General features: G+C 37.7%; 49 protein-coding genes and 1 riboswitch (2 of these 50 cut by a window edge). Of the genes, 45 read left to right on the forward strand and 4 right to left on the reverse strand.

All coding sequences use genetic code 11. The features are described from left to right. The 18 genes from GKE48_RS09110 to GKE48_RS09195 form a co-directional block, all read left to right on the forward strand. Nucleotides 1-151, forward strand: partial view of a Rid family hydrolase gene (locus GKE48_RS09110; RefSeq protein WP_055287732.1) — the 3' portion only. Its footprint begins 248 nt before the window's first position; 151 of the gene's 399 nt are visible here — the last part of the coding sequence; its start codon lies beyond the left edge, outside the window; it ends in the stop codon at nucleotides 149-151. Between the two features lie 13 nt (nucleotides 152-164). After that, nucleotides 165-1298: a tyramine oxidase subunit B gene (locus tag GKE48_RS09115; protein WP_055287733.1), complete on the forward strand. Its 1134-nt coding sequence runs from the start codon at nucleotides 165-167 to the stop codon at nucleotides 1296-1298. 172 nt (nucleotides 1299-1470) lie between these two features. Continuing rightward, entirely contained in the window at nucleotides 1471-3387 is a 1917-nt protein-coding gene (locus GKE48_RS09120; protein ID WP_173016911.1) for an ABC transporter substrate-binding protein, read from the forward strand. Between the two features lie 26 nt (nucleotides 3388-3413). Next, a complete protein-coding gene (locus tag GKE48_RS09125; RefSeq protein ID WP_173016912.1) occupies nucleotides 3414-5945 on the forward strand; it encodes an ATP-binding response regulator in 2532 nt (843 codons plus the stop codon). Between the two features lie 91 nt (nucleotides 5946-6036). Beyond that, on the forward strand, nucleotides 6037-7827 hold the full coding sequence (locus tag GKE48_RS09130; RefSeq protein ID WP_119218284.1) for a Na/Pi cotransporter family protein: 1791 nt from the start codon (nucleotides 6037-6039) through the stop codon (nucleotides 7825-7827). Nucleotides 7828-7843: 16 nt separating this feature from the next. Then, on the forward strand, nucleotides 7844-8512 hold the full coding sequence (locus GKE48_RS09135) for a response regulator transcription factor (protein WP_022098468.1): 669 nt from the start codon (nucleotides 7844-7846) through the stop codon (nucleotides 8510-8512). A gap of 35 nt (nucleotides 8513-8547) precedes the next feature. Then, nucleotides 8548-9864, forward strand: a complete 1317-nt coding sequence (locus GKE48_RS09140; protein WP_154300909.1) for a sensor histidine kinase — start codon at nucleotides 8548-8550, stop codon at nucleotides 9862-9864. A 144-nt stretch (nucleotides 9865-10008) separates the two neighbouring features. Next, nucleotides 10009-11043: an Ig-like domain-containing protein gene (locus GKE48_RS09145; RefSeq protein ID WP_154300910.1), complete on the forward strand. Its 1035-nt coding sequence runs from the start codon at nucleotides 10009-10011 to the stop codon at nucleotides 11041-11043. 50 nt (nucleotides 11044-11093) lie between these two features. Further along, the gene (locus tag GKE48_RS09150) at nucleotides 11094-11501 is read left to right on the forward strand and encodes a hypothetical protein (protein WP_334296468.1); all 408 of its coding nucleotides are present in this window, start codon (nucleotides 11094-11096) and stop codon (nucleotides 11499-11501) included. A gap of 16 nt (nucleotides 11502-11517) precedes the next feature. After that, nucleotides 11518-12561, forward strand: a complete 1044-nt coding sequence (locus GKE48_RS09155) for a hypothetical protein (RefSeq protein WP_055287739.1) — start codon at nucleotides 11518-11520, stop codon at nucleotides 12559-12561. Between the two features lie 64 nt (nucleotides 12562-12625). Continuing rightward, nucleotides 12626-13495, forward strand: coding sequence for a diadenylate cyclase CdaA (gene cdaA / locus GKE48_RS09160; RefSeq protein WP_022098474.1), 870 nt, complete (start codon nucleotides 12626-12628; stop codon nucleotides 13493-13495). Beyond that, nucleotides 13476-14771, forward strand: coding sequence for a CdaR family protein (locus tag GKE48_RS09165; protein ID WP_055215934.1), 1296 nt, complete (start codon nucleotides 13476-13478; stop codon nucleotides 14769-14771). The genes cdaA and GKE48_RS09165 overlap by 20 nt, the downstream gene beginning before the upstream one ends. A 12-nt stretch (nucleotides 14772-14783) precedes the next feature. Further along, entirely contained in the window at nucleotides 14784-15047 is a 264-nt protein-coding gene (locus GKE48_RS09170; RefSeq protein ID WP_022098476.1) for an HPr family phosphocarrier protein, read from the forward strand. A gap of 27 nt (nucleotides 15048-15074) precedes the next feature. Next, nucleotides 15075-16802: a phospho-sugar mutase gene (locus tag GKE48_RS09175; protein WP_012739849.1), complete on the forward strand. Its 1728-nt coding sequence runs from the start codon at nucleotides 15075-15077 to the stop codon at nucleotides 16800-16802. Nucleotides 16803-16944: 142 nt separating this feature from the next. Continuing rightward, complete coding sequence (locus tag GKE48_RS09180; protein ID WP_243138484.1) at nucleotides 16945-18315, forward strand: S1C family serine protease; 1371 nt, start codon at nucleotides 16945-16947, stop codon at nucleotides 18313-18315. Nucleotides 18316-18359: 44 nt separating this feature from the next. Beyond that, nucleotides 18360-19745, forward strand: a complete 1386-nt coding sequence (gene clpX, locus GKE48_RS09185) for an ATP-dependent Clp protease ATP-binding subunit ClpX (protein WP_154300956.1) — start codon at nucleotides 18360-18362, stop codon at nucleotides 19743-19745. Nucleotides 19746-19823: 78 nt separating this feature from the next. Next, a complete protein-coding gene (locus GKE48_RS09190) occupies nucleotides 19824-21539 on the forward strand; it encodes a S8 family peptidase (protein WP_154300913.1) in 1716 nt (571 codons plus the stop codon). A gap of 64 nt (nucleotides 21540-21603) precedes the next feature. Beyond that, on the forward strand, nucleotides 21604-22410 hold the full coding sequence (locus GKE48_RS09195) for a Cof-type HAD-IIB family hydrolase (protein WP_022098480.1): 807 nt from the start codon (nucleotides 21604-21606) through the stop codon (nucleotides 22408-22410). Between the two features lie 63 nt (nucleotides 22411-22473). Here the strand turns inward: GKE48_RS09195 and GKE48_RS09200 are convergent, their stop codons facing one another. Continuing rightward, on the reverse strand, nucleotides 22474-24084 hold the full coding sequence (locus GKE48_RS09200) for an LCP family protein (protein ID WP_154300914.1): 1611 nt from the start codon (nucleotides 24082-24084) through the stop codon (nucleotides 22474-22476). A gap of 277 nt (nucleotides 24085-24361) precedes the next feature. Between GKE48_RS09200 and gdhA the strand changes: the two genes are divergently transcribed. From gdhA to spoVAE, 17 genes are all read left to right on the forward strand, one after another. Next, nucleotides 24362-25720, forward strand: a complete 1359-nt coding sequence (gene gdhA / locus GKE48_RS09205) for an NADP-specific glutamate dehydrogenase (protein WP_012739843.1) — start codon at nucleotides 24362-24364, stop codon at nucleotides 25718-25720. 149 nt (nucleotides 25721-25869) lie between these two features. Beyond that, complete coding sequence (locus GKE48_RS09210) at nucleotides 25870-26445, forward strand: hypothetical protein (protein WP_055215940.1); 576 nt, start codon at nucleotides 25870-25872, stop codon at nucleotides 26443-26445. 48 nt (nucleotides 26446-26493) lie between these two features. Then, the gene (locus tag GKE48_RS09215; RefSeq protein WP_154300915.1) at nucleotides 26494-29211 is read left to right on the forward strand and encodes a YfhO family protein; all 2718 of its coding nucleotides are present in this window, start codon (nucleotides 26494-26496) and stop codon (nucleotides 29209-29211) included. Between the two features lie 8 nt (nucleotides 29212-29219). Beyond that, nucleotides 29220-30374, forward strand: coding sequence for a hypothetical protein (locus tag GKE48_RS09220; protein WP_055287763.1), 1155 nt, complete (start codon nucleotides 29220-29222; stop codon nucleotides 30372-30374). Between the two features lie 21 nt (nucleotides 30375-30395). Next, nucleotides 30396-31922: a hypothetical protein gene (locus GKE48_RS09225; protein ID WP_154300916.1), complete on the forward strand. Its 1527-nt coding sequence runs from the start codon at nucleotides 30396-30398 to the stop codon at nucleotides 31920-31922. A gap of 24 nt (nucleotides 31923-31946) precedes the next feature. Next, nucleotides 31947-33233 carry a bifunctional folylpolyglutamate synthase/dihydrofolate synthase gene (locus GKE48_RS09230; RefSeq protein WP_022098487.1) on the forward strand — a complete coding sequence of 429 codons (1287 nt, stop codon included), beginning with the start codon at nucleotides 31947-31949 and terminating at the stop codon, nucleotides 33231-33233. Beyond that, on the forward strand, nucleotides 33226-33369 hold the full coding sequence (locus GKE48_RS14570) for a hypothetical protein (protein WP_022098488.1): 144 nt from the start codon (nucleotides 33226-33228) through the stop codon (nucleotides 33367-33369). Before GKE48_RS09230 ends, GKE48_RS14570 begins: the two co-directional genes overlap by 8 nt. A gap of 14 nt (nucleotides 33370-33383) precedes the next feature. Next, nucleotides 33384-34775, forward strand: a complete 1392-nt coding sequence (locus tag GKE48_RS09235) for a tetratricopeptide repeat protein (RefSeq protein ID WP_154300917.1) — start codon at nucleotides 33384-33386, stop codon at nucleotides 34773-34775. 102 nt (nucleotides 34776-34877) lie between these two features. Continuing rightward, nucleotides 34878-35249, forward strand: a complete 372-nt coding sequence (locus tag GKE48_RS09240) for an STAS domain-containing protein (RefSeq protein WP_022098490.1) — start codon at nucleotides 34878-34880, stop codon at nucleotides 35247-35249. Between the two features lie 2 nt (nucleotides 35250-35251). Next, nucleotides 35252-35677: an anti-sigma F factor gene (gene spoIIAB, locus GKE48_RS09245; protein ID WP_173016913.1), complete on the forward strand. Its 426-nt coding sequence runs from the start codon at nucleotides 35252-35254 to the stop codon at nucleotides 35675-35677. A gap of 18 nt (nucleotides 35678-35695) precedes the next feature. Continuing rightward, nucleotides 35696-36427 carry a SigB/SigF/SigG family RNA polymerase sigma factor gene (locus GKE48_RS09250; protein ID WP_022098492.1) on the forward strand — a complete coding sequence of 244 codons (732 nt, stop codon included), beginning with the start codon at nucleotides 35696-35698 and terminating at the stop codon, nucleotides 36425-36427. Nucleotides 36428-36806: 379 nt separating this feature from the next. Continuing rightward, entirely contained in the window at nucleotides 36807-37409 is a 603-nt protein-coding gene (locus GKE48_RS09255) for a stage V sporulation protein AA (RefSeq protein ID WP_022098445.1), read from the forward strand. Further along, nucleotides 37406-37813, forward strand: a complete 408-nt coding sequence (locus GKE48_RS09260; RefSeq protein WP_022098444.1) for a stage V sporulation protein AB — start codon at nucleotides 37406-37408, stop codon at nucleotides 37811-37813. The genes GKE48_RS09255 and GKE48_RS09260 overlap by 4 nt, the downstream gene beginning before the upstream one ends. Before the next feature lie 26 nt (nucleotides 37814-37839). Continuing rightward, on the forward strand, nucleotides 37840-38331 hold the full coding sequence (locus tag GKE48_RS09265) for a SpoVA/SpoVAEb family sporulation membrane protein (RefSeq protein ID WP_012739830.1): 492 nt from the start codon (nucleotides 37840-37842) through the stop codon (nucleotides 38329-38331). A 75-nt stretch (nucleotides 38332-38406) separates the two neighbouring features. Continuing rightward, nucleotides 38407-39195, forward strand: coding sequence for a class I SAM-dependent methyltransferase (locus tag GKE48_RS09270; protein ID WP_022098443.1), 789 nt, complete (start codon nucleotides 38407-38409; stop codon nucleotides 39193-39195). A 75-nt stretch (nucleotides 39196-39270) separates the two neighbouring features. Beyond that, nucleotides 39271-40284: a stage V sporulation protein AD gene (locus GKE48_RS09275; protein ID WP_022098442.1), complete on the forward strand. Its 1014-nt coding sequence runs from the start codon at nucleotides 39271-39273 to the stop codon at nucleotides 40282-40284. Nucleotides 40285-40288: 4 nt separating this feature from the next. Further along, nucleotides 40289-40648, forward strand: a complete 360-nt coding sequence (spoVAE, locus tag GKE48_RS09280) for a stage V sporulation protein AE (protein WP_154300918.1) — start codon at nucleotides 40289-40291, stop codon at nucleotides 40646-40648. A 51-nt stretch (nucleotides 40649-40699) separates the two neighbouring features. Here the strand turns inward: spoVAE and GKE48_RS09285 are convergent, their stop codons facing one another. Then, nucleotides 40700-43387 (reverse strand): transglycosylase domain-containing protein, encoded by a 2688-nt coding sequence (locus GKE48_RS09285; protein WP_022098440.1) that lies wholly within the window; start codon nucleotides 43385-43387, stop codon nucleotides 40700-40702. A 111-nt stretch (nucleotides 43388-43498) separates the two neighbouring features. Between GKE48_RS09285 and GKE48_RS09290 the strand changes: the two genes are divergently transcribed. The 7 genes from GKE48_RS09290 to GKE48_RS09320 all read left to right on the forward strand — a co-directional run bounded on the left by GKE48_RS09290 (nucleotide 43499) and on the right by GKE48_RS09320 (nucleotide 53116). Beyond that, nucleotides 43499-44137 (forward strand): YigZ family protein, encoded by a 639-nt coding sequence (locus GKE48_RS09290; protein ID WP_055215946.1) that lies wholly within the window; start codon nucleotides 43499-43501, stop codon nucleotides 44135-44137. 392 nt (nucleotides 44138-44529) lie between these two features. Beyond that, complete coding sequence (locus GKE48_RS09295) at nucleotides 44530-46170, forward strand: ABC transporter substrate-binding protein (protein WP_022098438.1); 1641 nt, start codon at nucleotides 44530-44532, stop codon at nucleotides 46168-46170. Nucleotides 46171-46317: 147 nt separating this feature from the next. Then, complete coding sequence (locus GKE48_RS09300; RefSeq protein ID WP_022098437.1) at nucleotides 46318-47814, forward strand: ABC transporter permease subunit; 1497 nt, start codon at nucleotides 46318-46320, stop codon at nucleotides 47812-47814. Between the two features lie 13 nt (nucleotides 47815-47827). After that, on the forward strand, nucleotides 47828-48694 hold the full coding sequence (locus GKE48_RS09305; protein ID WP_022098436.1) for a carbohydrate ABC transporter permease: 867 nt from the start codon (nucleotides 47828-47830) through the stop codon (nucleotides 48692-48694). A 163-nt stretch (nucleotides 48695-48857) separates the two neighbouring features. After that, the gene (locus GKE48_RS09310; RefSeq protein WP_154300919.1) at nucleotides 48858-49748 is read left to right on the forward strand and encodes a hypothetical protein; all 891 of its coding nucleotides are present in this window, start codon (nucleotides 48858-48860) and stop codon (nucleotides 49746-49748) included. Next, complete coding sequence (locus GKE48_RS09315; RefSeq protein WP_154300920.1) at nucleotides 49739-51295, forward strand: glycoside hydrolase family 28 protein; 1557 nt, start codon at nucleotides 49739-49741, stop codon at nucleotides 51293-51295. Before GKE48_RS09310 ends, GKE48_RS09315 begins: the two co-directional genes overlap by 10 nt. Before the next feature lie 30 nt (nucleotides 51296-51325). Next, a complete protein-coding gene (locus tag GKE48_RS09320) occupies nucleotides 51326-53116 on the forward strand; it encodes an ABC transporter ATP-binding protein (RefSeq protein ID WP_154300921.1) in 1791 nt (596 codons plus the stop codon). Between the two features lie 59 nt (nucleotides 53117-53175). Here the strand turns inward: GKE48_RS09320 and GKE48_RS09325 are convergent, their stop codons facing one another. Both GKE48_RS09325 and typA read right to left on the reverse strand, forming a co-directional pair. Then, nucleotides 53176-53499: a helix-turn-helix domain-containing protein gene (locus GKE48_RS09325; protein WP_012739818.1), complete on the reverse strand. Its 324-nt coding sequence runs from the start codon at nucleotides 53497-53499 to the stop codon at nucleotides 53176-53178. 22 nt (nucleotides 53500-53521) lie between these two features. Beyond that, complete coding sequence (typA, locus tag GKE48_RS09330) at nucleotides 53522-55351, reverse strand: translational GTPase TypA (RefSeq protein WP_055287768.1); 1830 nt, start codon at nucleotides 55349-55351, stop codon at nucleotides 53522-53524. 241 nt (nucleotides 55352-55592) lie between these two features. Between typA and GKE48_RS09335 the strand changes: the two genes are divergently transcribed. The 3 genes from GKE48_RS09335 to dapB all read left to right on the forward strand — a co-directional run. Then, nucleotides 55593-56237 (forward strand): single-stranded DNA-binding protein, encoded by a 645-nt coding sequence (locus GKE48_RS09335; RefSeq protein WP_012739816.1) that lies wholly within the window; start codon nucleotides 55593-55595, stop codon nucleotides 56235-56237. Nucleotides 56238-56330: 93 nt separating this feature from the next. Further along, nucleotides 56331-56503, forward strand: a riboswitch (Lysine riboswitch). 144 nt (nucleotides 56504-56647) lie between these two features. Then, complete coding sequence (gene dapA / locus GKE48_RS09340) at nucleotides 56648-57532, forward strand: 4-hydroxy-tetrahydrodipicolinate synthase (RefSeq protein ID WP_041688721.1); 885 nt, start codon at nucleotides 56648-56650, stop codon at nucleotides 57530-57532. Nucleotides 57533-57549: 17 nt separating this feature from the next. Beyond that, nucleotides 57550-57671 carry the beginning of a 4-hydroxy-tetrahydrodipicolinate reductase gene (dapB, locus tag GKE48_RS09345; protein WP_022098430.1) on the forward strand. 643 nt of this gene lie beyond the right edge of the window, so 122 of the gene's 765 nt are visible here — the first part of the coding sequence; it begins with the start codon at nucleotides 57550-57552; its stop codon lies off the right edge, out of view.

The raw sequence follows: 57671 nt of genomic DNA on the forward strand, positions 1-57671 counted from the left end.
TATGAAAATGTGTGCAGATATATCAAGGGCATATTCAGAGATATTTCATGATATCAGGCCATTATGTACAGTGGTTGGAACACCTGCACTTAACAGACCGACACAGTTCGTGGAGATAATGATGGAAGCAGTTATAGGCTGTGGATTATAGAGGAGGAATTATTATGTATCCAGAAGTTGATTTTTTATATCTTAATGAACAGGAAATGATAAAGGCTGGCGTAAAGAATATGCCTAAATGCATAGATACAATGGAAGACGTTCTTAAATGTCTTACAAAGGGTGATTTCGTAATGGGAGGTGAAAACCATAATTCTCATGGCTGTATGGTAACATTCCCGAATGAATCTCCTTTTCCGAATATGCCAAAGAATGTAGGAGAAGATAGAAGATTTATGGCAATGCCGGCATATATAGGAGGACCATTTGATATGGCTGGTATGAAATGGTATGGTTCTAATACAGCTAATAAGGAAATAGGTCTGCCAAGGTCAATACTTATGGTTATGCTTAATGACAAGACAACCGGTGCACCGGTGTGTCTGATGAGCGGTAATCTTCTGAGCGCTTACAGGACTGGTGCAATTCCTGGTGTAGGGTTAAGACATCTTGCGCCAAAGGGTGCTAAGACGGGAGCAATATATGGTCCTGGTGTAATGGGAAAAACAAGCCTTGATGCATTTATGGCAACATGCCCAGAGCTTGATACACTTAAGGTAAAAGGTAGAGGAAAGAAATCATTAGACAGTTTCCTTGAATATGTCAAAGCTACATATCCACAGCTTACAACTGTAACAGTGGTAGATGATATAGAAACTCTGGTAAGAGACAGTGATGTTATATCATTTGCAGCCACAGCAGGAACAGATCCGTCAAAATATGCATATGTCAAAGGTGAATGGATAAAGCCGGGAGCGCTTATTGTTGCTCCAAGTGCATTTGATATGGAGACAGATTTTCTCAAAGAAAAATGTAAGAAGGTAGTTGATAATATAAAGCTTTACGAGGCATGGGCAGAGGAATATCCATATCCGACATTTGGTTCAATTAACATAATAGGTGCAAAGTTTACAGATATGTGCCATGATGGAATTATAAGTAAAAGTGATATTACTGATATGGGAGATATATTGCTTGGCAATGCATCAGGAAGAGACAGTGATGATCAGATAATTATATATTCTGTTGGAGGAATGCCTGTAGAAGATGTTGCCTGGGGTAAGGTGTGTTATGAAAATGCTGTGAAAATGGGACTCGGAACGAAGCTTAACCTATGGAACAAGCCTGATATGTGTTAAAAGAATATGAAATACATGTATATACTGTAAATATAAAAAGACCTGTATGGCTGCAAATAGAGCATTCCATGCAGGTTTTTTATTGATTTCTCCTCCTATTCGACATAATTCGACATGCATACGTTGTATTATCTATATAAAACATAAGGGTAAAGTCTTTTTGGAGGATAGAATGAAACGGATAATATGTGTTTTACTGGTAACAGTATTGATTGTAAGTATGCTGTTGTCATGTAGTATACCATTAAGAAACAGTGGAGAAGAAAAACAGAGAATAGTTGTACAGCTTGACCAGGATTACTGGCTTGCTAGTGTAGGAAAAATGTTGAAAGAACATTTTCCGGATGTTGAATTTGATTTTGTCATAAGCAGGGGAGGAGCACAGTATCTTAATGATGCAGCGCTTAATGATGATCTTGCGGATATAATAATAGATGCATCATCATGGACACAGACGTCTTCGTCTGATGATGATTATGATATTAATCCCAGGGATTATCTATATGATTTTTCATGTACAGATATTACAAACATGTTTTATAAGGTATATCTTGATGGATTTACCAATGAAGATGGTTCTGTGAACTGGCTTCCTGGTGCTGCGAGCGTGGAGGGGATACTTGCCAATACAGCAGTTTTTGAGAAATATGGAATAGAGCTGCCTCATGATTATGTAACATTTGTTGAAGCATGTAATAAGTTCAGTGAATATGGGATAAGAGGGTTTGCAACAGATTATAAATATGATTATACAGATTCATATATGTTACAGGCGTGGTCTATTCCATTGTTACAAAGTACAGAAGGGCGCATCTGGCGTTATGAAGCAATGGATGGAAAAATAGATTACATACCGGATGAACTGGGTGTGAAGTTGTTCTCGAGACTTGGACAGGTTTTGAAAAATACTGATGCACAGGCAGATGACACAAAAAGAGGATATTCAAGTATATTCCAGGATTTTGTGTCCGGGAAGATTGCAATGATACGCCAGAGCACTAATATTGCAGAGTATCAGGATGAGGGAATGAATAATCTCATTCTTTTGCCATATTTTGGGGAGACAGATAACGATAACTGGTATTTCAGTACACCCGGATATTCAATAGCTATGAATGGAAAACTTAAAGGAGCAGGGAAAAAAGAAGAGCTGGCACTGGATATAGTAAGATATATGTTTGGCAGTGATGTAATGAATGCAATGGCAGACAGAATACAGTCGGTTGTTGTGTATAATAAAGATGTAAATGTAGATGTGCAGGACATATTTTCTAACCTGATTCCTTATATTGAAAGTAATCATATGTATACATATATAAGGAATGACAGTGTGTGCCGGGCAAGCTGCGCAGCAGTACAGAAAATGCTGGCAGGAGATGTGGATGCAAAGCAGGCAGTGAAAGTGTTTAACAATAATTACAATGCGGTAAAAGAAAAATCCCCTGTTATTACCACATTTGACAGGGAATATCAGTGGAGAATATCAGATACAGGAAGTGAGGCATTTTCAGTGAGAGTTAATACGCTTCGGGAAATATGTAATGTGGATATGCTGATTGCACCTGCTGCCATGAATGCCGGAGACATCTATGAGGGAAGTTATACAGCAGCACAATTACAGGCACTTATAATGGGAGGAGGAGTGAAATTTTATACGAAGGATGCAACAGGAGCTGAGATTAAAGATGTTGTGCGGTGCCTTGTGGAAGGCTGTGGACGGGATGACGACCCGATATCATGGGATACGCTGCCGGCATCAAGCGGATTTACAATGAAGATATCAAGAGATGATAAGGGCAATATGCATCTTGAGGATATTCTGAAAGATGGAAAGTCAGTAGAAGACGAAAAAATATATTCTTTCTGTTATGTTGACGTTTCTGGTCATACTTTGTTGGAACGTGCATATAATTATGATATGTCAAAGCATGGCGGAGTTCATATGTATAGGGCTGAGGCAGACATCAGGGAAGGCGAAAAATATGATGGATATATAGCTCATACAACAAATGTAGCACAACAATGGATAAAGTATTTTGCTGATGGAGGCAGACTGGCTGCACCAGAAGCTTATATACAGAAGAGCTGATTATCTTGAGAAAGGAAATGGGGCAATTGAAGAAGAATGAGTATAGAAAATATTTCTTTGCAGCAGTAGGCGTGGCAATAATTGTATTTGTGTGTGTAGGCGTAATAATGCTTAATTATTCCATTATGGTCAAAAGAGAACTGTATGAGACAAGTTCGAAGAATCTTAATGAAGTGTATACGCAGGTCAGTGAAAAATTCATGCAGATAACCGGGCAGCAGTGGAACCTGCTTGGAATGACAGGTGATTATATAGATGAGGCTGGTGAAAATATAGACAGTATCAGTAAGTTTCTTGCTGAATGGAAGAATGAATGGCATTACACAGAATTTTATTTTATAGATGATGCCTGTAATTACTTGTCATCGTCAGGTAAAAAGGGGTATCTTGAACTCGGAAATACATGGAAAAGTCTTGTGATAGACAGGAAAAATGTTGTAGTCGATGGTTCACTTCCGGGAAGTGATGAGGTAATGTTTTTTGCGATTCCTGTCCAGCCGGCATATATTAGTGGTTTTAAATACAGTTCCATAGCGGTTTCATACAATACAGAAGCTATTAATAAAGAACTGGGTGTAAAAGCGTTTTCAAAGGACACAAGCAGTTATGTAATATATGCTAATGGTGATATCGTATTAAAGTCTGAAGGCAGCATGGATATAGGTGGTAATATATTTTATCATCTGAAAAATGCGGATATTTCCGGTAAGTCACTGGATGGTTTTATGAAAAGTGTAAAGAATTCAGATGCAGAAGAAATGGTATTCAGGCTTGATGAAAACCAGTATTGTCTTGTTTATGTTCCAATTGGATTTGATAACTGGGGGCTTATATCAATGGTTCCTATAAGCGTCGCCAATTCAAGCTCTCTTGCGGTTCAGCATAGAACTGTTATAATGGCAGTACAGATAGGTATACTGCTTCTTATGGTTGCATGTGTAGTACTATATACATATTACAAAAGATATGTAAGTGAGAAGGATCATGAGATTGCAAGACGGGATATATTATTTTCGATTATGGCTAAAAATCTGGATGATGTGTATATTATGCTTTCGTGGGGAGACTGGAGAAAACTGTATGTAAGCAGAAATATCGAGAGAGTTCTGGGAATAAGGAGCAGTGAATATGATGGTATCCTTAAAGATTTTGGAGAATTGGAAAAGAGGGGAGAAGTTCCTGAATGGAATGATATTGTGAAGCTGGGAAAAGGAGAATCTGCTGTTAATGAATACTGGATAAAGCCAGCAGATTCAAGTGAATACAGACTTTTTAACCAGGGATGTTATCATATGGATAAAGACGGAGATGATGTTCTTGTAATAATTCTGTCAGACAGAACTTACGAGCAGCAGATAAGAAATCATATGGAAGATGCGCTTCATACAGCAGAGGCAGCAAATCGTGCAAAAAGTCAGTTCCTGTCTAATATGAGTCATGATATAAGAACTCCTATGAATGCAATTGTAGGATTTTCACAGCTTATGTTAAGACATTATAAGAATCCGGATAAAGTCAGAAACTATGCAGAAAAGATAGTTGTTTCAAGCCAGCATCTGCTGAGTCTTATTAATGATGTCCTTGATATGAGTAAAATTGAGTCAGGGAAAACTACTCTTAATCTTTGTGACGTGAATCTTGCTGACATCATAAATGAGACAGACAATATAATCAGACCGCAGGCAAAGAAGAAGAACCAGACATTTGTTGTGAAATCAGATGGTGTTGAATATTGCTGCATTACCGCAGATAAATTAAGACTCAGCCAGATACTTATTAATATATTGTCTAATGCTGTTAAATATACAGAAGAAGGCGGTAACATAACATTTGAAATAAAAGAAATAAAAGTTACCAATCCACAGATTGTAAAATACAAATTCATCATATCTGATAATGGAATAGGAATGAGTGAAGAATATTTAAAAGACATATTTAAACCGTTTACAAGAGAAGAGACAAGCCTTACAGATGCAGTCCAGGGAACAGGACTTGGAATGGCAATAACCAAGAATCTTATTGATCTCATGGGTGGAACTATAAAGGTACTAAGCACACAGGGAGTGGGAACAACTTACGAGGTAACTATGGAATTCAGAATTGCGGATATTAATACGAATAAAGACCTCTGGAACAGATATAACATACCAAAGCATGAGAATGAACCGGATCATGTACTTGTGGGTAAGAATTTTCTAATAGCAGAAGATAATGGTATTAACTTAGATATGCTTAAAGAACTTCTAAAGGAAGAGGGGGCAGCCTGTGATTGTGCAAAAAACGGAATGGCAGCTGTTGATTTGTTCAGACATTCAAAGAAGGGGCAGTATGATCTTATATTTATGGATGTACAGATGCCTGACATGGATGGATATGAGGCTACAAGAGCAATAAGACAAATGAAGCACCCTGACGCAAAGGATATTCCAATAGTAGCTATGACAGCAAATGCATTTTCTAATGATGTAAAAGCTGCATTTGATTGTGGGATGAATGCTCATCTTGCAAAACCTGTTAATATAGACCGTATAAAAGACATAGTTGCAAATTTTACATAAATTTTACATAACTTACATAATACATTTTACAATGCTCATTTAGAATACACATGATGTGTGAAAAAGTCGTTCAAAAAGGAGCTTATGTAAAATGAATATTTTTGGTGTACTTACGATGGCAGGCGGACTGGCTTTGTTCTTATATGGAATGAATGTCATGGGAGATTCCTTAGCAAAGCTGTCCGGAGGTAAATTAGAACAGATACTTGAAAAACTTACTTCTAAAAGAATTATGGCAGTATTGCTTGGTATGGCTGTGACAGCAGTTATACAGTCATCATCTGCAACTACGGTAATGGTTGTAGGCTTTGTTAATTCAGGTATTATGCAGCTTTCACAGGCTGTAGGTATTATTATGGGTGCCAATATTGGTACAACAGTGACTTCATGGATGTTATCACTTACAGGTATAAGTGGAGCAGGATGGATTAATCTTTTAAAACCATCATCATTCTCACCTGTGCTTGCTGTTATTGGCATAATTATGACTATGACCTGCAAGGATAATTCTAAGAAAAAGGATATAGGTAATATTCTTCTTGGATTTGCAATTCTTATGTTCGGTATGGAAACTATGAGTGGCGCAGTTGCACCGCTGGCTGACAATGAGAAGTTTACGGGTATGCTTACACTGTTTTCTAATCCGTTATTCGGACTTCTTGCAGGTACAGTGCTTACAGCAGTTATACAGTCATCATCTGCATCGGTTGGTATACTGCAGGCATTATGTGTAACAGGTGCGGTTAACTATGCGACAGCAATTCCTATTATTATGGGACAGAATATAGGTACATGTGTAACAGCACTTATATCTTCTGTAGGTGCAAAGAAGAATGCCAAGAGAGCATCAATGATACACCTTTATTTTAACATGATAGGTACTGTTATATTTATGGTTATATTTTACAGCCTGAATATGTTTGTTCATTTTGAATTTTTATCAACACCGGCAAATGCAGCAGGAATAGCAGTGATTCACAGTCTCTTTAATATTGGATGTGTAATTATACTTTTCCCATTTTCTAATCTGCTTGTGAAGCTTGCAACTCTTTCTATTCCGGATGGAAAACATGAGGAAGTTATTCAGACAGGTGTGGCAGCAGATCTTGCAGCACTGGATGAAAGATTCTTAGAGACTCCGGCAGTTGCGATGGAGTTATGCAGGAATACGGCTGTGAAGATGGCACATTTGTCACAGAAAGCGCTAGATAAAGCGCTTGACATTATTAATAATTATTCAGATGCTGCATATGATGAGGTTGTGGCAATGGAAGAAGATGTCGATAAGTATGAGGATAAGCTGGGTTCATATCTTGTAAAGGTTGGTAACTGCGATTTATCAAGACATGATAATCATACATTTTCAATACTTCTTCACTGCATGAGTGATTTTGAAAGAATATCTGACCATGCGATTAATATTGCAAAATCTGCAAAAGAGATGAACAGCAAGGAGTCATCTTTTTCACAGAATGCAAGAAAAGAACTTGAAACATTTGCAAAAGCGGTACATGATATAGTTAGTAATACAGTACAGGTTTTTGAAAATCAGGATATTGAGGCAGCAAAGCATATTGAGCCGTTAGAACAGGTTATTGATGGACTGAACTTAGAGATTAAGCAGCGTCATATCAACAGATTAAGAAAAGGCAGATGTACAATTGAGACAGGACTTATACTCGAAGATATTATGACAAATTTTGAGAGAGTATCAGACCATTGCTCTAATATTGCTGTATGTATGATTGAAGTAAGAGATAATGGTTTTGAAACACATGGATATCTGGAGCATCTTACTAATGAGGATAATCCTCAGTTTGCAAAAGAATGCAGACAGTATTATAAACAGTATCAGCTTCCGGAATTAAAGAAAGCTGACTAGAACAGGAGATGAGAATATGGCTCTTATATACATAGTTGAGGATGATGAAAGCATAAGGGAAATAGAGACAATTGCACTTAAGAACAGTGGACATATGGTAGGTGCATTTGGAAGTTCCAAAGAGTTTTTTAAGAAGCTTGATGAGATTCTTCCGGACCTTGTGTTGCTTGATGTTATGCTTCCTGATGAAAGTGGTTATGACATCATTAAGAAGTTAAGACTGAATTCTGCAACTAAGAGACTGCCGGTTATTATGGTGACGGCAAAGTCTACAGAGCTTGATATGATAAAGGGACTTGAGGATGGTGCTGACGATTATATTAAGAAGCCGTTTTCTGTAATGGAGCTTATTACAAGAGTTAAAGCACTTCTTAGAAGAACAGAAACAGACGAGGCAGGCGTGCTGGATGTTGGAGAGATTGAACTTAATCATGAAAGGCATGCTGTTACGGTCTCAGGAAAGCAGGTTGAACTTACATTTAAAGAATATGAATTGTTAAGATATCTTATGGCTAACAAGAATATAGTGCTTTCAAGAGATTCTATTGTACTTAAGGTATGGGGAACAGAATTTGAAGGCGAGTCAAGAACTGTGGATATGCATATTAAGACTTTAAGACAGAAGTTAGGTGATGCAGGCTCGCGTATAAGAACCGTGCGTAATGTAGGATATGTTATTGAGTAGCCTGATATAATTGACAGACAGAACAGGGTGGATATATGAAGCAGAAGATTAATTTAAGGCTTATTGGAATAGCAGTTATAGCGGTTCTTGCTACAGCTATCGGAATAACTTTTATATATTATGGACTGTTTAAGAAACAGGTCCAGGCCGGACTGAGAACTAATGCTGAAGTACTCATGGAAACCGGAGTTTTTGAAAAGTCGTCGCAATATGCTGATGTAAAGCTTCCAATTAATAATCTCAGGATTACATGGATAGATTCAGATGGGGTGGTGCTTTTTGATAATGATAATGATATTAATGTAATGCCTAATCATAAAGACAGACCTGAGATACAGGATGCATTTCATACCGGACATGGTCAGTGTGTAAGAAATTCTGACACGATGGATATGAATACCTTTTATTATGCTCTAAAACAGAAGGATGGGACTGTTATAAGAGTATCCTGTGATGCAAGCAGTTTATTAAGTGTGTTTGGCAATGTATTTCCGGCTGTAACAGCAATACTTGCAGTAATTATAGTAGTGTGTATCGTTCTTTCACAATTACTTACAAGGACACTTATTGAGCCTATTGAAAGAATGGCTAAGAATATGGATTCCGTACAGGAGAAGCCTGTATATAAAGAAATAGCCCCTTTTGCAGAGAAAATCAGGACACAGCATGAGAATATTCTTGCTGCTGCAAGAAGCAGACAGGATTTTACTGCAAATGTATCACATGAACTAAAGACTCCTCTTACCGCAATATCAGGCTATGCCGAGCTTATTGAGAATGAGATGGTAAACCATGAACAGGGAATACATTTTGCACATGAGATTAAGCGTAATTCAGAAAGATTATTATCATTGATTAATGATATTATAAGGCTTTCAGAATTAGACCACAGCGAAATGCCAAGGCAGTATGAGAATTTTGATTTGTATGAGTTTGTTAAGGATTGTGCAGAGTCTCTGCAGGTTAATGCACAGAAACAGGGAATACGTTTTTCGTATAGAGGTTCAACATGCATGATTCGTGGCAATAAGGATATGATAAGGGAACTTATTGATAATCTTGTACAGAATGCAATAAGATATAATAAAGAAGGTGGACATGTAGAAGTGTTTGCAGGAATGGTAGATGGCAAGCCAAGGTTAGAAGTGACTGATGATGGAATAGGAATTCCTAAGGATCAGCAGGACAGGGTATTTGAAAGATTTTACAGAGTTGATAAGAGCCGTTCAAAGGAAACTGGTGGAACAGGGCTTGGCCTTGCTATTGTAAAGCATATTGTAGAACTTCATGATGCAAGAATATATTTAGAAAGTGAAGTTGACAAGGGGACACAGATACGCATCGAATTCTAGAATGATTAAGAGTGGAAGTTTTTATGTCTTTCACTCTTTTTTCTTTTTATAACAGAGTGATTGTGTTATATTATATAAAAAGAGAAAAACAGATATAATCTGCGGAAGCAGGGAATATAATATATATTGAGGATTAATGGGAATATGAAGAATATCAGTACTAAAAAATCAGTAGTTCTTATTGCAGCGGTTATTGTTTTGATACTGGCTGGAATTATAATTTCAGTAAGTACAGATAAGAACAGAAAGAAGCAGGAAGCGGACAGTAAAGCCAGTGTAAGTGTAACAAGGACAGATCTTAAGAATGAAGCATCATCTCAACAACAGAATATTAAGGAGCAGACAGATGTTGAGATATTGTTTGAGAATAAGGCTGTACCGGTTGGGACAAGCCTGAAGGTCACAGCAATTGTCACACCTGATGATGACGATAAGTCAATTGTATGGACAAGCAGTAATACAGATGTATTTACTGTAGATAAAGACGGAGTAATAACTGTTACAGGGAGTGGTACAGCTACGCTTACGGCTACAGTTGGAAGTGTTTCTGATGCGATTGTAATCGAAGGAATAAGAAATGTAGCTGCAGGTTCAGATAATGGATTCAGTGTGTACACTCATACGGCAGGGAGTATTTCGTCAGGAAGCAACACAGGTTCAGGCAGTGCCAGTGAAGGAGATTCCAGACTAGAGAATCTGCCTGCAGGAGAAAATAAATCAGAGAGTTCTCAAGGAACCGGAAACAGTGGGGATGGTGTACAATCTGGTGGGGTGCAGTCTGGAGGCGTACAGCCTGGCAGTAGTACAACAGAAAACTCATCTTCAGAAGATAATAATGATTCTGGAAGTTCTGGCTCAGGAGAAATTGAAGATACGATTATTAATAATGGATTTGAACAGACAGTTTCTAATGTTTATGTATGTCAGCAGAATGGGACATATTATGGTGAGATTATAACACAGAGTAATGTGACTATTATATATATTAAGAAACGTAACAGTGAATTTGACAGCAGGATTAATAATGTAATCGAGAATCTCATTCCTGGTAATTCACAGATGATATGGAATAATTATCTTTCGGCTTCAACAGACAGAACATTTACAGTTGACGGAAGAATGGTAAGGATTGTAGTTGCTACAGGTGGCGGACACTCTCAAATTGTAATATACAATTAAGTAAAAATATGTTATATTTAAACATATGCAGGTTAAACTTGTTTAATGAGGTGAATAAATTGCTTAATGAGAATAAAATCAAAATGATGACCAAGATGGCAATATATGAGAAGAATGAAGGAAAAAGCATGTTGAAAACTGCCAAGTATTTTAAGGGTGATTACATCGCTTTTGGAGTATTAAAGACAGTGATTGCCACTACATTTGCAGGAGTGATTCTTCTGGCGATGTATTTCTTGTGTAACGCAGAAGGAATGATAAGGGATATCAATAACCTGGATTATATAGGACTTGCCAAGAAGTTTGCATTGTATTATGTGCTTATGCTTGTCGTATTCTGTGTAATTGCCGGGTTTGTATATTATTTCAGATATGAGAATACCAGAAAAGGTATTAAGAGGTATTTTTCAAGGCTTAATAAGCTGGAAAGATTCTATACAGGGCAGAAGAAGAAATAATTATTTGGAGGCATAGATGGCATTTTTATTGGAATTAAAGGAAAGTTTTAAGAAATTTTACAACAGATATAATACATATGTGGTACCAGCATCAAAGTTTATTATTGCATTGATATGTTTTATTATGATTAATACAAGTATTGGTTACATGGATAAGTTGAAGAATCCGGTGTTTGCACTGTTACTTTCTGTTATATGTGCATTTCTTCCGGGTGGTTTTACACTGATAGTTCTTTCAGCATTTATTCTTATACAGTTGTATGTAATTGCTCCGGAATTTGCATTACTGGTATTGTGTGTAATGCTTCTGATGTATCTTCTGTATTTCAGATTTGCACCTAAAACAGCTTATATACTTATTATTACTGCCATGTTCTGCTGGATGAAGATACCATTTGTGCTTCCAGTAGCGATTGGTCTGTGTTCGTCAGTTGCGGCAGTTATACCAGTGAGTTTTGGTGTTATTATGTACTACATAATAAGAACTGCAAGTGATTATGAGGCTGCTATTTCTGATGATTCTTTGTCAGAAAGTATGAAACAGATATCTTATCTTATAGAAAGCCTTTTAAAGAACAGACAGATGCTGGTGCTTATTATAGCAGCTGCAGTTACTATTATTGTTGTATATATTATCCGAAGACAGAAAATCGATCATTCATGGAAAATAGCTATTATTGTGGGAAGTATAACACAGTTCCTTATTCTGGTTGTAGGACAGATAGCTTTGAAATCAGATTTTAATATTGTTCTTATAATTATAGGAACTATACTGGGGGTTGCAGCTGCATATATCTGCAATATTGTTTTCTTTGCACTTGATTATAAGAGAACAGAGTATGTACAGTATGAGGATGATGAATATTATTATTATGTAAAGGCTGTACCAAAGATTAATGTTGCAAATGCTGATGTAAGAATTAAGCATATTAATGCTAAAAAGACTAAGAAGACAGATGATATCAGACAGATGAGAACCGGCGATACAGCTAAAGATAATGGATATGCAGTATCTAACGAAGAAGATGATGATATTTTATTCTATGATGATGATAAGTAATAATCAGAATATATTTTGCTAGTTTTATTTAGAAGATTATAAGAAGAACGGAGGCGATAATACAGTGAATAATTTCATAAGGGATTATCTTGTTAAATTATATATTCCGCGTATAACATGGACCGATATTATTGAGATTGTGATTATTGCTTTTGTTATATATAATGTCATGGTATGGATTAAGAATACCAAGGCATGGGTATTGCTTAAGGGAATTATTATTGTTGTTATATTCGCACTGATTGCGTATATTCTGAATCTTAAGACTATTCTGTGGATTGCAGGAAAGACAATCAGTGTTGGTATTATTGCACTTGTTATTATATTCCAGCCGGAGTTAAGAAGAGCATTAGAGCAGCTTGGACGAAAGAAGATTCTGTTTGGACTTTTCAGGTTTAATGACGGAAGAGAAAAGGGTGAAAGGTTTAGCAGTAAGACTGCAGAAGAGATAGTAAGGGCATGCTTTGATATGGGGGCTGCTTATACAGGAGCACTTATAGTTATTGAACAGGATATGGTTCTTGAAGAATATGAGAAAACAGGAATTACGGTTGATGGCCTGGTTACAAGCCAGCTGCTTATCAATATATTTGAGCATAATACGCCGCTTCACGATGGAGCTGTTATTATAAGGGGAGACAGGGTTGTTGCTGCAACATGTTATCTGCCTCTTTCAGATAATAACAATCTTAATAAGGCTCTTGGCACAAGGCACAGAGCAGGTGTTGGTATCAGTGAAGTGACAGACAGTATGACTATTATAGTATCTGAAGAAACCGGTAAGGTTTCGGTGGCTGTTGGTGGAGAACTTATTCATGATATTGATGCGGATTCTCTTAGAAACAAGCTGGAATATCTTCGCAGGAGAACTATTGATGTGAAGTCGTTCAAGATATGGAGAGGAAGGCTAAAGCATGAAGGAAAAGATGTTTAAGAACCTGAGCCTTAAGATTCTGTCGGCTATATTTGCGGTTGTTTTGTGGACGGTTATAGTTAATGTATATGATCCAACCACGAGTTATACATTCAGTAATGTGTCGGTACAGCTTATTAATACAGAGAGTCTGACTGATAAGAATTACAGTTATGAAATTGTAGAGGGTGGCAAGATATCAGTATATGTAAGTGGACCGAAGAGTATTGTTACTAATATCAAAGCAAGTGATATTGTTGCAACTGCGGATCTTAGCAAGATAAGCGCATTTGCTGATTATGTTGATATTCATGTATCAGTTGTTAAAGATGGACAGGTTCTTAATAATGTTGAAGCTACACCTAAAACATCTGCTGTAAGATTAAGCATAGAAAACAGAGATACTAAGACTGTAAATGTTGTTTCAGAGATTACCGGTTCAGCGGCAGATGGCTATGCAGTGGTAAGAAGAGTGCTTAATCCAACATCTGTTAAGGTTACAGGACCTTCGTCTGTTATCGATAATATAGACCATGCAGGGATATCTTTTGATGTGACAGGAGCGACTGCAGATGTGACGGGAACAGCAGATATTCATTTGTATGATTCTGATAATAATGAAATTAATGATTCTTCTGTTGAACTTACACAGACAAGTGTGGGCTATACTGCACAGGTTGTAAGGACTAAGACTGTAAGTATAGAAGTTAAGACGTCAGGAAAACCGGCAGACGGATACAGAGTTTCAGGAGTGACGCTTAATCGTGATAGTGTTGTTGTATATGGTGATACCAATATGCTTAACAGTCTTGATAAGATTGTTATTCCGGCAAGTAATATTAATGTAGATGGTTTGACTGAAAATAAAGTGTATAAGTTTGGTCTTTCGGATTACATAGATAAATCGCTTACAATTCTTGATAATGCAAGGATTGAGGTTACAGTAAGAATCGAGAGTACAGGTAATAAGACAATAACACTTAATACATCAGATATTAAGGTTAGTGGACTTGAAACCGGAATGAGCTACAGCTTTGAGGATAGAACATTTTCAATAGATGTCGAGGGTTCAGAGACTGCAATTGCTGCATTAGACGCATCTGCCATAACGATGACTGCAGATTTGTCTACATATACTACGTCAGGAATACAAAGCATTACATTGTCGGTTAAACTTCCGGATGGAGTTACATTAAAGAGAGCAGCATCCGTTAATGTGTTGTTTAAGGATAATACCCAGGAAACAGAAACTACTCAGTCGACTCAGGAAACAACATCAGTGACGACTAGAAATTGAGAGGTGATTCATATGGTAAGTGAGAAGATACTAGTTGGAAGTGCATTAGGAATACATCTTCGTCCTGCAGGAGCAATGTGTGATACAGCTGTTAAATTTGATTCACACATTACATTCACATTTAAGAATAAGGTTGTTAATGCAAAGAGTGTTATATCTATTCTTGCATCAGGCGTTGGGTGTGGAGATGAGATAACTCTCATAGCAGAAGGTCCGGACGAAGAAGAAGCATTGAAAGCAGTTTCTGAGAGCTTTAGAAAAGCTTTACAGGACTAATATAAATCAAGAAAAGAGGTAAAGGGTATGGGTTATATGGAAACTTACAAAGCATGGTGTGAGAATGAATATTTTGATGAAGACACACGTGCAGAACTCAAATCAATTGCAGGAGATGAGAAAGAGATTGAGGACAGATTCTATAAGGATCTTGAGTTTGGAACAGGCGGACTTAGAGGTGTCATAGGCAATGGTACTAACAGAATGAATGTATACATTGTAAGAAAGGCAACACAAGGATTAGCTAATTTTATTATCAAGGAAGGAACACAGGATAAGGGTGTTGCTATTTCTCATGATAATAGAAGAATGTCAAGAGAATTTGCGCAGGAAGCAGCTCTTTGTCTTGCGGCTAATGGCATTAAGGTATACATATTTCCTTCATTAAGACCAACACCAGAACTTTCATTTGCAGTAAGAGAACTTCACTGTACAGCAGGTATTATGGTTACGGCAAGCCACAATCCTCCAGAATACAATGGATATAAGGTATACTGGGATGACGGATGCCAGATAACAGCACCTAAGGATACACAGATTATCAATGAAGTTAAGGCTGTTACTGATTTTAATGATGTTAAGACTATTGATGAAGAAGAGGCTAGAGTAAGAGGCCTGTATAACATTATTGGATATGATATGGATGATGCATTTATTGCAGCATTAAAGAAGCAGAGCCTTAACGGAGATATCATTAAGCAGGTTGCTGATGATATTAAGATTGTATACTCTCCATTCAATGGTACAGGTAATGTTCCTGTAAGAAGAATTTTAAGAGAGTTAGGTTTCAAGAATGTATATGTTGTTCCAGAACAGGAAAAACCAGATCCTAACTTTACAACACTCGAGTACCCTAATCCTGAAGACCCTAAGGCATTCACATATGCATTAAGACTTGCTAAGGAAGTTGATGCAGATATTATTCTTGCAACTGACCCTGATGCGGACAGACTTGGCGTATATTCTAAGGACACTAAATCAGGTGAGTACAAGTCATTCACAGGTAATATGTCTGGTATGCTTATTGCAGAATACCTTCTTTCACAGAGAAAGGAGAAGGGACTTCTTCATGAGAATGGTGCATTTGTAAAGACTATCGTATCTACTAACTTAGCTGATCTTATCGCTAAGGAATATAACTTAAAGCTTATTGAAGTTCTTACAGGATTTAAGTATATTGGTGAGCAGATTAAGTTCTTTGAGCAGAATAATACATACGAATATGAATTCGGTTTTGAAGAGAGTTACGGCTGCTTGGTTGGAACTCATGCAAGAGACAAGGATGCCATCGTAGCTGTTATGGCATTATGTGAAGCAGCAGCTTACTATAAGTCTAAAGGCATTACTTTATGGGATCAGATGATTAATATCTTTGATAAGTACGGCTACTTCAAGGAAGGACAGAAGGCTGTAACTATGAAGGGTGCAGAAGGTGCTGTCCAAATTGCTAAGATGATGGATGATTTAAGAAATAATCCACCTAAGAAGTTCGGAGCATGGAATGTTGTTGAGTTCAGAGATTATAAGAAGGATGAGTGTACAGTTATTGCTACAGGCGAGAAGAAGCCTACAGGACTTCCTGAATCTAACGTACTTTATTTTGAACTTAATGACCATGCATGGTGCTGTGCAAGACCTTCAGGAACAGAGCCTAAGATTAAGTTCTATATGGGTGTTAAGGGAACAGGTCTTGAGGATGCTGATAAGAAGTTAGAAGAACTTACTGATGCAGTTTCTGAAATTGTTGGTTTATAATCAGTTCAAATTTAATTAACAACTAAAACACAATATGAACACATTTCGTTGTTATATTACATGTATTGACAGTGAGATGTGTTCATTTGTTATGTATGGAATCTTCATTGTCATAATACAATGTTAAAAGGAGAGAATGATTATGTATAACGACAATAATGAGAATGAGTCACAGTACCGTTACAGTGGCAGTGATATACCATATAACAATACTAATAATAGCAGTACAGCCAATAATAACACAGCATTTTCAAGTGCACCTTATGAAGCTAAGAAGCACAAGAAACACAAAGGCGGATTTGCAAAGAAAGCAGCATGCTTTGTTCTTTCAGCAGTACTTTTTGGCGCAATAGCCGGTTCGGTTATGTTTGGTGTTAATTATGCAGGCGGAAAGATTGCTGGCAGTAATAAGTCTGATGCTACAGGTGTTAATATACCAACAGTAAGTAATAATATTTCTAATGTTGCTAAGACAGATTCTTCGCTTACAGAAGATACTAATCTTTCAGCATCAGGTAAGATGGATGTAGAGGCGGTTGCTACAGCAGCCCTTCCTGCAATGGTTCAGCTCAATGGTACAACAACAGTTAAAAATTCAAGTTATTTTGGATATGGACAGAGCTATGAAGCAACATCAAGTGGTACGGGTATTATTGTAGGCAAGAGTGATACTGAATTACTTATTGTAACTAATGCACATGTTGTTGATAATATTGATAATCTTAAATGTGTATTCTCTGATGGCACAAGTGCAAGCTGTTCTGTTAAGGGTTCTAAGTCAGATCAGGATATTGCGGTAGCCGCAGTATCATTAAGTGATATTTCATCTGATACAGCGTCTAATATTGCAATTGCAGAACTTGAAGATTCATCAGATATTAAAGTTGGACAGCAGGTTGTTGCCATTGGTAATGCATTAGGTGAAGGCCAGTCAGTTACAACTGGTATAATTAGTGCAAAGGACCGTTCAATTACAGTCAACAATGTAACATTTACAGGACTTCTTATGACAGATGCAGCGATTAACTCTGGTAACAGTGGTGGAGCTCTTCTTAATTCAGAAGGAAAGGTTATCGCTATTAACTTTGCAAAAACAAGCAGTGATGGTGTAGAAGGTATGGCTTATTCAATTCCTGTCTCTAATGTTAAGGATATTATCGATTCATTAATGACTAAGCAGACAAGAAACAAGGTTTCATCAGATAAGGCAGCATACCTTGGAATTGCAGCAGTAGATATTACAAGTAATTATGCATCATATTATGGATATCCTGTAGGTATTCTTATAAGAACTGTAGCTGATGATTCAGCAGCAGACAAGGCAGGATTAGAGACATATGACATAATTGTCGGATTTGATGACCAGACAGTTACTACTTGGTCAGGACTTACTAACATGCTTCAGTATTATGAGGCAGGTGAAAAAGTAACTATAGATTATTATCATATGGAAGGAAGCGAGTATGTTCTTAAGAGCACGGAGGTAACGCTTGGTTCTAAGAAGGCATCTTAAGGATATATTCCAAGTATATATTTATGGATAATACCAATGAGAATATGACAGAAGATAAGGATATTAATAAGAATAACAATGGGAATTCCGATGATTATGAGAAGATATGTTTTGTGTGCAGAAGACCAGAATCAAGAGCTGGTAAGATGATTGTTATGCCTAACAATATATACATCTGTCAGGATTGTATGCAAAGAACATTCGATTCAATTAACAGCAGCGGAATTAATTATGAAGATATGATGAAGATGTCAAACATGCCTGGAATGGGCATGTTTGGCAATTTTGGCGCTATGGATTCAGACCCGGTTCCAGAAAAGCAGAAGCTTAAGAAAAAGAAAGAGAATAAGAAGGAGTTACCAGCGCTTGACGTTTCTAAGCTGCCTGCACCACATGAGATTAAGAGAAAGTTAGATGAGTATGTTATAGGTCAGGACTATGCTAAGAAGGTAATGTCGGTGGCTGTATATAATCATTATAAAAGAGTTTCAGCAGATGCTAAGATTCTGGGTGACGTTGAGATTGAGAAGTCTAATATGCTTATGATTGGACCTACAGGAAGTGGTAAGACATATCTTGTTAAGACGCTTGCAAGGATATTACAGGTGCCACTTGCTATTACAGATGCAACAACACTTACAGAGGCAGGATATATCGGAGATGATATAGAGTCAGTTGTTTCTAAGCTTTTACTGGCAGCAGACAATGATGTAGAGAAAGCTGAACATGGAATTATATTTATTGATGAGATAGACAAGATTGCCAAGAAGAAAGAGACCAGAAGCAGAGATGTAAGTGGTGAGTCTGTACAGCAGGGAATGTTAAAGCTGTTAGAAGGCAGTGAGATTGAAGTTCCTGTTGGTGCGACAAGTAAGAATGCAATGGTTCCACAGGTAACTGTTAACACGAAGGATATTCTGTTTATATGTGGTGGTGCATTTCCGGATCTTGAGGATATTATCAAGACAAGGCTTAATAAGTCATCCTCAATTGGATTTAATGCTGACCTTAAAGATAAATATGATGATGAGAAGAACATCATGTCTTATGTGACGGTTGATGATCTTAGAGAATACGGAATGATTCCAGAATTTTTAGGAAGACTGCCTATCATATATTCACTTGACAGACTGGATGAGGATATGCTTGTCAATATTCTGAAAGAGCCTAAGAATGCAATTCTTAAGCAGTATCAGAAGCTGTTAGAGCTTGATGAGGTGAAGCTTGAGTTTACAGATGATGCATTAAGAAGCATAGCAAGAAAGGCAATGGAAAAAGATACAGGTGCAAGAGCACTCCGTTCTATTATTGAGGATTTTATGCTTGATATAATGTATGAGATACCGAAAGACAGCAATATAGGTTCAGTTACAATTACAGAAGATGTTGTTGAAAAGAAAGGTGCTCCGGTAATAACTATGAGAGCATAATAGTTATAGCAGAATAATACAATACATTTCTGAATACATATAGCATGTACAGTGATTGCTTTATGTTAAGGAGATGTTATGGCATGTGATTTTGATATAACCAAAGAGAATATATATGATTACATAATAGAAGATACCCCAGGGGCTGATGAAGCTATTAAGGCATTGTCAGGGATATGTTCGCAGAGAGCTGATTCGCAATGGATTATAGCTCATGGAGAACTGCCTGATAACCGCCAGCTTAATATAAGCTCTCTGGGGTATTTTACTATTCCAAAGTTATATGGACTCATGGAAGGCGATGCGGATATAAGTGCACTTGATGAAATAGGTGCTTTACGTGTACTTGGACAGGATAATCTGCAGGCAGACGGGAGTAATGTTCTCATAGGGTATGTGGATACCGGAATAGATTATCTTAATGATGTTTTCAAGGACAGACTTGGAAATACAAGAATTCAGGCTATATGGGATCAGACAGATAGAACAGAGACTGATGTTGCAAATACATATGCACATTTTGGCAGAGTATATGAAAAGGATGAAATAGACAGGGCAATAGAGGCTGACAATAACGGAGAAAATCCATATTCTTATGTTGCACAAAGAGACACGTCAGGACATGGAACGCTGATGGCTTCAATATCAGCAGGTTCATATACAGACGGATATGTTGGCGTTGCACCAGGAGCAGAGCTTTTAGTGGTTAAATTAAAACAAAGTAAACAGTATCTGAGAGATTTTTTTCTGATAAAGGATGACGTTCCAGCTTTTGAGGAAAGTGATATTATGTTGGCTTTAAGATTTCTTGAAGATTACGCTATACGACTTGGAAAACCATTGATAATAATATTTGGTCTGGGAAGTGCTAATGGTTCAAGAACAGGCGCATCTCCTCTGGCAGAAATGATGGAGAATCTTACTAAAAAACCCAATATATCAGTTATAACATGTATGGGCAATGAAGCTAATAATAAATGTCATTATAAAGGGACAGTAATGTCAGCCCTGGTACCTGATGTTATGGAAATTAATGTTGATGGAACAGGAAAGGGTTTTACGATGGAAATATGGGCGGATAGTCTTGATATATTATCCGTGTCGATTGAATCACCGTCAGGGGAATATGTTCCAAGAATACCTGCAAGAATGGGTGCAAGTATGGAGTATACATTTCTTTATGAGGGAAGTACGGTTACGGTAGATTATCAGATAACTGAAAATGTTGCTGGAATGGAGGTTATATTCGTAAGACTTAAGACACCAGTTGAGGGTACATGGAAATTCTATATATATAGTCTCACTAATATAAAAGGAAGTTATAATGCATGGCTTCCATTAAAGCAGTTTTCCGGACAGGATATATATTTTTTAAAATCCGACCCGGATACAACACTTACAGTTCCAGCGGCAGCTGATGGTGTTATAAGTGTAGGAGCATATAATCATTATACAGGGGCTGCTTATTATGAAAGTGGGCGTGGATATAGCGCTGACGGAAGGATTAAACCTGATTTTGTTGCACCGGGTGCGGGGGTATATGGAATTGCTCCATCTGGAGGCGTTAAGGTTACTGGAACAAGCTATGCAACGGCTTATGCCGGGGGCTGTGTTGCACTTTTATATTCATATCAGGTAAATGTAAAGAATAGTCAGATGATTAATCATAACGATATTAAAGCACAGCTTATAAGAGGTGCAGTACGCTCAGAATATATGGTATATCCTAACCCTGTAGTTGGTTATGGAAAACTGAATATATATACAACATTTAACATGATGAGAATATCTTAGGTTGAAATCACTGGTGTTATATGCTAAATTGTTCATACATGACGAAAAGAGGAGATAGAGAAGTATGAAATATAAGGCATTGGCACTGGATTTGGACGGAACATTAACTAATAGAGAGAAGAAAGTGCCAGTAGGTAATAAAGAAGCGATTGAGAAAGCGATAGATGCAGGTGTTAAGGTTATTCTTGCATCAGGAAGACCGCTTTTTGGAATAACACCAATAGCCAGAGAGCTTGAGCTTGACAAAAAAGGTGGTTATATACTGGCATATAATGGCGGCTGTATAGTTGACTGCAAGACAGGGAAGCAGATGTCTGCGACAATAATGCCACAGGATTGTATAGCAGATATATGCAGTCTTGCAAGAGCCAACGGTGTGTATGCTCTGACATATGCTGATACGCAGATAGCTGCTGAGAGTGATTCTGATGAATATGTAAAGAAAGAAGCAATATGCAACAGTACTACAATCAAGAAAGTAGATGATTTGCGCAAATTTGTGGATTATCCTGTAGAGAAATTTCTGGTTGTAGGAGAGCATGAAAAGCTTCTTCCTGTGCAGAAAGCCTTGTTAGATAAGCATGAGGGAGTAATCAATGCATTTTTTTCAGAGAGCTATTTCTTAGAGGTAGTACCTGCGGGAGTTGCAAAGGATGCATCTTTGGATAAGCTGCTCACAATGCTTGATATAACAAGTGAAGAACTCGTTGCATGCGGCGATGGAATGAATGATATTCCAATGTTAAAGTATGCAGGTCTTGCAGCGGTTATGGAGAATGCATATCCTGAAGTTAAGAAATATGCAGATGTCGATGTACCATCTAACGATGACTGTGGTGTGGCATATGTTATAGATAATTATATATTATAATAATGGATTATAAAAAATATACCCCCGGCGGTTTTATTGGCTGCCGGGGGTATGTTTTATTGATTAATTAGAATTGTTATTGAGACTGTCAACATATTCATCTACATCGAATACATCACCATTCTGAATCTTACTCATAAGCTGGATAGCTGTATTAATACTGTCTGCGTAAGGATATACAACAGAAGCACCTCTAAGGCCGGTTATCTCAAGATAAGCAGGACCCTGTCCAGCAGGTGGCTGAGTTGATCCTTCAATACTGTATGTCTGTATGTTCCATGCTGTACTGTCGCTTAACTGAAGCTTAACAAGATCAGATATTGTGCTTGTTGGAATATTAGTAAGGAACATATCACTAACAGCATCAAGTACGGCTGAATACTTGGTAAGTATTGCAGGTGAAGTAGCTTTCTGTAAGATACCCTTGATGGCGGCTGTCTGGTTACGTCCACGCTGGAAGTCTCCGGCAGCAAATGCATGTCTTTCTCTTGAGAATGCAACTGCCATCTCACCATCACATTCATTAGGTCCCTTGACGAAATGATATGGAATAGGAGAAGCATCTTCGCCACAAGTAAATTCTACTTCTGAGTCAATTGTGATTCCACCAAGTGCATCTACAACAGAGACGCAGCCTGTGAAATTAATCTTTACATAATAATCAATGTCAATGCCATACAGATTCTGGAGAGTGTCAATAGAAGCTTCTACACCGTAGTTTCCAGCATGTGTAAGTTTATCATAACCTTTTCTTCCATCAGGTCCGGTAATCTTAATGTAAGAATCTCTTGGTGTTGTAACTAGGAGAATCTGCTTTGTTTCAGGATTAATAACGGCAACTATATTAACATCACTAAGTGCATTATTAGAGAGTGCTGAATCGGCACCATCTTCACTTGAGATACCGGAAACATATATTATAAATGGTTCTTTCTTTACGTTAACGTTGGATTTCTGGACAGTAACAAGCTTCTTATATTCGTATTGCTTAATAATCTTAACCTTGGTATCAAAGTCTTCATACTGTGAGGCAACAACCTTAAGCATGGAATCATTCATAACAATTGCCTGAATCTCTGTATTATCATAAAAGGCAGTTACAAGATCATCCCATGATTTGTATTCTGCAAGTTCCAGGCTGCTCTTGTTAAGCTCTGATTTAACAGAATCAAATGCTGTCTTGACATTAGCGTTGCTTGCAGTTGAATTATAAGCAAACTTGTAATTGGCAAGATCATTTAAAGAGGAAGCCTTGTCATCTGCCAGTACAACTACATCAACGATGTCAGTGTTAATCTCAGGAAGATTAAGTTTATTAAGGACAGAATCAAGCTTAGATGATACAAGGTATATAAAAACAATCACTCCTGACATAAGTACTGCAAGAATCTTACCTATAATATGAGCCTTCGTAAACTGCGATGTGAAATCATACAGGAATATCAGCAGTAAAAATGCGTTGACCGCAATTAAATACTTCAATGGAAGAATATCTAACTTAAATATATTAAATAAAAGTAATCCCGATACAATAAGCTGTATCAGAACTAATATAAGACCAATAAGTGTACCCCAGCCACGCCTTTTTCTTTTTCGTTCTTTCTTAGAAAGCTCTTCTTTATTCTTAAATAAATATTTCATATCGTCTTTACTTCTTGTAAAAAAATTAGACATAATTCACTCCTTAATTACAATTAGGATAATAAAAAAATAACGAATACATTCTACCATGATTTTATCAAAAAGTAAAACTTAATTATCTTAAGCAAGAAAAACAACATACCTTAGATATAGGCTTATTTTAATTAATATTATTACAAATAACTTAAAGTTAATAGGTAAACGCTATAAAAAACTTGCGGAAATTAACCAGAACAGATATAATAACGCTAGAATTGATGTGCAGTAATGTACAATCTTAAATAATAATTTAAAGGAGTGTTTTAAGGTTATGGGGTATGTTGATGAAGTATTAGACATCGTGTCTAAGAAGAATGCAGATCAGCCTGAATTTTTACAGGCAGTAACAGAGGTTCTTGAGTCTTTAAGACCAGTTGTTGAGGCTAACGAGGAAGTTTACAGAAAGAACGCTATTCTTGAAAGAATTACAGAGCCAGATCGTCAGATCATGTTCAGAGTTCCTTGGGTAGATGACAAGGGACAGGTACAGGTAAACAGAGGTTTCCGTGTACAGTTCAATAACGCTATTGGACCATACAAGGGTGGTTTAAGATTACATCCTTCAGTAAACTTAGGCATCATCAAGTTCTTAGGTTTCGAACAGGTATTCAAGAACTCACTTACAACTCTTCCAATCGGTGGTGGTAAGGGTGGTTCTGATTTTGATCCTAAGGGCAAGTCAGACAGAGAAATCATGGCATTCTGCCAGAGCTTTATGACAGAACTTTGCAAATATATCGGTGCTGATGTTGATGTTCCAGCTGGTGATATCGGAACAGGCGCAAGAGAAATCGGATTCATGTTCGGTCAGTATAAGAGAATCCGTGGAATGTTCGAAGGCGTACTTACAGGTAAGGGACTTACATACGGTGGATCACTTGCAAGAACAGAAGCTACAGGTTATGGTTTATTATACCTTACTAATGCTTTATGGAAAGATAATGGAATGTCACTTGAGGGCAAGACAGCAGCTGTATCTGGTTCAGGTAATGTTGCTATCTACGCTATCCAGAAGGCACAGCAGTTAGGTGTTAAGGTTGTTACATGCTCAGACTCAACAGGCTGGATTTATGATCCAGAAGGAATTGATGTTGCACTTCTTAAGGAAGTTAAGGAAGTTAAGAGAGCACGTCTTACAGAATACGCTGCTGCTAAGCCATCAGCTCAGTATTTTGCTAAGCAGAATGGTGAACACGGAGTATGGCAGTACAAGGTAGATCTTGCTCTTCCATGTGCTACTCAGAATGAGTTAGACATCGAGGATGCTAAGATGCTTGTTGCTAACGGTGTTGTATCTGTAACAGAGGGTGCTAACATGCCTACAACATTAGAAGCTACAAAGTATCTCCAGGAGAATGGTGTTCTCTTCGTAGGTGGTAAGGCTGCTAACGCTGGTGGTGTTGCTACATCTGCTCTTGAGATGAGCCAGAACTCAGAGAGACTTTCATGGACATTCGAAGAAGTTGATGGAAAGCTTAAGGGAATCATGGAAACAATCTACGCTAACATTTCAGATGCTGCTAAGAGATATGATATGACAGTTGGTGGAAAGACAGACTATGTTGCTGGTGCTAATATCGCTGGTTTCGAGAAGGTTGTTGACGCTATGCTTGCTCAGGGAGTTTGCTAATTACAGGCTTTAATGTAATAATTGTCTTATAATATGATTTAATTGTAAGGTTCTGCAGACAATATGTCTGTAGAACCTTTTTTTACTTGGCAGATTGCGAAAAATGATTTATATTATATGATTGTAGAAGTATAAAAATGGAGGTCTGTATGAGAAAGAATATAGCAAGAGTATTGCTGTACGCAGCATGTGCGGTACTTGTTGTTTTTTACATATTAGTATTATGGTGGGGAAAGAATCCTAAAGTTGGAACAGAATACCGAATGTACTATCTGACACATGAGCTTACAGACTGGCCGGGTTATGGTAATCTGAAATATACATTTGGAACGAAAGAGATATGTACAGAACATAAAGACCGTAATGGTAAAGAACAAAGCAATGTCTGCAGTCGTAAAGGTCAGGGCTGGCAGAAAACAAAGAGATATGAAGGAACGAAGAATACAGACAAAGATTCATATATATACTATATTCCGGATGAATCATCTGATAATATATATCTTGTATGTGATATTACGGAATATGATACAACAGCCGTTGGTGATAAAGGAATTGAAGTATATGTGAATGATAAGCTGATTGGAAATATAGACAGCAAGGGAACAACGAAGCTAAAGATAGGATATGTCAGCGGTGATGAGCTTCTTACAGTGAAGTTTCATGCTGACAATGCAGAATATACTCTTTACAGTATAAGCCTTGATAAAGGTCAGGCGGAAACTTAAATCCAAAGATGACAGAATATGTGTAAATGTATAGAAAGGTAGAATTATATGAAGAAATCGGGATTTAAATCATTATTAAAAAAGATCAGGCCATACGCAGTACCTGGTATAATAACAGGTCTGGTTATGATTGTAATACTTATACTTAAAGGTATATGGCCTTTTGGAAGCAGCAGAATAGATTATTTTGACAACATGCAGCAGGTAGCACCGCTTTATGCACATCTGTGGGATTTCATGCATGGTAAGGCATCAATATGGTTTGACTGGTATACAGGTCTTGGAACAAATGTGTCAATGAGTATATCAGCATTTTCAATGATTACACCGTTTAATCTTTTATTATATTTTGTTCCAAGAAGTTACATATTAGAGAGCATATCAATAATTACACTTGTTAAGATGATATTCATGTCAGTTGCAATGTATGCGCTTATTAATAAGAAATACAATAATCTTGTGTATGGATTAAAGGTTATGTTTTCATGCATGTATGCCTTTTGTGGTTATGTAATTCTCTATGGTTCATGCTTTACACCATGGATGGATATAGTTGCATTTTTCCCTATTCTTATAATGGCATATGACAGAATGCTTGAGACAGGAAAGAAAATGTTCTATATATGCATGATTGCGTTGTGCTTCATAATTAATTATTACTTAAGTGCAATGTCACTTATATACATATTCCTTATCTGTGGAATAAGAATGGTAGTTATGCAGGAGAGAAAGCAGTGGAAGGAAACTGCATGGAATGTCGGTATAGGCACAATTGCAGGTATCGGACTTTCAGCATTCGTGCTTGTTCCTGTATTTGCACAGCTTTCTTCATCACAGAGAGGTGGTGCGTCTAAGGGGCTTTTATCACAGTATGCAGGCTGGATAACAAGTTCAATCGTTACAGATGGTGCAATGGCAGCACTGCAGCGATGGATGATGCTTTATGGACTTGCATTCGTTATAGCAGTTATTATTATGGGAATAAAAATATATAAGTCAGACAGAAAACAGCTTATATATTCTGTAGCCATGCTTGTTGTTGCATTAGGTCCGGTGCTTATGGAGGCTACTAACCTTATGTGGCATTTTGGCTCATATAACGGATATACATTAAGAAACGGATATCTGATATCGTTCACGCTTATCTGCGTTGCTGCAGGAATGGCTGAGAAGATGTTTGCAGATATACCATTAAAGGGTGCGTTTTATCGCAGGCAGACAGCGATAGTAGCGGTAATTGGTGCAGTATATGTTATGATTTATAACATATTACCAATAAACAATGAAATGCTTGCAATGGCATTTTTTATAATGATATTTGCAGTAATGTTTGCAGTGTATATGTTTATGCTCATAAGAAAGAAAGAATTTAACTGCAAATCAGTTATCCTTGTTATTGCACTTGAATTGTTTATCGGTGCATATGCTCTTATAGGACCTCCTAAGTTTTATACATATGAAGATTATCAGATTGGTGATTATGTGCAGTATGCCAATGATGCGGCAGACAGCCTTGATATAGAAGAGTCTGCTACAGACAGAATAGTAAATCCTGATATCAGTCTTAATGCCAATTATCCTCTTATATTGAGAAGAGGAGCATTATCAAGCTTTACAGCAGCTTTAGAGGACGATACACAAAGTTATGCCAAGAGATGGGGATATTCTAAGTATTTCCTGTGGCTGTTAGATTCAGGTGGAACAGTATTCAGTAATGCAGTGCTGCATGTTACACAAGCAGTTAATATCAATGAACTTGACAGTGCTTTATATACATTAGAGAAGAAGGAAGGCGATTACAGCCTTTACAACACTAATTATAACCTGCCATTTGGATTCTGTGTTGACAGCAGCTTCAGCAAGCTTGATATGACTAATGTTGACTGGATTACATACCATAACAGAATGTATAAAGCAATGACTGGAGATAAAGAAACATTTGTAACAAGAATATATCCACAGGCAGAGACTGCTGGCAATATTAAGTCCATGACTATTAATGTCGGAAGCAGGAGTGCTATATATATGAATATTGCAGATGTGAAGAAGCCTAATGCGGATGCTAATGCATCTAAACTTGAGAGCAGCATACATGTATATGTGAATGGTGAGGCAGTTGTTGTACCTACACTTGGAGATGTTAATAATACAGCATATTTTACGGATTATAATAATAATCTTCTTTATCTTGGCATATTTGAAGATGAAGATGTTCAGATTAAGATTGAATATGATAAGCCTAAATATATTAACCAGAGTAAGATGACTATCGGACTTCTTAATATGGAGAAGATGGATAAGCTCTGTGAGGATTTCGCAGATAAGCAGACAGATGTTTCATATACTAATAATACGCTTACAGTTAAGATAAACAGTGATGGAACTAAGGATTATGCCCTGATACCGGTTATTAAGAGCGCTAACTGGACCGTGACACTTGATGGAAAGACAGTTAAGACTAAAGAGATAGCAGGGCTGTTTACAGGTGTACAGGTTCACGAAGGCGAGAATACATTAGTGTTTACATTTGTGCCAAAGGGCAGAAATGCAGGACTGCTTATTACACTTGTGACATTGTTAATAACTGTGTTATGCCTTGTGATTAATTATAAGAGAACTATAAATGTTCCTGTATGGGCTAAGTACTGTGCACAGTATATATATATTGGATTGTTTGCAATAGTTGTGGCTGCAATGTTTGTAGTACCTGTAATAAGTACAATCCCGGCAGCTATATATCATATAATCCGTATATTATTGAAATGAGGCATTAGATGAACAGACTAAAAAATAATGAGAATTGCAGGCTTCTGTTAAAGATATTGATTATATTTGCGATATCAAGACTGATTATGCTTATCATGGTTCCTGTGTATAATGGAATTATGGGGACACACAGATCATTTCTGTTTCTTATGAACGAGTGGGATGCAAAGAAATATGCCTATATAATCAATCATGGCTATACACACCCTACGGATATTGATCCTCAGGCTAACTGGGCGTTCTTCCCATTATATGTTATCGTGTGTGCAGCATTAAAGGCAGTGACAGGCGGGCTTATTAATACTTATGTTATTGGAATGATAGTATCTAATATATGCATAATTATTGCAGCATTCTTTGCTGTTAAATGTCTTAAGAAGCAGACTTCTATTAAAGAAGAATATACTATGATTATGCCAGTGCTTTTATTTATGGCACCTTACACCTTCTATTGCAGTTCTGTATATACGGAAGCGATGTTTATAATGTTCATTGTACTTTTTTTCTATTTCCTTTTTGAGAAGAAATACATGGCAGCAGGAATTATGGCAGCATGCTCAAGTGGAACAAGAATTGTAGGCTGTATACTTGTATTTGCACTGGTTGTACAGCTATATATTGACATGGAAGGAACTAAGATAAGCTTTGGCAGGGTTAAGACATTTGTAATGGATATGCTTAAAGCACCTAAGAAGATACTGTCAGTGCTTGTGTGCCCGCTCGGTGCATTTGCATATATGACATTTCTTAATTTCTTCTGTGGTGATGCATGGGCATATAAGAATGTCCAGATTGCATGGAGAGAGGATGAGTATTTCCCGATTATAGGCGTGTTGTGGAAGGCATGTACAGGACAGATTGAGCCAAGATATACATATATGGGGTGGTTCTGTATTGCAATACTGATACTTTATGGATATATGTTTTACAGAAAATATTACTCAATGGCAGTGTTCGGAATTATATCACTTCTTGTGCCATTGACATCACATGTTATGAGTACATGTAGATTTACGGCAGGAACATATGTTGCATTTGTGGGAGTGTATGACATACTTACAAGATGTAATAAGGCTGTAAGATACATTATTATGGCGGTTCTTATTGCAATCGAAATATATCTTTTGTTCTTATGGTACAATTCAGACTGCTGGCTTATGTAGCAGTCAGAAGAGGAGGCAGATATGTCAGATATAATATCAGAGATAAGCAGAATCAGTGAAGATGAGCTGCGAATGCAGATAGCGCTTATTGACAATGTTAATATATCTAATGCGGTTAAAGAGACCGGATACAGGCTGGTTAATGTGCTTGCAGATGTTGCCAATTCATTTACACAGAGTATAGGAATAAAGAATTCGATTGATTATGAGGTAAAAAAAGTATCAGATCTCGTACGGGAAGACTGTCTTCGCTATAAAGCGTTAGACAGGGAAAAACTTGAGAAAATGTTATATGAGCGGCTTGAAGTGATGTGTCCTGAAATTGAAGGAGACATGAAGGATAAGGAAGTAAAAGAGCAGATGTCCAGATACATTATTGATGAGGCGGCATCTGCATATGGAATTAATAAATATATGTCACCCGCTCATAAAATAGAAGAAATAAGCATAAGATATAACAATGCATTTTTAAATAATATTATGAACCAGATACGTAATCTTACAGCTGTCCAGAAAAAGTCATATGCTGAACAGGTTGGAAGAAAATTAGGGGTTGCTTCAATGGAGACTAAACGTGAGGTTCAGAAAAGTCTTATGCCAGAGAAATTCAATGGCGAGGGAATTATAGATGTACTCGGCAGACAGAGAAGTACGACAAAGCTTGAAGCTGCAATAAGACTTCTTGGGGAAGATGCATTCTGGTCGACAGAGGCGCAGGTAAAGACAATGTATCAGGCTGTCAGAAATATGACAAGAATATCAAAACTTCAGGCGGCGGGATACATATGGAAGGTAAGCCATGCAAATGATATCAAGTTTTATGCACCATCAGACCTTATGCCGTCTTATATTGCTGCGGACAAAAAGAAAGCCGCTGATGATAAGGACAGAGAATACCGTGTTATGTGTACTCAGGTTGAAAAGGCACGCAAGGAATTAGAAAAATGTGAAAAGGATGTTTCTGTAAAGACAGACAGGATGACTGAAGCACAGAAGAAATATGATGCTGCCGTGGACAGGCTTAATATTGCACAAAATGATTTTGCAAAACTTGAAGATGTCAAAGATGATTACATTAATAACAGAAAGACAGAAGATGAATCAAAACGATATTATGCACAGGTTAATGATACAAAGAGGGAAATGGACAGAAGTCTTGGTGATAGTGACAGGAAGAAAAAAAGACTTCAGGAGACAGAGAAAGAATTAAAACTTGCATGTGAGAAGGCAGAGGAGAGAAAGATATATCTTGAATCTGTACAGAAAACGGCAGATGAAGAGACCAAAAAAAGAGCAAAGGAACTTAAGATAAAATGGACAGCCTTTTTCTTTAAATATTCATTTGATGATGAAGTATTTGAGTCTGCTGTGAGTATATTTAGCAGGGAAGAATTACGATATATTGAAGAAACTTTAAAAGAGGCACATGATTCAGCATCTATGCTGGCAGTAGGGGATAATAATGTGATAAGGGCATATACTGGTGGAAAATACACAGCTGTTATTACATATGAGGACAGACATATTATTTCTATACAAAGTATGTGACATCCGGAAAGGAAAAGATGAGACATGTATAATGAGATTGTGAATAGTCTTGACAGTATAAGTCAGTTTGCATCATCTACAGGATTAGAAAGAGGCAGACAGTTATTACATGATATGAATAATCCAGAGAAGTCATTAAAAATAATACATGTTGCAGGTACTAATGGAAAAGGATCGGTGTGTGCTTATATTGCAGGAATTTTACAGCATAATGGTTATAAGACAGGACTTTTTACATCTCCTCATCTTGATGATATAACAGAACGTATAAGAATCAATGGAATAATGATTTCACAAGAGGATTTTGAAGAAGCATACTGGTATGTGGAAGAACACAGGACACAGGAGCTTGCGTATTTTGATTATCTTTTTGGCATGGCAATGTATTATTACAGTAAGCATGATGTGGATTATGTTGTTATGGAAACGGGTCTTGGCGGAAAGCTGGATGCAACTAATGCAGTCGATAATCCGGTTGTCTCAGTAATAACAACAATATCGCTTGAACATACTGCAATTCTTGGTGATACAATAGAAAAGATTGCAAATGAAAAAGCAGGGATAATTAAACCGGGAATACCGGTTGTGTGCAGCGGCATAGTGAAAGAAGCTGCTGATGTGATAAGAAAGCGTGCAGCAGACTTTGGATGCGACTGTCATGTGGTTGACGACAATACATTTGAACTGATACAAAATACATACGGGTATATTGATTTTTTAATTCATAATGAGTATTATAAGAATGATTGCTTCCGGTTAAGTACGAATGCGTTGTACCAGATGGAAAATGCAAGTATTGCACTTACGGTATGTGCTAATCTGTGTGACAGGGGGATGATTAAGCTTGACAATAAAGCAGTCAGTATGGCAATGTACGATACACACTGGGCAGGAAGAATGGAACTGTTAAGAGACAATCTGTATGTTGACGGAGCGCACAATCCACAAGGGATTCAAAGCTTTGTAGATTCAGTAAACAGTCTTTATGAAAACAGTCGGCTTGATAAGGCAACATTACTTTTTTCAGTAGTAAGTGACAAGAATTATGACAGAATGATTAAGATACTATGCAGCTGTAAGCATTTCAGACAGATATATGTTACAATAACGGGCGGTGTCAGAAAGCTTCCAGCTGATATAATAAAGGAAACATTTGAAGCACATATTAAGGATACACCGGTATATGTATTTGAGAGTGTTGAAGAAGCTATGAAAAAATGGGATAACAGACTGATGTTTGCAACGGGGTCGCTTTATTTAGTTGGTGATGTGGACCGTGCATTGGAAGGAAAGGAAAATAATCATGATTAATTTTGATGAAGAGATACAGAAGTTTCAGCCAAGTCTTGAAGTAGAAGATGCTGAGGACGCAATATATAACAATGATGTACCGGATATCACAGATCTGATATCACAGATACTTAGCGGAAAGAATACAGATAAGTAGTGAGGGGTGGACATATGAGATGTTATAAATGTGGAAGCTTCCTTACAGATGGTGATACATGTCCACAATGTGGAGAGAATGTAAGAATATATAAGAAGACAGCCAGAGTATCAGATGCATATTATAATGCAGGACTATATAAAGCAAGAGTGAGAGATTTAACCGGTGCAGTTGAATCTCTTAAGATAAGCCTTATGATTAACAAGTACAATACCAATGCAAGAAATCTGTTAGGTCTTGTTTACTGTGAGATGGGTGATGTAGTTGAGGCTTTAAGCCAGTGGGTAGTAAGTAAGAATTTTACGCCTGAAGGCAATATTGCAGGACACTATATTAAGAAGATACAGACTAACCAGAACAGATTTGAGATGATTACAGGTACTATCCGTAAATATAATCTTTCTTTGAAATATGCCAAGGAAGGCAATCTTGATATGGCTGTAATACAGCTCAAGAAGGTAGTTGCCAATAATCCACAGCTTATTAAGGCACATCTTCTGCTTGCACTTATATACATTAAGCAGAACGAGCTTTCAAGAGCAAAAAAGCTGCTTAACGCTGTTCTTGCAATAGATAAGAATAATACACTTGCACATATTTATATGAAAGAGATAGCAGAAAGAAATGCAGCAAAGAAAGCGGAAACATCAGGTTCTTTCCTTCCTAAGAGAAAGGAAAAGGATATTGATAAGAAACCGCTAAGTGGTAACGATGTTATTCTTCCAAGGTCGTCATATAAAGAACCAAGTAATGGTGCAATAACAATAATAAATGTATTGGCAGGTGTTGTAATAGGTGCAGCATTAATATGGTTTCTTATTGTTCCGGCAAGGAATAAGGGACTTACACAGGATTATAAGAAAAGTCTTCAGGAGTATAGTGAGCAGTTATCTTCTGGTAATGTGGAACTGAATTCTATGCAGAAAGAACTTGAAGAGGTTAAGGCGCAGAAGGATGCACTTGAGCAGCAGCTTGGCGTTGTTAATGGAACAGAGGGAAGCAACAAGCTTTTGGTATCAGTAATAGAGGCAGCAAGTGATTATATTGCAAATAAGCCTGATGATGCTGCGAATAAGCTTGTTGATATAGATGTCAGTGCACTTCCAAGTGAGTCAGCAAAGACTTTATATAATACAATAGCAACGGCGACACTTCCGGCAGCAGCACAGACCTTCTATAACACAGGAATGACAGAGTATTACAAGTCCAACTATGAAGTTGCGGCAGATAATCTTGTCAAAGCATACAAATGTAATAACAGTGCAGATTCAGCTTATTATGCAGCTAAGTCATATGTAGCATTAGCAAAGACTGATGATGCAAAGAAATACTATAAGTATATTGTGGATGATTATTCGACTAGCGGATATTACAAAGAAGCCAGCGATTACGTTAATTCACATTGATGAGGTACTAAAAGATAAGCCCCCGGCAAAGATAATTCTTTGCCGGGGGCTTTGTTGCAGAATTAGTGAAGTGTAAAAGCAGAGAGGAAAGAGGAGATTATTATGTCAAAACAGGTTAATACAGCGGATGAGCAGGATGAAATCCAGCATATGGATTATATATACATGGTTAATGATGACAAGCTTATGATACGAATGAATGCAGAACTTGACCATCATCTGGCAGAAGAGATGCGTCAGGTTATAGATGATGTAATAGATAAAAGAGGCGTAACTCATATAGTATTTGATTTTACTAAAGTGGATTTTATGGACAGTGCAGGAATAGGACTTATTATGGGGCGCTACAAGAAGGTTATGGATAAAGGTGACATAACAATCGTGGGAGTCCGTGAAAGTGTTAAGAGGATACTTCTTATATCAGGACTTCATAAGATAGTTAACATATATGAGCTTAAAGGACAGGAGGCATAAGTATGATGGAGAATAACAATGTTGAATTATTATTTGAAGCCAGGTCGGAAAATGAAGCATTTGCAAGGGTTGTTGCGGCAGCCTTTGTTACATATTTAGATCCAACAATCGAAGAATTGCAGGACATAAAAACAGCAGTTTCCGAGGCAGTAACTAACGCAATAGTCCATGGCTATGATAATGGTCCGGGAAAAGTAAGAATGAGATTAAAGGGCATACAGAATCAGGTAATAATAGAAGTGCACGATGACGGTCTTGGCATGGAAAATGTTGCAAAAGCAATGGAACCTCTGTATACAACCAAGCCTGAACAGGAACGTTCAGGAATGGGATTTTCGTTTATGGAGGCATTCATGGATGATTTAAGAGTTGCGTCGGCACCGGGCAAAGGAACAACAGTTCTTATGAGAAAGAAAATAGGGGAGTAATTGATAGGATGTGATGCTATGGATCAGACTAAGGATTGTACCAGGGAATTGATCGCTAAAGCACACAATAATGACAAAGAGGCTAGAGAGAAGCTGGTAACAGATAATCTTGGGCTTATATGGAACATAATTAAAAGATTTAAGGGGAGAGGAACAGAACAGGAGGATCTGTTTCAGATAGGCTGTATAGGGCTTATAAAGGCAATTGATAATTTCAATCTGGATATGGATGTTGCATTTTCAACATATGCAGTTCCTATGATAACAGGTGAGATAAGAAGATTCCTGCGGGATGACGGAATGGTAAAGGTAAGTCGTTCTATCAAAGAAAATGCAGTAAAAAGCATGAGAGCGGCGGGACAGCTCCGTGACACGTTAGGCTGTGAACCGACAGTAGAACAGATAGCAGCTGCCTGTGAGTTGTCAGTTGAAGACATAACATTGTCAATGTCTGCATCAATGGAGGTTGAATCAATATATAAGACAATCTATCAGGGTGATGGAAGTGAGGTCATGCTGATGGACAAGTTAGAAGACAAGGCAGACATTGGGGAAACTGCATCAAGTAAAGTGGCACTTGCACAGCTTATGGAAACACTTTCACAGCGTGAAAAAGAGCTTATCAGAATGCGTTATTATGATGATTACACACAGATGCAGGTTGCTAAGGAGTTCGGAATATCGCAGGTGCAGGTGTCGCGGATGGAGAAGAAGATTTTAAGTGGCATGCGCAAGCGGCTGTTTGCGTGAAGGATTCATTCATATATTAACGATCCCGCCGCTGTGTCCGTCTATGGCATATGCCCTCAGGATTTCTTCATCTAGTGGGAGTAAATGCCGCCATCTGTATAGTTTATTACGGTGTGGATAAACAAACGCGCTTCGCTTGAACGAGTTTATCCACACCGCCCTTTTACAGACAGCGGCATTAACTCCCACACGATTCGAAATATTCGGACATATGCCATAGACGGACACAGCGGCGTAGTTTTATGCTGAATGAAAACAGTGATGGGACTGTTTTGTGCCGGTATGGAGTGCGGTGGGCTAGGGCAGGCTGTTGCAGAAATAAAAGCTTCATGAATAATTCTGCGGGCATGTACAATACTAGAGTGTGGAGGGAGTTGTTATGTCAGAGAAGATTTATTTGAAGATTGACCAGCAGAGATATGTTAAGAAACCGAAGGTTGATATAGGGGATGTGATGACTGTTTATTGCAGTGATAAGGATATGATTGAAAAAATCGGACATATAACGCTTGTGGAGTTTACGCTGGGCAAGTATGACAGGAAGGTGCTTGATGCACTTGATGTTGTGGGCATTATTCAGAAGGAGTATCCGGATGCAGATATTGAATGTCTTGGGGAATGTGATTTTGTTGTTGAGTACAAGAAACCGGAGAAGGAAGGCACAGTGCATTGGATTAAGGTAGCTGTTATATGTTTTATAACAATGGTTGGAAGCGGATATGGAATTATTGCGTACAACAATGACGTAAGTACGACGGATATATTTGACCGGGTGTACGAGCTTCTTGGAGCATCTGCATATAAGGCAACAAATGCAATGGAGATTGCCTATGCTGTGGGATTGTTTATTGGAATTGTTATATTTTATGATCATTTTGCAGGACAAAAGCTGTCAAAAGCACCAACACCGCTTGAGGTTGAAATGGATAAATATGACAAAGATATATCAGAATCTGTTATTGACAGGGAAGGTGGAAAATGATAGCGGTTATTATTTTTATAGGGGCTATGTCGGGAGTGTTTACTGCTGCAGGACTTTTTGCACTTATAACCAGCGTTGGTGTTATTAACAGATATGCTGATGTCAGCGGGACGAGCAGACATGTGTCTCTGTATGAGGAATGTATAATAATCGGTGCGACGGCAGCTAATGCTGTATATGTTCTTGGAATCACGGTTAGAATAGGAATGACGGGCTGTATTATATTCGGGTTGATATCCGGGATATTTATAGGCACATTTTTAATAAGCCTTGCAGAGACAGTTAAAGCATTGCCAATATTTGTTCACAGGGCAAAGGCAGGCACCGGTCTTGGTTTTATTGTGGCGGCGACAGCGGCAGGAAAAGCACTAGGACAGCTTGTATATTACTTATATATGTATTGATTTTGCATTGCAAAAAGGGAGGATTTATGCACGATATTAATTCTGAAAGCGGTACCAAAGCTGATATTGAAAAAAGAAATGAAAGCTATAATGCTTATGTAAAAAATGTTACGCCTAAAGGAAGCTGTGTGGCAAAATGCTTTAAGGCATTCATTGTTGGTGGCTGTATATGTGTTGCAGGACAGATTATTTTAAATGTATGCAAGTGGATGAAAGTGCCTGACACGGATGCAGCATCTTACACAACACTGATACTGGTATTTTTAAGTGTAATTCTTACCGGACTTAATATTTATCCGTCTATAACCACATTTGGCGGAGCAGGAAGTCTTGTTCCGATTACAGGATTTGCAAACAGCGTTGCTGCACCTGCGATTGAGTATAAGAAGGAGGGACGGGTGTTCGGTATTGGCTGCAAGATATTCACGATTGCCGGTCCTGTTATTCTATATGGAATATTTTTTAGCTGGTGTGCAGGACTTATATATCTGGCTTTAAAGCTTATACATGTACTGTGATTCTTGATTAAGAAACATCTGTATGGTAGAATCATAGGAACTGTTTTAAAGAAATGCGCAGGATACGAGGATAATATGGGAACTTTTTTAGAAGATTATTATAATAAATTTAATGAAGAAAAAAGACTGACTTCAAGACACGGACAGATTGAATTCCGTACATCGATTCATTATATACATGAGTGTATTGAAGAATTAAAGAGAGAAGGCAGAGAGAATATAAAGATTATGGATATAGGTGCCGGGACAGGCAGATACAGCGTTGCACTGGCTGAGGAAGGCTTTGATGTAACTGCAGTTGAACTGGTAAAGCACAATCTTGGAATATTGAAATCTAAGAATTCATCAGTTAAGGCTTATCAGGGCAATGCACTTAAGTTAAAGCGTTTCGAGGATGAAACGTTTGACATAACCCTGCTGTTCGGGCCGATGTATCATCTGTTCGGACAGGAGGATAAGGTTAAGGCATTAAAGGAGGCGGCCCGTATTACAAGGAAAGGTGGCTTTATTCTTGTCGCTTATGTTATGAACGAGTATGGTGTAATTACATATGCATTTAAGGAAAGACATATTAAGGAGTGTATGGAACAGGGCAGGCTGACAGAGGATTTCCACACGATATCTTCAGAGCAGGATCTGTATGATTATGTGCGACTTGAAGATATTACAAGAGTTAATGAAGCAGCAGGATGTGAACGTGTGAAGATTGTGACACCGGATGGACCGGCTAATTACATAAGACAGTTTGTGAATCAGCTTGACGAGGAGGAATACGAGATGTTTTACAGGTATCATCTTGCAACCTGTGAAAGAGCTGATCTGCTTGGTGCTGCTGCACATACGCTTGACATAATACGAAAATAATACATAATTAATACATTTTTGGACAGACTACTTATAAAGACTAATGGCACATGAGTATGTGCGGAAACGAGGATTATGACTGGAAAACAGAGTCTGTTATTTGACAAAGATGTATATGTGAGATGCACAGCGACAGTGGTTGGAAAGAAAGAGGCTGATGGTCCGCTTGGTGAAATGTTTGATGTGGCAGTAGAAGATGATATGTTTGGAAAGAAAAGCTGGGAGGAGGCTGAGAGCCACATTCAGGAGATGGCGGTTGACAAGCTGCTTATTAAAAGCGGCATGGCTGCGTCAGACATAGATTATATCTATGCCGGAGACCTTCTTGGACAGCTTATAGCAACATCTTTCGGTCTTATGAGATATGAAATACCGATGTTTGGTTTGTACGGAGCATGTTCAACGATGGGCGAGGCATTATCACTTGGTGCAATGTGTGTTAATGCCGGATATGCGCAAAATGTAATTGCCATCGCGTCAAGCCATTTTGCAAGTGCTGAAAAGCAGTTCCGTTATCCGCTCGAGTATGGAAATCAGAGACCAGTTGCATCTACATGGACAGTTACAGGAGCAGGGGCGTATATCGTCGGCGATAAGCCTCTGGATAAGAAAAAATGTGTTCTCATAAAGGGTATTACAACGGGAAAGATTGTTGATTACGGCGTTAAGGATTCAATGAATATGGGAGCATGTATGGCTCCAGCAGCAGCAGAGCTTATAGAAGCTAATTTCAAAGATCTTGATGTTGATAAGGACTATTACGATGCAATATTTACAGGCGACTTAGGAGAGATTGGCAACAGGATATTGTCTGAGCTTCTAAAAGAAAAAGGTATTGATATTGCTGATAAGCTGTATGATTGTGGAATGCTTATATACGAAGGGGAAACTAAGTGTTCAGGCGGAAGCGGCTGTGGCTGCAGTGCAGTTGTTCTTGGAAGCTGTATTATGGACAGGCTTATAAGAGGAGAATATAAAAGAGTTCTTTTTGTTCCTACAGGAGCTTTGTTATCTACCGTAAGTTACAATGAAGGAAAAAGTGTGCCGGGCATAGCCCATGGTGTAATTCTTGAAGGAAAGGAGAGTTAAAGCCATGTATTTTGTTAAAGCATTTGTATGTGGGGGGTTAATATGTGTTCTTACGCAGATTCTTATGGAAAAGACAAAGCTTATGCCGGGAAGGATAATGGTCATTCTTGTAACAACAGGAGTTGTACTTGGAGCAGTTGGAATATATGAGCCTTTTGTTAAATTTGCAGGAGCGGGAGCAACAGTTCCGCTTACAGGATTTGGCAATGTCTTATGGAAGGGCATGAAGAAAGCAATAGATGAGCAGGGATTTTTAGGATTGTTTACAGGAGGATTTACTTCATGTGCAGTCGGAGTATCAGCAGCACTTATATTTGGATTTATTGCATCACTTATATTTGAACCTAGGATGAAGAAAGAATAAAATAAAAGGATAGTGGTTCGCTTAAATTGAACCACTATCCTTTTTTAATGATTAAGGCCGTTTGTCAGATGAATTAGTTTTACCAGATGTCTCTGTTGAGGCAGCAGTTGTTTCTTTAGAATTGTTTTTGTTGCTGCCTGTTCCGGGTGTAACCTTGGAAGGCTTGGTTGTTGCACTGTGAATAGTGCATAACTTAGATAACTCAGTATCTGTAATTGAGATATCAGCATCCCATGTCTTGAATTCAGAACCGTCTTTATCCTCGCCAAGCTTATCAGCAGAAGATTTCTTTCTCATAATCTTAGTTGTAACACTTGGACAACCGGAAGTAGCAATATCTCCGGATTCATTACATATTGAAACATTAACATGTGTTGTACAGTATTCAGTAGGAACTGTGTCTTCAGTGAAATATTCTGTTATAACACAGTTTCCTTCAGGGTCCTGGTCACATAAGCCCTCAACAGGAAGAAGCCCTGACTTAGAGCATACAGCCGCCTCTACAATACCAGATGGCTGTTCATAACTTCCAGTTGGAAGATTAAGATTTTCATGAATTGTCTGCATAATTGTACGCCATATAACATTGTGGTTGACAACATTTCCAAGCTCTTTGGAGTTATCATCATAGCCTGCCCATATTACGGCTGTGTAATATGGAGTGAAGCCACAGAACCATCTGTCGCTGTCGAACTGTGTTGTACCTGTCTTACCTGCTACAGGCTGGCTTGAAAAGTTGGCTGTACGTGCAGTACCGTCAGTAGCAACAGAGCGTAATCCCTGAATAAGAAGCCAGTCAGAATTCTCATTAAGTACCTTATGCGTTTCAGGTACAGAATTATCGATAATAATGTTGCCTTCTGAATCAAGCACTTTTGTGTAGTAAATAGGCTTTGTGTAAGTTCCTTTATTAGCAATGGCTGCATAAGCGGAACACATGTCAATATTGGAAACACCTCGTGTCATACCGCCAAGTGCAAGTGATTGTACAACATCGTGTGCACCGTTGATTGCATTTTTAGGAGAAACCAGCGTTGAAATACCGAATTTCTCAAGGTAATTATAACCAACCTGGGGCGTAAGCTTTGAAAGAATCTTAACAGCAGGTACATTCTGTGAAACAGTAAGAGCTTCTCTTAATGTCATCAGACCTCTGTATTCACCTTTTGTAAAGTTAGTAACAAGCTTTGCATCAGTTCCTGAATAATAATAAGGAGCATCATCAATGGCAGATGCCAGAGAATATGTCCCTGTATCAAGGGCGGGACCGTATACAGCAAGTGGCTTAATACTTGAACCCGGCTGTCTTGCAATGTCATTAGAAGCACGGTTTAAGCTTCGGTTAAGAGTTTTATCACCGCGTCCGCCAACCATAACTTTAACATGTCCGTTGGTCTGATCCATTACAGTAAATGATATCTGGGGCTGTATTGTAAATGTAAGTGTCTCAGCATATATTTCACCACCCTCTTTAAGGAGCTCCTGTTTATATGCTTCAACATAACTTCTAGCAGCATCTTCATCGGTCATCGTAAGACTGAAACTGGTATCTCCAAGAGTCTTTGTGTACCAGTTAGCCATTGAATTGTGTGAATAATATGAAAATGATCCATCAGTCTGCTTTATTGTTAAAGCATAATTGATAGAAAAATGTGTATTATCATTGTAGTTGCCAAGATCATTGATAACATCGTCAGCAACTTGCTGCATCATTGTGTCCTGAGTTGAATAAACCTGAAGTCCGCCACGATATATAAGGCTTGTAGCCTGTGCTTCTGTATATCCCTTCTGTGACATAAGGTCAGAAGTAAGCTGATTGATAAGTTCATCAACAAAATATGAATAAGTTGTAGTTGATGTTCCGGCAAGTTCAATCCCTTCAAGTCTTGCATAGACATCATCGGAAACCGCTTCATCATATTCTTCCTGGGATATATATTCCTGCTCTTTCATATTGAGAAGGACCTGACTCTGCCGGTCTTTGTTTCTGTCGGCATGCCTTATTGGATTAAGACCTGTAGGACTTTTAGTGATGGATGCAATTACAGCACATTCACTGATAGAAAGCTCTGATACATCCTTGTTAAAATATCCTCTGGCAGCAGCCTGTACACCATAATATCCGTTACCAAGGTTAATGGTATTAAGATAATTCTCAAGAATGGAATCTTTAGACATTACTGTCTCAAGCTTTATAGCCAGATATTGTTCCTGAACCTTTCGCTTAATCTTTTCAATTGTAGATTCGTTAAAAGCATTAAAAACATTATTCTTTAGAAGCTGCTGTGTTATTGTACTTGCACCCTGTGACATCTCACCTGATGAAAGTGTAATTGAAGCAGCTCGTAAGATACCTCTCATATCGATACCATTATGCTCATAGAAACGCTCATCTTCTATAGCTATAAATGCATGCTGCAAATCTTTAGGAATCTGGTCAATTGTTACATATGTCCTGTTAGCTCCGGCAGAAGAAAGTGTCTGTATTTCATTCTCATCTGAATCATATATCTTAGTTGCAAAGCCTTCAGGCGAAACATTGACAGATGCAATGTCAGGGGCATTCTCTATAATTCCCTGAAAGGAACCTAATACAAGGCATGAGCCGGAAACAACAACAGCTATAGCAGCAACTAAAGCCAGTTTTATGAAAAATATACCTAATTTGGTGCCCAGCTTGGTAGTAGCTGAATTAAGCAGTCTTTTCTTTTGTTTTATGCCTTTACCACCATAATTCATATATTGTCCTCCTTAATAAAGTCATGATATTATAACATAAAAAGGTATGACAGGCAATCAATAAGGCTGTATAATAACTAAATATACATATATATAAGAAGGAATCAGATAATGAAGAAGATAATTTCAGGTGGAACAGGTGAATTTACAGATAAGAAATCAAGATTTATAGCTAACATTTATCATATTGAAGATGAAGATATGGCAGTGAAAATAATAGAACAGCTTAGAAAGAAATATTGGGATGCACGACATAACTGTTATGCATATGTTTTAGGAGGCAAGAGCGAGATACAGAGATTTTCAGATGATGGTGAGCCGTCAGGCACAGCAGGTAAGCCGATACTGGAAGTAATTACGGGAAATGAATGCGGAAACTGTCTGTGTGTTGTGACAAGATATTTTGGAGGTGTTCTGCTTGGAACAGGCGGGCTTATAAGAGCGTATACTAATGCTGCCAAGGAAGCACTGTCCGTCTGCAGACTTGGTGAGCTTACAGAGGGTGTGCATGCATTCCTTGATGTTGATTATAATTATGTGGGAAAAGTGCAGTACATATGTGCACAGAATGATATAACAATAGTTAATACAGAATATGCCGATGGCGTTACATTTGAACTGATGATGGAGAATGCAGCAAGAAATGTTCTGGAAAAGAATATGACAGAGATGTCATCGGGAAAGATATGCTTAAGGGATACATGCAGCATGCAGATGTACAGAGATGATACAGGAAAATTGTGCAGATGATACCTGAAATATGAATAAATTATTAACAGTGGTAAAAAATCACAATACAATGGTCGGATTCTGCTTTAAAGAGTATATAATGTGTAAATGTGATGTAAAATAATCTAAAAAAAGCAAGGCACATAGTGCATTTTTTACATAAAAACACAAAGATTATATGAAAAAAAACTATTCTCACGAAATGATTTTTGATAAAAATTTCAAAAAAATGAAAAAATTATGAATGCAGGAAATGGCATAAATACTGGGATTTCACAGAAAAAGCAAAAAAAATACAATAATTGTTAAAATTAGCCTTGTTAAAATAGTACAAAAATGCTAATATATCAATGTCTAAAAACGAAACGGGGAGAGAATCCCCGCGAACCAAATTAAGGAGGGTTTTAAGGTTTATGAAAAAGACATTAAAGAAGTTTGCTGCAGTAGGTTTATCACTTACTTCAGTTATGGGCCTCGTAGCTTGTGGCTCTAACAGCGGCAATCAGGACGCAACAAAAGCAACAGTTGATTGGGCTAACGTACAGAAGCCAGAGCAGTTCACAGTTATGGTTGATGGTACAGTAGTTAAGGAAACTAACGGCGCTCAGGAATTCTACAAGTATCTTGGTGACCTTACAGGTCTTGATATTAAGTGGATTCGTCCAGAACATTCTAGCTACTATGATTCAGTTAAGAATGCATTCGCTTCAGGCGATATCCCTGATGTAGTTCTTCTTAGCTCAGATTACCTTGCTAACTTCGCAGCTAACGGATATCTCTGGGATATGACAGATGCTTGGAATCAGTCAGCAACTAAGAACTCAGGAAGACTTATCGATCAGGCTGAAATCATCGAATCAGGAAACATGGTTGCTGGTCCAGACGGAGAGAAGGCTCTTTACGGATTCTCACCAGCCCGTGGTAATGGATGCTGTACATACATCAAGTCTTCAGCTTTAACAGCAGCTGGATACAACCCAGAGGAAGTTGCATCTAAGACACTTACATATGATGAGTATTACAAGATGCTTAAGGATATGAAGGCTGCTTCAGCTAACCAGAACTTCGTTATCTCTTGTTCAGGTTTCATAGCTGGTGGTAACTCTGGTACTCCAGAAGCTCCATATACTAACTATCTTCCAGAATTCTATCAGAATGCTAACTTCACATTCTACTATGATGAAGCAGCTAAGGAATACAAGGATGGATTTGCTCAGCAGGATATGAAGGATGCACTTACAAGACTTAAGACAGCCGTTGATGATGGTATTCTTGATAAGGCTTCTCAGAACCAGACAACATCAGATGCTCGTAATAAGTGGAATGCAAAGGATGCTTCAACAGCTTCTTCAGTATTCACATACTGGGCAGGTACATGGGCTTATACACTTCAGAACTCTATGGCTGATAAGACAGATAAGATTATCGCTATTAAGCCTATTAAGGAGCTTGGTTCATATAAGGAGCGTCTTGCTACTGCTTGGTGTATTACATACAAGGCATATGAGAATGGTAAGGCTGAAGGAATCTTCAAGTACTTCATCGATACTATGCTTGATGGTGGAGATATCCAGATTGCATGGCAGTATGGTGCTAAGGGAACTCACTGGGATGATAAGGCTGAGACAGTTACAGTTTACAACTCAAAGGGTGAGGTTGATGAGAAGAAGACTAAGACATATGAAGAAGGTGTATTCCACTTCCTTCCAACTCCAGAGGATAATACAAAGCTTATGTCTAAGAACCACATTGATAAGAGCTTAGCTATTGCTACATTTGGTGATAACACAGATCCAGGTAACAAGAGCGTTGACCCACTTATCACAGAGAACTATGCAATGTTCAATGCTAACAGCAAGCTTGAGACTCCACTTTGGAACACAGAAGTACTTAGCAACAATATCTCTGATATCAATACTAAGAGACTTGAAGTTGTTTCACAGGTAGTTCTTGGCGAGAAGACATATGATGAAGCTATGGCTGATTACAAGAAGCAGGTTGGTGCTAAGTGTGATGCAGTAGTTGAGTCATTAAACGAAACACTTAAGAAGTAATTTAAACAATAATTATTAGATGTTTATACATCTTATGTTAGTATGGCGGCGCAGAGAAATCCGCGCCGTTTATACTGACAAAAAAGGATTTGCTTATGAAATTTATTTAATAGGCATACGATAATAATTAGGAAAGAAGGTAAAAAAATGCAGTGTCCATCTTGTAACACAGAGCTTCCTAAGAAAGCTAAAATATGCCCTAAGTGCGGAACAGCAGTAGGAAAGCCAAAAGGAAATATTAAATTGATGGCCATCATCGGACTTATTATCATGCTCATTGCCAGTCTTTTACCTCTTGTTCAGTCAGGAGAGAAGATTAAAGAAGGCGTTTATCCTACAGCATATGCTTTCAGTTACATGAATATCAGTATGCCAGTGTTATGGTATTTATTCATCGCATGTATCGTTGTTGGTATCATTCTTATTGTAGCCAGAAAAGAATTCTTTTCTATCATTACTACAGTAATAGCAGCTGTTCTTACAGTTGTTTCTGTATTTGCAGTTCAGTTTACACTTGTTAATGGTAAGGTAGCAGGTGGTGGACTTAAGTACGTTAATGTTAACCTTCCAGATATTCTTAGCAATGGATATAATGGCAATTCATATCATATTGGTTGTGGATTTGTTGTACTTGCGATTGGTATTGTTATAGCAGTTGCAGGTTGCTTTATAGATATTGTTAAGCCTTTCAAGAAAGATCTTCATGTTGATGCTAAGTATCTTTCTAACTCATTAAACCAGAGCCTCACAAATAAGATGTATTATTACAGAGGTTTCTACCTTATGTTCGTGCCAGTTTTCGTTATGATTATGTTATTCAATTACTGGCCAATGCTTGGTGTTCGTTATTCGTTCACAAAATATGTTATCGCTAATCCATACTACATTGGTCTGTATCATTTCCAGACTATGTTTACTAACGATATCTATTTCTGGCAGGCATTCAGAAACACATTAATTTTGTCATTAATTAAGTTGTTCTTAAATACAGGTGCAGCAGTTATTATCTCACTTCTTCTGAATGAGATTACTAACATGATTTTCAAGAAGACAGTACAGACAATTATCTATCTTCCTCACTTCATGTCATGGGTAGTTGTTGCTTCAGTATTTAAGATGTTACTGGCTCCATATGATAGTGCTCCAGTCAACTCAATTCTTATAAATATGGGTGTTATTGATACAGCTGTTGATTTCATGAACAGTACAGCTTACTGGCGTGGAACATTCTATATCATGAATGTTTGGAAGGATACAGGTTGGGGAACAATCCTCTTCTTGGCTACATTGTCAGGTATCAGCCCAGACCTTTATGAAGCAGCCCAGATTGATGGTGCTAACAGATTCAAGAGACTGATATACATTACATTACCAGCTCTTGCTAATACAATTATTACAGTATTCATTCTTAACCTTGCTAAGGTTATGAACCTTTTCGAATCTGTATTCGTATTACAGTCACCTATTACATATGCTAAATCACAGGTTTTACAGACATATGTATATACTAAGACATTCAGTGGTGGTAACTCAGATTATGGTTATACAACTGCTGTAGGTTTATTTAAGTCTTTCGTTGGTATGATCTTAGTTCTCGGTTGTAACTGGGCAAGTAAGAAAGTACGTGGACGAGGAATTGTATAGGAGGGAATAGATAATGAGTGATAATCAGACACTAGTTTATAAAAAGAAAAAGAAAAAATTCAAAGTATTCCCAATTGTTAATGCAATTTTATTCATTATCATTGCATGTGCAATTATGATTCCTATTTACAAAGTAATTATTACTTCAATAGATGCATATTCATCATATGATTTTAAGTGGCTTCCTCAGAAGTTCTCTTGGGGTGGTTACCGTGCTATTATAACAAGATCAAACCTTTATCATCCATTCTTAATCTCAGTTATAACAACTATTATAGGTACATTCGTTGGACTTTTAGTTGTTACACTTGGTGGTTATGTATTAATCCAGTGGGAGATGCCAGGAAGAAACTTCTTCGCTTACATGCTTCTCTTCACAATGATTTTCGATGGTGGTATGATTCCTAAGTTCCTTGTTATCAAGCAGTTAGGATTAATCAATACTTTGTGGGCGGTTATTCTGCCAATGGCTATTAATGTATATAACTTAGTACTTATGAGAAACTTCTTCGAAGGTATTCCAGAATCACTTTTCGAAGCAGCTCAGATTGATGGATGCTCACCAATGGGTATCTTCTTCAAGATTGTACTTCCTCTTTCAAAGGCAGCTCTTGCATCAATTGGTTTGATGTTCGCAGTAAGCTTCTGGAATGATTATACAAACTTCAAGTTATATATTAATAAGAATAATCTTTACAACTTCCAGATTCAGTTAAGAAGTATGGTTGTTGATAGTGATATTCCTAATGATGGTGCTGTTAACCCAACAACAATTTCTAATGCAGCAACTATCGTAGCTATCCTTCCTTTCATGATCATCTACCCATTCTGTCAGAAGTACTTCGTACAGGGTGTTAACGTAGGTGCCGTTAAGGAGTAATGTTAATATTTTGAATTTATTTTGGACGAGCCTTAAAAGGCTCGTCCTTTTTTGCGCGAGTAGCGAAAAAACTGTATTTTTATTCGTCATTACCAGTCAAATAGTGGAATAATACTGTTTAACATGTTACAATAAAATAAATATTGGTTAGGAGGAAAAAGGCTTGGATAAAAGTTTTGAAATTAAAGGATACATTAATAATGTATTAAAAGAAACCGGGCTTGAAGGAGCAGATGCATTTGATAAGGCACTTCTTCTTAATGCTTTAGGTAAACTTGAAGCAGCAGAGCATAGTGATGAATATAAGGATGTTATTACAGGTGAATTAGAGAAGCTTGTAGAGAATGATAATATCAGCATAGGCGAGAATGACCTTGTAAATTATATGTATGGTAATGCATGTTACAGTGTTGGAAAGAATGATATTGCTGTTAATATTGCCAAACAGACAGAGACACAGCCACGGACAGAATCAGGTTATTTTACAGGCGCAGAAGGTGGCAGATGCTTATGTACTGCTTTTAAGGCTTTAAGCTTCTATATGAATTATGAGACTAAAGATGGTGGTAAAGAACATTATAATGATATAATTGCACAGTATAATGCAATATATGCAGAATGCTTTGAGAACGCAGGAGAGGCAGCACATGATGGTGATGTTAAGGCTGTAAAAGCACTTGCATTATTTGCAGCAGGAGCAGTTGATACACTTGAAGTTATGGACCAGGCGTTATATGAGATATTTGCAAGAATAAGAGAAATGTATAAAGCAGCAGTTTCGGTTCTTAATGATACAATTGATAATACAGATTCATGGTTTGTAAAGCTTATATATGCATATGCAGTATTGAAAGGATGCCGTATGAAGCTTATACAGACAGAAAAATATGCATCCAAGGCTGAGGAAATCTTTGAAAAAGCTACTGACAAGCATGTTGCGGATAAGAGCGGTGTGGCTGTATCAGCGGCATACATAACAGCTTACAGTGAATATATAAGAAACAGGGATTATCAGGATTACGGACGCAGCAATGGAGGTGTATTATGGAGTTAAAGTTAGTTATTAAGACAGGAAGAAGTGCTGTAGTAGAATTTGATGACGGTGGAAAGTATTATTCTAAGGAAGAATACACACTCCTGATTAATGGAGAAGAATATGGCAAGACAGAAAAGGTTGTTACAACAATATATGGTCTTAAGCCAGATACAGAATATAAGATTACAGCGGTGTATGCAGGAAAAGAATACGGACCTGTTGAATTTAAGACGGATTATGAATATGTAACACTTAATGTCAGAGAATTTGGTGCGTATGGTGATGGAGAGCATGATGATACTAATGCAATCCAGTGTGCGATTATGGCAGCTCCTAAGGATTCCAGAGTATTAGTTCCAGAGGGTGTTTATAAGATATCAAGCATATTCTTAAAAGATAATCTTAATCTTGAGCTTGCTAAAGGAGCAGTACTTTCAGCATTTACAGAAAGAAATAAGTTCCCTATATTACCGGGACAGATTGAGACATACGATGAGAAAGATTATTACAACCTTGGTACATGGGAAGGCAATCCTCTGGATATGTTTTCAGCAATTGTATGTGGTATCAACTGTTCAAATGTTACAATTACAGGTGAAGGAACTATTGATGGATGCACAACTCACGATAACTGGTGGAAGAATTGTAAGATAAGAAATACTGCGTGGAGACCAAGATTATTCTTTATCAATAACTGTAGTAATGTTACTATGCATGGAATTACAGTTCAGAATTCACCATCATGGACAATCCACCCATATTTTAGTAAACATCTTAAGTTTATTGATGTTAAGATTCTTAATCCTGCTAATTCACACAACACAGATGGTCTTGACCCGGAAAGCTGTCAGGATGTTCTTGTGCTTGGAACATACATTTCAGTTGGTGATGACTGTATAGCTATCAAGTCAGGCAAGATATATATGGCTCAGAAGGAAAAGACTCCTACAGAGGATATGACAGTACGCCAGTGCTGTATGAGAGACGGACATGGTGCAGTAACAGTAGGAAGCGAGATAGCTGCGGGAGTTAAAGATGTTCATATCAGAGACTGTATGTTCATGAATACAGACAGAGGTTTAAGAGTTAAGACAAGAAGAGGCCGTGGTAAATTATCTGTACTTGATGATATTTCATTTGAGAATATTGATATGGATAACGTTATGACACCATTTGTTGTTAACAGCTTCTATTTCTGTGATCCAGATGGAAAGACAGAATATGTTGGTTCTAGAAAGCCACTTCCTATTGATGACAGAACACCTTCAATCAAGAGCCTTACATTTAAGGATATCAATGCGAAAAACTGCCATGTTGCAGGTGCATATATATTCGGTCTGCCAGAGAGTAAAGTTGAGAAGCTTACATTTGAGAATATTAACTTCAGCTATGCTAAAGATGCGAAGCCGGGGGTAGCAGCAATGATGCTTGGCTGTGATGAAGCAAGCAGACAGGGACTTATTGTAAGTAATGTAGAAAAACTTATATTAAAGAATGTCAATATTGAGGGCTGCGATGGAGAAGCAATTGTGGCAGATAATGTTGATAAGATTGAAAGAGATTAGTATAAATATACAGAAAAATGAGGAACAATCATGAATTTACATGCACCAAAGGGAATTGATGTTGAGAATTGGTTCATTGAGTGCTATAGGAAGCATAAGGGGCATCCGTTAAAGATACTTATAGGGCTTTATAAGGGAAATTATAATAAGTTCTTTCTTGCAGTATTATTTTTCTTTATAAAGCATGCCCCTGTGTGGGTGCTGCCAATTGTTACGGCTAATATTATTAATGATATTACAAGTGGTTCGCCGGATACTGTACAGAATATTATTATTCAGGCGATAATTATGGTTGGATTAGTTGTTCTTAATGTGCCGATGAATTATCTGTATACAAGATATAAATCATTAGCAACGAGGTATGCAGAAACAGGACTTAGAAAAGCACTTGTAAGGAAACTGCAGCAGCTTTCAATTTCGTATCACAAAGAGACACAGTCGGGAAGACTGCAATCAAAGATAATGCGAGATGTGGAGGCGGTTGAGACACTGTCAACACAGATGTTTTTAAGTATATTAAATATTGCTCTTAATATTGGAGTCGCACTTTTTGTTACAGTATCAAAGAGTCTTATAGTATTCTTATTCTTTCTTCTCACTACACCTCTTGCAGCGGCAACTATGGTATTTTTCAGAAATATTATGAAGAAGAGAAATACTGAGTTCCGTAAGGAGATGGAAGAGACGTCTGCAAGGGTTATGGAGATGGTTGAACTTATTCCGGTTACAAGGGCACATGCACTTGAAGAGGAAGAAGTAACCAAGATGAGCGGACAGCTTTTTGCAGTTGCGGAGAAAGGCTATAAGCTTGATGTTATACAGGCATTATTTGGCTCGGTTGGATGGGCAATATTCCAGGTTTTCCAGGTTGTGTGTCTGGGATTCACAGGATTTCTTGCTTTAAAGGGAAGTGTTGGTCCTGGAGATATTACACTTTACCAGAGTTATTTTGCAACAATAGTAAGTCAGGTATCATCACTTATGTCGCTTATACCGGTTATTGCCAAGGGAGTTGAGTCGGTTAATTCTATTGGAGAAGTACTTCTTGAAGAAGATATTGAATGCAATGATGGGAAAGAAGCACTTAAAAGTGTAGAAGGCGAGTTTGATTTTAAAAATGTCAGGTTTGCCTATAATAATACAGATAAACCAGTACTTCATGAGCTTAATCTTCATGTCGATAAAGGACAGACGATTGCACTTGTGGGAGAATCAGGAGCTGGTAAATCAACAATTCTTAACCTTGTTATAGGCTTTAATTTCGCTACAGACGGAGTTGTTACAATTGATGGACATGATATGAGAGATATTGATCTTAGAACTTATAGAAAGCATCTGGCAGTTGTACCGCAGACATCAATATTATTCTCAGGAACTATAAGAGATAATATAACATATGGAATAGATGATTTCGATGAAGAAGCCCTTAATAAAGTTGTGGACGCAGCTAATTTAAGAGATCTTATAGATTCACTTCCGGATGGATTAGATACAGTTGTGGGAGAGCATGGTGGAAAGCTTTCAGGAGGACAGAGGCAGCGTGTATCGATTGCAAGAGCACTTATGAGAAATCCTGAAGTAATAGTTCTTGATGAGGCAACATCAGCATTAGACAGTATATCTGAGAAGCTTATTCAGGAGGCACTTAATAATCTTACTAAAGACAGGACAACATTTATAGTTGCACATAGATTATCGACTATAAAGGGTGCAGACAGAATAGCGGTAATAGCAGATGGTCACTGCGTTGAATATGGAACATATGATGAGCTTATGGAACTTAAAGGCGAATTCTATCAGATGAAATCAATACAGAGCTAAAAAATAAAAGGAGGCGGGAATATAACCCGTCTCCTTATTTATATGCCTGTCGGTTTTAATTACTTATTCTCAGCAAACCAGATTCTGAGTGTAGAGATAAGCTTTTCCTTAGAATCAACATCTAACTTCTGTACAATCTGCATGATTTCATTGTCAAGAGCTGTATTCTGGTATGACTTGTCAACGCTTCCTGCAAGATAATCAAGAGAAACTCCTGTAAGCTCTGCATAATATGAAAGCATTCTTAATGTCATAAGGTTACGGCCATTCTCAACGTTACTTATGTAACCAGGTGTAACCTCTAATGCCTTAGCAACGTCTTCCTGTGTAAGACCGTGTGCAATTCTTAACTTCTTAACTTTAGCTCCTAAATCGCTATCCATAATTCAAACCTCCTAAAAATAATTACTTTTTGTTTGCTCTGTAACGAGCTGTGTGATCAAGAATCTTCTTACGGATTCTAAGACTCTTTGGTGTTACTTCAAGTAATTCGTCTGTGTCAATATAATCCAGTGCCTGCTCCAAGCTAAGAATTTTAGGTGGAACAAGACGGAGAGCCTCATCAGCACTTGAAGAACGAGTGTTGGTAAGATGCTTTGTCTTGCATACATTAACCTCAATATCCTCAGTACGAGGATTTTCGCCAACGATCATTCCGGCATATACCTTCTCACCAGGTCCGATGAAGAGAGTACCTCTTTCCTGCGCATTGAAAAGACCATAAGTGATAGCATCACCGCTTTCGTAAGCAATAAGAGAACCATTCTTTCTGTAAGAAATGTCTCCTTTGTATTCTTCATATCCTTCAAAAGAAGAATTGATAATACCGTTACCCTTAGTATCAGTAAGGAATTCACCTCTGTATCCGATAAGACCTCTTGAAGGAATAGAGAACTGAAGTCTTGTGTATCCACCGTTAATTGGTGACATACCAAGGAGTTCGCCCTTTCTCTGGCTTAACTTCTGGATAACAGATCCTGTGCAGTCATCTGGAACATCGATATAAGCAAGTTCCATAGGCTCAAGCTTCTTACCTCTCTCATCTGTGTGGTAGAGTACCTCGGCTTTACTTACTGCAAATTCATAACCTTCTCTTCTCATATTCTCAATAAGAACTGAAAGATGAAGCTCACCACGTCCTGAAACCTTAAATGAGTTCTCAACACCAGGTGTTTCCTCAACTCTTAAACTAACATCTGTATTAAGTTCCTTGAAAAGTCTGTCTCTTAAATGTCTTGAAGTAACGAATTTACCTTCTTTACCTGCAAGAGGACTGTCATTAACCATGAAGTCCATAGAAAGAGTAGGTTCTGAAATCTTCTGGAAAGGAATGGCAACAGGGTTGTTAAGTGAACAGATTGTATCACCGATATGAATATCAGCAATACCTGATACAGCAACAATTTCACCGATTCCTGCTTCGTTAACTTCTACCTTATTAAGTCCGTTAAATGTATAAAGCTTAGTAATTCTTACACGCTTCTTAACGCTTGGATCATGGTGGTTAACAATCATAACCTCCTGATTAACCTTAAGGCTTCCATTATCAATCTTACCTACGCCAATTCTACCAACGAATTCGTTGTAGTCAATAGTAGAGATAAGCATCTGTGTATCTGCATCAGGGTCACCCTCTGGTGCAGGAATGTTATTGACGATACAGTCAAAGAGTGGCTGCATGTCTTTCTTTTCATCATTAAGGTCAGCCATAGCATAGCCTGACTTAGCTGAAGCAAAGATGAATGGACAGTCAAGCTGATCTTCATTAGCATCAAGGTCAATGAAAAGCTCTAAGATCTCGTCAATAACTTCCTCAGGTCTTGCTTCTGGACGGTCTATCTTGTTAATACATACTATAACAGAAAGATTCATGTCAAGAGCTTTCTGTAAAACAAACTTTGTCTGAGGCATAACACCTTCGAATGCGTCAACAACAAGAATAACGCCGTTAACCATCTTAAGTACTCGCTCAACCTCGCCACCGAAATCAGCATGGCCAGGAGTATCAATAATGTTAATCTTAGTATCCTTATATGTGATAGCTGTATTCTTAGAAAGAATAGTGATTCCTCTTTCTCTTTCGATATCATTGGAATCCATAACTCGTTCAGCGACTTCCTGATTGGCTCTGAAAGTTCCGCTCTGCTTTAACAGCTCATCAACAAGGGTTGTCTTACCATGATCAACGTGGGCAATAATTGCAATATTACGAATATCTTCACGCTTTGTTTTCATTAATAATGTCCTTCCTGAATTAAACTTAAAATATCTTCTATGATTAGCAACTTTTATATTCTATCACAATATTCTTAAAAAACAATACTAAATATATAAAAATTTTTTCATTTTTTGAACACAGATTATTCAAAAAGTTTTTGTAATATTTGCGAAAACGACAACATATACATATTAGAGAAAACAAAGCACATGCCACAACACATTAATAATAAGGTGGCAAAGAAGGGAGAAATACAGAATGCTTGATAAAGTAATTGAAAACAACAGAGTGTGTATCATAGGAGAGATTGTCTCAGAGTTCACTTTCAGCCATGAGGTCTTTGGAGAGGGCTTCTATATTGCTAACGTATCAGTGAACAGATTAAGTGATATGGTGGATGTCATACCACTTATGATATCTGAGAGGCTTATTGATGTTACTAAGGATTATAGAGGAATGAAGATTGAGGTTGCAGGACAGTTCCGTTCATATAACAGACATGAAGGAACTAAGAATAAGCTTGTTCTCTCAATATTTGTAAGAGAATTAAGATTCTTAGAAGATGACGAGATGCCTGAAGAGCAGTCTAAGTCCAACCAGATATTCCTTGATGGATATGTATGCAAGCCTCCTATTTATAGAAAAACTCCATTAGGAAGAGAAATTGCAGATATATTAGTGGCTGTAAACAGACCATACGGTAAGTCGGATTACATACCATGTATAGCATGGGGAAGAAATGCAAGATTTGCAGGAGGTCTTGAAGTGGGTGCACATCTTCAGGTCAGCGGACGTGTACAGAGCAGAGAGTACACTAAGAAAATAGGAGAAGAAGAGGTTGAGAGAAGAGTTGCTTATGAGGTATCAGTAAGTAAGATTGACCTTGTTGAAGATGAGGAATAATTAAGACAACATTTATGTTCTTTAGTTTAAGGATATATATTGACATAACATTATCAGAGTGATATAGTCACATTAACTGTAAGGGTTTCCCCTGCAGCAGGTAGAGGTCGCACGATTCAAGAGTAATTATCCTGATGTCCCGGAAGACATATGAAGGATAGTAAAAGGGGAAAGTGCCGAAGAGGATTGTTTCCGGAGCAGTCTTACTGGGCGTAGGATTAATAGTTTTACGACTGTCATCGAATAGATGGAGAGCTACTTAAAGGACTATTACTATGATTTCTTTAAGAGCCAGTCTGTTTGAGCAGATTGGCTCTTCTATGTTGTTGAGCTACTCACATGGGTAGCGATGAGAATAGACAGGAATCATGTACATAATAATAGCTGTTAACAGCGGAAAGAAGGATGGTATGTCAGTATTTACCGGAGCCGGTGTAGCGATTATTACACCAATGAAAGCTAATGGAGAAGTTAATTACGATAAGCTTGGAGAATTCCTTGATTACCAGATTAATAACTCAACAGATGCAATTATTATCTGTGGAACAACAGGAGAGGCATCAACACTTACACATGAGGAGCATGTAGAAACAATCAGATTTGCTGCTGATTATGTGAAGAAAAGAGTTCCTGTTATTGCAGGAACAGGTTCTAACTGCACAGAAACAGCTGTATGGCTTTCACAGGAAGCACAGAAGGCAGGAGTTGATGGATGTCTCGTAGTTACACCATATTATAATAAAGCAACACAGAAGGGTCTTATCCAGCACTATACAGCAGTTGCGAAGTCAGTAGACCTTCCTATTATCATGTATAATGTTCCAGGAAGAACAGGCTGCAATATCCAGCCAGAGACAGCAGCCAAGCTTGCTAAGGATGTTGACAATATCGTTGCTATTAAAGCTGCAACAGGTAATCTTGCACAGGAGAGCAAGACAATGGCATTAGCTGAGGGAAGACTTGATATGTACTCAGGTGAAGACGGACTTATTGTTCCTCTTATGTCAATTGGAGCAAAGGGTGTAATTTCAGTATTATCTAATGTTGCTCCTAAGCAGACACATGATATCTGCGCTACATTTGCAGCTGGAGATGTTGCTAAGGCTGCACAGTTACAGTTTAAGGCATTAGAGCTTGTAGATGCATTATTCTGTGAGGTTAATCCAATTCCTGTTAAGCATGCACTTAACCTTATGGGATGGGATATGGGACCTCTCAGAAGCCCATTATGTGAGATGGAAGAGGCTAACCTTGAGAGATTAAAGAAAGCAATGGTTAACTACGGAATACTTTAATTGACAGGAGAATGAACATGACAAGAATAATTATGCATGGCTGTAACGGCCATATGGGACAGGTCATTACGGGAATAGTTGCTAACGATGCTAATGCACAGATAGTAGCAGGAATTGACCTTCGTGATGACGGACATAA

The organism is Lachnospira eligens, assembly GCF_009680455.1.
GTDB lineage: Bacteria > Bacillota > Clostridia > Lachnospirales > Lachnospiraceae > Lachnospira > Lachnospira eligens_A.

What these genes read in the sequence shown, in the direction of transcription:
- GKE48_RS09115 (WP_055287733.1), top strand. Translation starts at nt 165, where the DNA reads ATGTATCCAGAAGTTGATTTTTTATATCTTAATGAACAGGAAATGATA.
- GKE48_RS09120 (WP_173016911.1), top strand. Translation starts at nt 1,471, where the DNA reads ATGAAACGGATAATATGTGTTTTACTGGTAACAGTATTGATTGTAAGT.
- GKE48_RS09130 (WP_119218284.1), top strand. Translation starts at nt 6,037, where the DNA reads ATGAATATTTTTGGTGTACTTACGATGGCAGGCGGACTGGCTTTGTTC.
- GKE48_RS09135 (WP_022098468.1), top strand. Translation starts at nt 7,844, where the DNA reads ATGGCTCTTATATACATAGTTGAGGATGATGAAAGCATAAGGGAAATA.
- GKE48_RS09140 (WP_154300909.1), top strand. Translation starts at nt 8,548, where the DNA reads ATGAAGCAGAAGATTAATTTAAGGCTTATTGGAATAGCAGTTATAGCG.
- GKE48_RS09145 (WP_154300910.1), top strand. Translation starts at nt 10,009, where the DNA reads ATGAAGAATATCAGTACTAAAAAATCAGTAGTTCTTATTGCAGCGGTT.
- GKE48_RS09155 (WP_055287739.1), top strand. Translation starts at nt 11,518, where the DNA reads ATGGCATTTTTATTGGAATTAAAGGAAAGTTTTAAGAAATTTTACAAC.
- GKE48_RS09165 (WP_055215934.1), top strand. Translation starts at nt 13,476, where the DNA reads ATGAAGGAAAAGATGTTTAAGAACCTGAGCCTTAAGATTCTGTCGGCT.
- GKE48_RS09170 (WP_022098476.1), top strand. Translation starts at nt 14,784, where the DNA reads ATGGTAAGTGAGAAGATACTAGTTGGAAGTGCATTAGGAATACATCTT.
- GKE48_RS09175 (WP_012739849.1), top strand. Translation starts at nt 15,075, where the DNA reads ATGGGTTATATGGAAACTTACAAAGCATGGTGTGAGAATGAATATTTT.
- GKE48_RS09180 (WP_243138484.1), top strand. Translation starts at nt 16,945, where the DNA reads ATGTATAACGACAATAATGAGAATGAGTCACAGTACCGTTACAGTGGC.
- clpX (WP_154300956.1), top strand. Translation starts at nt 18,360, where the DNA reads ATGACAGAAGATAAGGATATTAATAAGAATAACAATGGGAATTCCGAT.
- GKE48_RS09190 (WP_154300913.1), top strand. Translation starts at nt 19,824, where the DNA reads ATGGCATGTGATTTTGATATAACCAAAGAGAATATATATGATTACATA.
- GKE48_RS09195 (WP_022098480.1), top strand. Translation starts at nt 21,604, where the DNA reads ATGAAATATAAGGCATTGGCACTGGATTTGGACGGAACATTAACTAAT.
- GKE48_RS09200 (WP_154300914.1), bottom strand. Translation starts at nt 24,084, where the DNA reads ATGTCTAATTTTTTTACAAGAAGTAAAGACGATATGAAATATTTATTT.
- gdhA (WP_012739843.1), top strand. Translation starts at nt 24,362, where the DNA reads ATGGGGTATGTTGATGAAGTATTAGACATCGTGTCTAAGAAGAATGCA.
- GKE48_RS09210 (WP_055215940.1), top strand. Translation starts at nt 25,870, where the DNA reads ATGAGAAAGAATATAGCAAGAGTATTGCTGTACGCAGCATGTGCGGTA.
- GKE48_RS09215 (WP_154300915.1), top strand. Translation starts at nt 26,494, where the DNA reads ATGAAGAAATCGGGATTTAAATCATTATTAAAAAAGATCAGGCCATAC.
- GKE48_RS09220 (WP_055287763.1), top strand. Translation starts at nt 29,220, where the DNA reads ATGAACAGACTAAAAAATAATGAGAATTGCAGGCTTCTGTTAAAGATA.
- GKE48_RS09225 (WP_154300916.1), top strand. Translation starts at nt 30,396, where the DNA reads ATGTCAGATATAATATCAGAGATAAGCAGAATCAGTGAAGATGAGCTG.
- GKE48_RS09230 (WP_022098487.1), top strand. Translation starts at nt 31,947, where the DNA reads ATGTATAATGAGATTGTGAATAGTCTTGACAGTATAAGTCAGTTTGCA.
- GKE48_RS14570 (WP_022098488.1), top strand. Translation starts at nt 33,226, where the DNA reads ATGATTAATTTTGATGAAGAGATACAGAAGTTTCAGCCAAGTCTTGAA.
- GKE48_RS09235 (WP_154300917.1), top strand. Translation starts at nt 33,384, where the DNA reads ATGAGATGTTATAAATGTGGAAGCTTCCTTACAGATGGTGATACATGT.
- GKE48_RS09240 (WP_022098490.1), top strand. Translation starts at nt 34,878, where the DNA reads ATGTCAAAACAGGTTAATACAGCGGATGAGCAGGATGAAATCCAGCAT.
- spoIIAB (WP_173016913.1), top strand. Translation starts at nt 35,252, where the DNA reads ATGATGGAGAATAACAATGTTGAATTATTATTTGAAGCCAGGTCGGAA.
- GKE48_RS09250 (WP_022098492.1), top strand. Translation starts at nt 35,696, where the DNA reads ATGGATCAGACTAAGGATTGTACCAGGGAATTGATCGCTAAAGCACAC.
- GKE48_RS09255 (WP_022098445.1), top strand. Translation starts at nt 36,807, where the DNA reads ATGTCAGAGAAGATTTATTTGAAGATTGACCAGCAGAGATATGTTAAG.
- GKE48_RS09260 (WP_022098444.1), top strand. Translation starts at nt 37,406, where the DNA reads ATGATAGCGGTTATTATTTTTATAGGGGCTATGTCGGGAGTGTTTACT.
- GKE48_RS09265 (WP_012739830.1), top strand. Translation starts at nt 37,840, where the DNA reads ATGCACGATATTAATTCTGAAAGCGGTACCAAAGCTGATATTGAAAAA.
- GKE48_RS09270 (WP_022098443.1), top strand. Translation starts at nt 38,407, where the DNA reads ATGGGAACTTTTTTAGAAGATTATTATAATAAATTTAATGAAGAAAAA.
- GKE48_RS09275 (WP_022098442.1), top strand. Translation starts at nt 39,271, where the DNA reads ATGACTGGAAAACAGAGTCTGTTATTTGACAAAGATGTATATGTGAGA.
- spoVAE (WP_154300918.1), top strand. Translation starts at nt 40,289, where the DNA reads ATGTATTTTGTTAAAGCATTTGTATGTGGGGGGTTAATATGTGTTCTT.
- GKE48_RS09285 (WP_022098440.1), bottom strand. Translation starts at nt 43,387, where the DNA reads ATGAATTATGGTGGTAAAGGCATAAAACAAAAGAAAAGACTGCTTAAT.
- GKE48_RS09290 (WP_055215946.1), top strand. Translation starts at nt 43,499, where the DNA reads ATGAAGAAGATAATTTCAGGTGGAACAGGTGAATTTACAGATAAGAAA.
- GKE48_RS09295 (WP_022098438.1), top strand. Translation starts at nt 44,530, where the DNA reads ATGAAAAAGACATTAAAGAAGTTTGCTGCAGTAGGTTTATCACTTACT.
- GKE48_RS09300 (WP_022098437.1), top strand. Translation starts at nt 46,318, where the DNA reads ATGCAGTGTCCATCTTGTAACACAGAGCTTCCTAAGAAAGCTAAAATA.
- GKE48_RS09305 (WP_022098436.1), top strand. Translation starts at nt 47,828, where the DNA reads ATGAGTGATAATCAGACACTAGTTTATAAAAAGAAAAAGAAAAAATTC.
- GKE48_RS09315 (WP_154300920.1), top strand. Translation starts at nt 49,739, where the DNA reads ATGGAGTTAAAGTTAGTTATTAAGACAGGAAGAAGTGCTGTAGTAGAA.
- GKE48_RS09320 (WP_154300921.1), top strand. Translation starts at nt 51,326, where the DNA reads ATGAATTTACATGCACCAAAGGGAATTGATGTTGAGAATTGGTTCATT.
- GKE48_RS09325 (WP_012739818.1), bottom strand. Translation starts at nt 53,499, where the DNA reads ATGGATAGCGATTTAGGAGCTAAAGTTAAGAAGTTAAGAATTGCACAC.
- typA (WP_055287768.1), bottom strand. Translation starts at nt 55,351, where the DNA reads ATGAAAACAAAGCGTGAAGATATTCGTAATATTGCAATTATTGCCCAC.
- GKE48_RS09335 (WP_012739816.1), top strand. Translation starts at nt 55,593, where the DNA reads ATGCTTGATAAAGTAATTGAAAACAACAGAGTGTGTATCATAGGAGAG.
- dapA (WP_041688721.1), top strand. Translation starts at nt 56,648, where the DNA reads ATGTCAGTATTTACCGGAGCCGGTGTAGCGATTATTACACCAATGAAA.